The organism is Enterobacter sp. MEB024 (genome assembly GCF_030209635.1).
Classification (GTDB): Bacteria; Pseudomonadota; Gammaproteobacteria; order Enterobacterales; family Enterobacteriaceae; genus Enterobacter; species Enterobacter ludwigii.
Genome location: NZ_JARVRQ010000007.1, coordinates 1 through 57,671, shown reverse-complemented (window position 1 = coordinate 57,671; position 57,671 = coordinate 1). Strand labels below are relative to the sequence as shown.

Here is a 57,671-nt window from a genome sequence, read left to right as displayed (position 1 = left end):
TCCGCGACAATAGACTTAGGAAGCGCACGAGGCTTCATTATGGTTGGATCAACACAGACGATCAGGACTTCAGCTGAGTTCAGTACCGTATTTTCTGCATTGACTATCCGCTGCGTGAAAACCATTGAGGTTCCGCGCATTGATGTAATTTCAGTTTGGACTTCGAGCATATCGTCGAGTCTGGCAGGCGCAAAATACTCAAGCGTCATCTTGCGAACCACGAAGGCAACTCGCTCAGCCAACAGCTCCTGTTGACTAAAGTGATGATGGCGCAGCATCTCTGTGCGTGCCCGTTCATAAAAAGCAACGTAGCTGGCGTGGTAAACCACACCCCCGGCATCGGTATCTTCGTAATAGACACGAACCGGCCATCGAAACAGCGTTGTATTCACTTTACATCCCGGTAATGCAACAAAAGTTAGAGCTTTTAAACTTCGCTACTATACGCGCGGGAAAGATGGTTTGGAATGGGAGAAAGTAAACGGAGAGTAAATTTTTATGGGCCAGGGTAAGCCCATATCATTAACGGACATTTCTTATTCAGAAGAAGAAGAAAATCAAGCCAGCGAGAAGCACCAGATCGGCGATAAGTGGGCAGAAAATCCCCTGCCAGTGCAGCGCTTTCGGACGAAAGCCTACGCCGTGGATCACACCTGCGCACACCGCCCACATAATGAGGAAGCCGTGCCAGATCTCAAGCTCGCTGGTCTTCGCTGCAAAGCGCGAAGGGTCCCAGAAGATACAACCTGCCAGCAGTAATGCCATCACTAAAGAAAGCGCCCTTAACGGGCGCTTATCCATTACCGCGTAAAGCGTCGCGATAATGTTCATTAGTGTTTGTCTTCACCTGCTTTAGACGCTTCGACGTGCTCAAGCGCCAGGGCAGTAATGACACCAAATGCACAGGCAAGAAGCGTCCCTAAAATCCATGCGAAATACCACATATTCAGCTCCTTACTTAGTACAGAGAATGAGTGTTGCTTTCAATATCTTCTTTCGTGATACGACCGAACATTTTCCAGTAACACCAGGCGGTGTACAGCAGGATAATCGGTACGAACACGCAAGCAACATACGTCATCAGGTTAAGCGTCAGCTGGCTGGACGTTGCATCCCACATGGTCAGGCTTGCATTCATCATCGTGCTGGACGGCATGACGAATGGGAACATCGCGATACCTGCAGTCAGAATAATGCACGCCAGCGTCAGTGAGGAAAATACAAATGCCAGGGCACCTTTTTCCAGACGTGACGTCAGTATCGTCAGCAGCGGCAGCAACACACCCAGAGCCGGAATAGCCCACAGAACAGGCATATTATTGAAGTTCACCAGCCACGCGCCAGCCTGACGTGCCACTTCTTTCGTCAGCGGGTTAGACGGTGCCGTGTGGTTAATTGCAGACGTAATGACATAACCGTCGATACCGTACATCACCCATACGCCGGCCAGTGCGAAGCACACCAGGGTAATAAGCGCAGCAACCTGCGCCGTTGCACGAGAGCGAAGATGCAGTTCACCTACGGTACGCATCTGCAGATAGGTCGCACCCTGAGTAATGATCATTGCCACACTCACCACGCCTGCCAGGAGACCAAACGGATTCAGCAGCTGGAAGAAGTTACCGGTGTAGTAAAGACGCATGTATTCATCGATGTGGAACGGTACACCCTGCAGCAGGTTACCGAACGCCACGCCAATCACCAGCGGTGGAACGAAGCTACCAATGAAGATGCCCCAGTCCCACATGTTGCGCCAGCGGGTGTCTTCAATCTTGGAACGGTAGTCGAAACCAACCGGACGGAAGAATAAAGAAGCCAGCACCAGAATCATCGCCACATAGAAACCGGAGAACGCAGCCGCGTAGACCATCGGCCAGGCAGCGAACAGCGCGCCGCCTGCGGTGATCAGCCACACCTGGTTACCGTCCCAGTGCGGGGCGATGGAGTTAATCATGATTCGACGCTCGGTGTCATTACGACCGAGGAAACGGGTGAGCATCCCCACCCCCATGTCGAAACCGTCAGTGACTGCGAAACCGATCAGCAGAATACCGACCAGCAGCCACCAGATAAAACGCAATACTTCATAATCGATCATTTGATGACTCCTGTCTTAGCGTGCCGGCTGAGTAGTCGCACCGGACTGCTCGTAGTGATAGCGACCGGTTTTCAGGCTGCTTGGGCCAAGGCGCGCGAACTTGAACATCAGGAACAGTTCAGCCACCAGGAACAGGGTGTACAGACCACAAATCAGCAGCATGGAGAAGATCAGATCGCCTGCAGTCAGAGAGGAGTTCGCTACCGCCGTTGGCAGCACCTCACCGATCGCCCATGGCTGACGGCCATATTCCGCTACAAACCAGCCGGATTCGATAGCAATCCACGGAAGTGGAATACCATACAGCGCGGTACGCAGCAGCCATTTTTTCTCACCGATGCGGTTACGAATCACGGACCAGAAGGACGCCGCAATGATCAGCAGCATGATGATGCCGCAGCCCACCATGATACGGAATGCGAAGTACAGTGGCGCAACGCGTGGAATGGAGTCTTTGGTCGCCATCTGGATTTGCGCTTCCGTCGCGTCGGAGACGTTCGGGGTATAGCGTTTCAGCAGCAGACCGTAACCCAGATCTTTCTTCACATCGTTGAACTGGTCACGCACGGCCTGGTCGGTAGAACCCGCACGCAGCTGCTCCAGCAGCGCGTAGGCTTTCATACCGTTACGAATACGGCCTTCATGCTGCACCATCAGCTCTTTCAGACCCGTCACCTGCTTGTCGACGGAGCGGGTGGCAATGATGCCGAGCGCGTAAGGAATTTGAATGGCGAAGCGGTTTTCCTGTGCATCCTGGTCGGGAACACCGAACAGAGTAAAGGCAGCAGGCGCGGGTTGGGTTTCCCATTCGGCTTCGATTGCGGCCAGTTTGGTTTTCTGCACGTCACCCATTTCGTAACCGGATTCATCACCCAGCACGATAACAGAGAGGATTGCAGCCATACCGAAGCTTGCAGCGATAGCAAAGGAGCGCTTAGCAAACGCGAAGTCACGACCACGCAGCATGTAGTAAGAGCTGATGCCCAGTACAAACATCGCGCCGCACACATAGCCAGACGCCACGGTGTGAACGAATTTAACCTGTGCGACCGGGTTCAGCACCAGCTCGGCAAAGCTGACCATCTCCATACGCATGGTTTCGAAGTTGAAATCAGACGCGATAGGGTTCTGCATCCAGCCGTTCGCGACCAGGATCCACAGTGCGGACAGGTTCGAACCGAGTGCCACCAGCCAGGTCACCGCCATATGCTGGACTTTGCCCAGACGGTCCCAACCGAAGAAGAACAGACCTACAAAGGTGGATTCGAGGAAGAAGGCCATCAGACCTTCAATGGCCAGCGGCGCACCGAAGATATCCCCAACGTAGTGAGAATAGTAAGACCAGTTAGTCCCGAACTGGAACTCCATGGTCAAACCGGTAGCCACGCCCAGTGCAAAGTTGATACCAAACAACTTGCCCCAGAACTTGGTCATATCTTTATAAATCTGTTTGCCGGAGAGGACGTAGACCGTTTCCATGATGGCCAGCAGGAACGCCATACCGAGCGTTAGTGGCACAAACAGGAAGTGGTACATCGCGGTCAAGGCAAACTGTAAGCGCGACAGTTCGACTATATCTAACATCATGACTCCTTGCTCATCGCATGAAGACTCCGAGAGTGAACCCCGTTAGAAAAGGATTCACACACATGCCCCAATACAAATTATTCGCATCCATGTCGTCGCGCTTAGCCTGAGAAAGGATAAAAGCAATGACGATAGGTTACAAATACGTTAATAAAAAACTCAAATTGATCCCGCAAATATAATACGCTGCAAAACCCTTACAATAAACAGGTTTTTATTGAATCACATTTACGTTTTTCGACGGCGATCAATTTATAGCAAAATTACCACTTTTCAGCCATTTTGATCGGGGACAATTTACCGCCTTTCGACACCTTTTTCCAAGGATTAAACTTTGATTTAAATCAAAAAGCACCGTTTCTGTTAACCATGTTTAAATGTGGTGAGAATGGTAAAAACCTTGTTAATGCTATGTGTACGACGAGATATTTGGAGTTATCAAAAGCAAGAAAGAATATAAACAGACGTGATTTATTTTAACGCTGAAGAACAACGCATCTTTACATTCGCGTTAACGTATAAAGGTAGTCGTCAGCGCGTTTTTTTTCCATTGTGCGACGATAGCCGCAGATAATTACATTTATTTTACCTGCGACACGCTTAAAATTAACACCACAATGTGACTATTCAATAAAAAAGGCTGCCCTGCGCGCAGCCTTTTGTTCACTTCAGACGCTACCTTTCCGTTTTCAGGCTAAAAGTCCGCGATTGCCCAGGCCTGAACAGGCCCGTAATGCCCTTTTCTTCTCCCCTGCCTGCCAGTACCTGTTCATTTAAATTCGTCTCGCAACAGCCTTTAAGCGCCTGATTCCACGATAAAGAGGCATCACAGGACACAGATTCCGACGGATTGAACAGACGAAGGATAAGCGCGTCCCGATCCTCCGCCTTTTTTATCGCGCTCATAACACAGCCTGTCGGCGAAAGGGTCAGCAGGCTGTATCTGTCCGGCGTGCTGAACGGCGCACGGTTAAGCTTCATGGCATCCCAGGGGATTTTGTTATAACACTGGACGGGGGTAAGCCACGCTTTCGCCTGCTGAGCAACGCCGGCGTTCTCGGGAGAGCCGCTAAAACTCAGAAGGCTAAAACGGCAATCGAGCCGGCCCCGAAGCTGCGAGTCCGGAACGGCCATTTTTATGCCGGACGGTCGGCCCGGGCGCAACAGTAAATCTTCCTTTCCCAACACGCCCACACCGCGTAAAAGGGTCAGAGCAAACGCTTTTTCCGCCTCCCCCACCACTTCAAATTCGCGTAACCCTTCTGTGAACAGGGCGATCCCGTTTCGTTCCTGCTGCAGCACGGCGTAGTTAAGTAAATTCCAGACGGGAACCGGTGCCTCTTTCCAGCCCTCTTCTTGCCAGTTAGCCATCGCGTCATCGCGAACCGGGCGCGTTATGGAGCCAAACTGCGTATCTGACAGTACCTGCTCCGTCATAAACGGCGTCGGGATAAGCACGCGGACCCGGTGATCGTCAGCCTGATTATCCAGACGCGCCACAACATCTACACGCCTGCTGTTATGGCTGAGAGTGACCTCAAATTCCACCGCAAGAGCGCCATTGCGCAGGCGGGCCGACCGCTCGGCCAGGTTTGCCGGAACGGCGATGCGATGCTGGATCACCGCCCTGCTCTGCCAGGCTTCCTGTATCACCTCAACATGATGCTGCCCGTGCGCTGAAGTGAGCCGCCACTCTTCCCGGGAAGGCGAGTAGTCGTACTCATCGCCATCATCCGACCCCTCTTCAATTTCCAGTACGCGGTCATAAATAAGTCCGGATTCTTTATCACGCAGGCGCAGCGTGCCATCGTCATTTATATCAATTTGCCAGAAGGCGTTTTCCAGCAGAGCATCCGTTTTTGCCCTCGCGGGCAGCCTCTTTTCAGAAGCCTGGGGCTCGATGTAAAGCGTGCGGTATCCCATCGCGGGCAGGATCTGACAGATTTGGATATCAAATTCCATAAACGGATCGTAATTACCATAGTGCACGATTTGCCGGTCAATCAGCCCCGGGTCTATTTCCCGGGCGCGGCGAATAAAACAGGGGATCTCATTGCCTTTATCATCCCGCAACCGGAACTGGCTCGCGCGCAGACGAAGGGTGGTGTTAATCACCTCTTCACGGGGCCAGGGCATCAGATTGAACATCACCAGCTTGTCGGCCTCGCTTTGCGGCATATTGTCGACAATCTTGCGCATCGAGAAACGCGTGAGGTTATCGGCCATGTCTTCAGCGAGCGCAAACCGGGCCATAATCTCACGATGCACTTTGTCGCTGCAGCAGCAGCCAATACTGTCGTGAGCATGATTCTTGAGGATCTCTTTCCACATTTTCTCCAGCAAACCGTGGTGATACTCGAAGCCCAGCATCCAGGCGAGCGCCGCCAGCGGTTCGAGGATATTCACGATTTTGTTTTCAATGCGGGCGTGGGCAATTTTGATGTCCATCCGTGTGGAGCCGATTGTCCGGTGTACACGCATGTATTTGCCGTCGATAAACTCCCCTTTCAGCGTCGCCAGTTCGTCACGGTGCGCTTCAGTATGTTCAAAGACCTCCTCGAACCGGCTCATCACAAATTTCCGCTGCGGGTACATCTTTCGAAGGGTATCCATCACCGCGAAAATGTTCTGCTGGAGGGGCATCTGGTCGTGACCGTTAGGCAGCAGAATCTCTTTCGTCACGGAAGCGTTCTCCAGCAATGTAAGCCAGGTATCGAGCCGTTTACGCAGCCCCGCTTCATCCTCCGGTAAGTACTTACCAATCGCGTAGCCCAGCGGTAGTACCTGCGCCGTAACTTCGCTGCCGTCTGCGCTCTGCCATAAAAATTCTGTTTTATCGGTGCCGTGACGCTCAGAACATCCGCGCCAGAACAGCGTGCGGGTGATACCAAAGCCGTTATAGATATGCGGAAGTTGCCCGGACATGCCAAACGAATCCGGCAGATACCCTATTTTCATCGGCTCACCGAATTCCATGCAGTCGCGCATCCCGTACATCAGGTTGCGAACGATCGATTCGCCACTGACAATCGTGGTGTCGGTCTGGGTATACCACGGCCCGATAATCAGCTTTCCGCGCTCAACCAGCGCTTTTACCCGGGGCCGGTTGTCCGGTACGACGGCGAAGTAATCCTCCAGTACCGCGGTCTGTCCATCAAGAACGTAGTATTTATACTCTTCGTCCTGCTCCAGACGGGTCAGGATCTCCTCCATGTTATTGACCAAAAGGATCCGCGACGCTTCGGTGGTGAAATACCACTCACGGTCCCAGTGCATATGTGGCGTGATATGAACGCGAGATACAGCTTTCATCTTCGTTTCCTGTAAATGAATTTATGGCGTGACGTCTTCCGTCAGGTATTTGCCTTTTTTTACGCCCTGACGTCGCCAGAACAGTAAGATGAGCGTAGAGAGCATCGTTCCCCCCAGCGCAGCGCCAAACCAGCCTGCCGCCGCGATCGCGCCACCCATCCCCGCGTCATGCAGTAAAAAGAGAGAGAAGATGCCCGCCCCCGGCGTAGACAACCCGATGCCCATTGCACCGATAATCGCCCCTGTTGCCATCGAGCCAACAACAAACGAGCCAATCACCCGCAGCGGATCTTCAATGGCCATCGGAATTGCCCCTTCGGTGATGCCCGCAAGGCCCAGCAGCCACGTCGACTTGCCGGTTTCGATTTCAAACGGTTTAAAGAGATGCGGTGCCAGCATGGTTGAAGCCGTGACGGTAAAAGCCGAGACCATTTTGACGGAAGCAAAAATGGCATACGGCCCGTAAACGCCGTTGGCCATCGCCCCCAGACAGAACGCATAGGCCGCTTTGTTGACCGGTCCCCCCAAATCGAACGAGCACATAAAACCGAGCAGAGTGCCCAGTAGCAGCGCATTGGCACCGGAGAGCCCGTTAAGCCATGCCGTGAGGGAGGAGTTGATCCACGCGACCGGCTCGCCGATCACGAACAGCATCAGGCTGCCCGCGCCCAGCACGCCAATCACCGGGTAGAGGTAATAGGTTAAAAAGCCGTTATAACGCTGACTCAGACGGATATGGTTTTTCACCCAGCGCATCAGATAGCCGGCAATCAGGCCACCTGCAATCGCCCCTAAAAAACCTGAACCGATCATATTGGCGGCAAGACCGGCCGCAAAACCCGGCGCCAGAGCAGGTTTATCTGCCAGCGAGTAGGCAGTATACGCGGCCAGCACCGGCACCATTAACGTGCCTAACATCCCCCCGCCGAGTTTGCGATACATCCACAGCCATGAGTTCTCTTGCTCAAACAGATGCTGTAATCCCAACATCTGTGCCAGCAATACCGCGACGGCCAGCACCGTGCCTCCCGCCACAATCAGCGGCACGGCAAAGGAAATACCGTTGAGCAGGGCCTGCTTAAGCTCCGTTTTAAGGCTTTTGCTCACATCATTGCCGGTGTGCACCTGGCGATGCGTTCCCGCGGGGGGTAAGGCCAACGCACGCTTAATAAGCGCTTCGGCATGGCGAAGCGGTTCCGCAACCGGCACGGACAGCGTCGGGATGCCCTGAAAACGCTCGCTCTCTTTGAGAGCCACTTCTGCGGCAATGATACAGGCCTGCGCAGTGCGTAACTGCTGCGCGGTCAACCGCCCTTCGATACCGTTCGCCCCCTGCTTTTCCACCACCACGTTTACGCCAAGCTTACGCCCCGCTTTTTCCAGATACTCAGCGGCCATATAGGTATGCGCAATGCCGGCGGGGCATGCAGTTACACAAACGATGGTTGGCGCATCCACGAACGCGACAACGCCATCTTCCTGTGGCGCATCGTCCAGCGCGGCGAGTAGCGCTGCTGCCGTGGTAGCCGCCATGACGCGCGCCCGAAGAGTTTCATCCGCCAGACGAGAAGTAAGTTCCGTCAGCACCTGGATATGGGTTGAGCCAGCTTCAGCCGGCGGAATGGCAAGCAGGAAAATCAGTTCGACATTTTCCGGGCCATCCACGCCTTCCCAGTTCAGCGGTTCACGCAGGGTGGCTACGGCAAAAGCCGCCTCTTTCACCACCGCTGATTTACCATGCGGGACTGCCAGCCCTTCGCCGAGCGCGGTAGGGCCTAGCGATTCCCGATGAAAGACTTCGGTTAAAAACGCATTGCCATCGGTAATTTTGCCGAGCGTCACCAGCCGCATCGTGAGCTGGCGTATTGCTTCATCACGACTGGTGTACTGCGCCTGCACGCAGACAGCGTCGGGATGGGTCAGGGTCGTCAGGTTCATCAGGATCCTCACACTCAAGGGTAATTGTTCAGGATCGATTGTGACAGACTAACTGATACCTTTATGTGATCATTTTCACTAACACCGATAATTTGTATTTAATTTGTATTATTTACAAATTCTGTGCTGGAGGCATAATTCCGTGAAAAGGTATTAGAAGGCAGACGACATGGGCAATAAACCGATGTACCGGCAGATAGCGGATGCGCTTCGCGAGAAAATTACCGCCGGTGAGTTAAAACCCGGTGATGCGTTACCGACGGAATCCAGCCTGCAGGAGACATTTAGCGTCAGTCGCGTCACGGTGAGGCAGGCACTGAAGCTCCTCACTGAAGAGCAGATTATCGAGAGCATTCAGGGCAGCGGCTCCTATGTGAGAGAGGAGCGCGTCAATTACGACATTTATCAGCTTACCGGCTTTTATGAAAAACTGGCGGACCGAAACGTCGATACCCACAGCGACGTAAAAACATTCGAAGTGATCAAAGCGGATGTGAAACTGGCTGAGACGCTTAACATTCGCCCGGATGACAAAGTGTGGCATGTCAAACGGGTGCGCTTTATTAAGCAAAAACCGGTGAATCTGGAAGAGACGTGGATGCCGCTGGCGATGTTCGCCGACCTCACCTGGGAGGTGATGGAAAATTCCAAATATCACTACATCGAACAGATCAAGAAGATGGTTATCGATCGCAGTGAACAGGAACTGGTTCCGATCATGCCCTCACAGGAGGCGATCGACGCGCTGGCGCTGGATCCGGCAAAACCGATACTGGAAAAGGTGTCACGCGGCTTTCTGAAGGATGGGCGGGTGTTTGAATACAGCCGTAACGTGTTTAACAGCGACGATTACAAATTCACGCTGGTCGCGAAACGCAGGCATTAAAAAAGGCCGCTTTACAGCGGCCAACCATGTCGAAACGGACACTTATTACTTCAACGCTCCCTTTTACAGGGAGCAGAGAGGATTTACTTAATGATGGATTTCAGTGCTTCGCCGATATCCGCCAGGCTGCGAACGGTTTTCACGCCAGCGGCTTCCAGCGCGGCGAATTTCTCATCAGCCGTACCTTTACCACCTGCGATAATCGCGCCTGCGTGACCCATACGCTTACCTTTCGGCGCTGTCACACCTGCGATATAACCGACAACCGGCTTGGTCACATGTTCTTTGATATACGCAGCCGCTTCTTCTTCTGCGCTACCGCCGATCTCACCGATCATCACGATCGCTTCGGTCTGCGGATCTTCCTGGAACATTTTCAGGATATCAATGAAGTTAGAACCTGGGATGGGGTCACCTCCGATGCCCACACAGGTGGACTGGCCGAAACCGTAGTCGGTAGTCTGCTTAACCGCTTCATAGGTCAGCGTACCGGAACGGGAGACGATACCCACTTTACCCGGTTTGTGAATGTGACCCGGCATGATGCCGATTTTACATTCGCCTGGGGTGATAACGCCCGGGCAGTTCGGGCCGATCATGCGCACGCCAGCTTCATCCAGCTTCACTTTCACGGTCAGCATATCCAGCGTCGGGATACCTTCGGTGATGGTGATGATGAGCTTGATGCCCGCGTCAATCGCTTCCAGAATCGAGTCTTTGCAGAACGGAGCCGGAACGTAAATAACGGTCGCGGTCGCGCCCGTCGCTTCAACCGCTTCGCGCACGGTGTTGAATACCGGCAGGCCCAGGTGCGTGGTGCCGCCTTTACCTGGCGTTACGCCGCCAACCATCTGCGTGCCGTAGGCAATCGCCTGTTCGGAGTGGAAAGTCCCCTGGCTACCGGTGAAGCCCTGGCAGATAACCTTGGTATCTTTATTAATTAAAACTGACATTATTTCCCCTCCACTGCGGCAACAACCTGCTGAGCTGCATCCGTCAGACTTTTCGCTGCAATAATATTCAGGCCGCTGTCAGCCAGTTTTTTCGCGCCGAGTTCAGCGTTGTTACCTTCCAGACGCACCACAACCGGGACGTTAACACCCACTTCTTCTACCGCACCGATGATACCGTCTGCGATCAGGTCGCAACGCACGATACCGCCGAAGATGTTAACCAGCACGGCTTTGACGTTGTCATCAGAGAGGATGATTTTGAACGCTTCGGTTACACGCTCTTTGGTTGCGCCACCGCCCACGTCGAGGAAGTTTGCAGGCTCACCGCCGTGCAGCTTAACGATGTCCATGGTGCCCATCGCCAGGCCTGCGCCGTTAACCATGCAGCCGATGTTGCCATCCAGCGCCACGTAGTTCAGTTCCCACTGTGCAGCCTGCGCTTCACGCGGGTCTTCCTGAGACTGGTCGCGCATTTCACGCAGATCCGGCTGACGGAACAGTGCGTTGCCGTCAGCGCCCAGTTTGCCGTCGAGGCAGATCAGGTCGCCCTGAGTGGTGATGACCAGCGGGTTGATCTCGATCAGCGCCAGGTCGCGCTCCAGGAAGATGGTTGCCAGACCCATGAAGATCTTGGTGAACTGCTGAACCAGCTTGCCTTCCAGACCCAGTTTGAACGCCAGCTCACGGCCCTGGTAAGGCATTGGGCCTGCCAGCGGATCGATCGCCACTTTGTGGATGAGATGTGGCGTCTCTTCTGCCACTTTCTCGATTTCCACGCCGCCTTCGGTAGATGCCATGAACACCACACGACGGGAGCTACGGTCAACAACCGCGCCCAGGTACAGTTCTTTCGCGATGTCAGTTGCAGCTTCAACCAGGATCTGGTTGACAGGCTGACCGTTCGCATCTGTCTGGTACGTTACCAGACGCTTGCCGAGCCAATGTTCAGCAAACGCACGAATCTCTTCTTTACTCTTAACAACCTTCACACCGCCCGCTTTACCACGGCCACCAGCGTGAACCTGACACTTAACTACCCAAGGGCCGGAACCGATTTTAGATGCGGCTTCTTCTGCTTCACGCGGGGTAGTACAGGCATAACCCACCGGAGCCGGTAAGCCATACCGGGCAAACAGCTGTTTGGCCTGATATTCATGTAAGTTCATGTGTTCTATCCATCCTTCAGGTAATCGTTAGGTAGTGCTTTTGTAGGCCCGGCAGACAACGCGCCGCCGGGCAAGACTGCTAAAACTAGACGTCCAGCAGCAGACGCGTTGGATCTTCCAGCAGCTCTTTAATGGCAACCAGGAAGCCCACGGACTCGCGGCCGTCGATCAGACGGTGATCGTAAGAGAGTGCCAGATACATCATTGGCAGGATCTCCACTTTGCCGTCTACCGCCATTGGACGATCTTTAATGGCATGCATACCCAGGATCGCGCTCTGCGGCGGGTTGATGATCGGGGTAGACATCAGTGAACCGAAAACGCCGCCGTTGGTAATGGTGAAGTTACCGCCGGTCAGATCGTCTACGGTCAGCTTGCCGTCGCGACCTTTTACAGCCAGCTCTTTAATCTTTTTCTCGATGTCAGCCATACCCAGAGTATCGACATCACGCAGAACCGGGGTAACCAGACCACGTGGCGTAGAGACTGCCATGCTGACGTCGAAGTAGTTGTGGTAAACCACGTCATCGCCATCGATAGAGGCGTTAACTTCCGGGTAGCGTTTCAGCGCTTCAACAACCGCTTTCACGTAGAAGGACATAAAGCCCAGACGGATACCGTGACGTTTTTCAAACGCGTCACCGTACTGCTTACGCAGGTCCATGATTGGCTTCATATTCACTTCGTTGAAGGTGGTCAGCATCGCGGTGGAGTTTTTCGCTTCCAGCAGACGTTCAGCCACACGCTTACGCAGGCGAGTCATCGGCACGCGTTTTTCGCTACGGGCACCCAGCGCAGGCTGTGCTGCCGGCGCCGCTGCCGCTGCTGGCGCTTTAGCTTCTGCCTGAGCAGGGGCTTTCGCCAGGTGCTTCTCGATATCTTCACGGGTCAGACGACCACCGACACCGGTGCCTTTAATGGCAGCCGCATCCAGGTTGTGCTCGGCCAGCAGGCGACGGATCGCCGGGCTGAGCGCGTCGTTAGTCTGCTCTTCCAGAGAGGCCTGCTGACGCTGGGCTGGGGTAGACGCTTTTTCGTCAGACTTCGCGCTGGACTCTTTGCCCGCGCTGTTGCCTTCACGCAGGCGACCCAGGATCTGACGGGAGGTTACGGTTGTCCCTTCGTCTTCCAGGACTGCATCCAGAATGCCATCCGCTGAAGCCGGTACTTCCAGTACCACTTTGTCAGTTTCGATTTCTACCAGCACTTCATCGCGCTTAACGCTATCGCCCGGTTTTTTGTGCCAGGTGGCGACGGTCGCATCTGCTACGGACTCAGGCAGGTCGGGAACAAGAATATCTACGCTACTCATTATGTATCCTTTAATTAATCGACGTTCAGCGCGTCATTGACCAGATCTTGTTGCTGCTTCTGGTGAACGGACATATACCCTACCGCCGGAGAGGCGGAGGCCGGGCGACCTGCATAACGCAGGGCAGACCCAAATGGAATGACTTCACGGAAATGATGCTGACTGCAGTACCAGGCGCCCTGGTTGAGCGGCTCTTCCTGGCACCAGACAAAATCATGCACGTGAGCATACGGTTTCAACGCTTCCTGCACCGCCTGGTGCGGGAATGGATAAAGCTGTTCGATACGCACGATGGCGACATCTTTCTGGTCGTTCTTACGGCGCTGTTCCAGCAGGTCGTAATAAACCTTACCAGAACACATCACAACACGCTTAACGGCCTGCGGATCCAGTTCGTCAACCTCACCGATGGCAGGCAGGAAGGTGCCGTTCGCCAGTTCGTCCAGGCTGGACACCGCCAGCGGGTGGCGCAGCAGGGATTTTGGCGACATGACCACCAGCGGACGGCGCATACCGCGCAGCGCCTGACGACGCAGCATGTGGTAGACCTGAGCCGGAGTGGACGGCACGCACACCTGCATGTTCTGCTCAGCGCAGAGCTGCAGATAACGTTCCAGACGGGCGGAGGAGTGCTCCGGACCCTGACCTTCGTAACCGTGTGGCAGCAGCATCACCAGGCCACACATACGGCCCCATTTCTGCTCGCCGGACGAAATGAACTGGTCGATAACGACCTGGGCACCGTTGGCGAAGTCACCGAACTGCGCTTCCCAGATAGTCAGGGTGCGCGGTTCTGCAGTGGCGTAGCCGTATTCGAATGCCAGTACCGCTTCTTCAGACAGGACGGAGTCCCATACCTTGAACTGACCCTGACCGTTATGGACATGCTGCAGCGGAGTATAGGTTGAACCGTTAGTCTGGTTGTGAACTACCGCGTGACGGTGGAAGAAGGTGCCACGGCCCGCATCTTCACCGGACAGACGAACAGGAATGCCTTCATCTACCAGCGTTGCGTAAGCCAGTGTTTCCGCCCCGCCCCAGTCGAACAGCTTCTCGCCCGCCGCCATTGATTGACGGTCAGCATAAATTTTCGCTACGCGAGACTGCATCTCGATAGCGTCTGGTACGGTGCTGATGCGTTTAGCCAGCTCCTGCAGGCGCTTCATCTCTACCTTGTTCGGGTAGCTCTCATCCCACTCGTGGTTGAGGTACGGCGACCAGGTAAAGGAGTGCATGTTCATCGGGCGCAGCTCTTTCACTACGCATTCACCCGCATCCAGCGCGTCGCGGTAGAGGTTGACCATTTCGGTCGCATCTTCCAGCGTCGTCACGTTGTCGCCTTCCAGCTTGTCAGCATAGATTTTGCGTGGCGTCGGGTGTTTTTTGATTTTCTGATACATCAGCGGCTGCGTTGCACTTGGCTCGTCAGCTTCGTTGTGGCCATGACGGCGGTAGCAGAACAGGTCGATGAACACATCGCGTTTGAAGGTGTTACGGTAGTCCAGCGCCAGACGGGTAACGAACGCCACGGCTTCAGGGTCATCCGCGTTAACGTGGAAGATTGGCGCCTGAACCATCTTACCGATGTCGGTGCAGTACGGGGTAGAACGCGCATCCAGTGGGTTAGAGGTCGTGAAGCCCACCTGGTTGTTGATAACAATGCGAACGGTACCGCCCACTTCGTAACCACGCGCCTTGGACATGTTCAGCGTTTCCTGAACCACGCCCTGCCCTGTGACTGCCGCGTCACCGTGAATGGTGATTGGCAGAACTTTGTTGCTGCTCGGCTCGTCCAGACGATCCAGACGCGCACGCACAGAACCGATAACCACCGGGCTCACGATTTCCAGGTGTGACGGGTTAAACGCCAGCGCCAGGTGAACCAGACCGCCTTCGGTTTCGATATCAGACGAGAAGCCCATGTGGTACTTCACGTCACCGGTGCCGAGGTGTTCTTTATGTTTGCCCGCGAATTCGTCGAACAGGTCCTGCGGTTTTTTACCCAGCACGTTGACCAGTACGTTCAGACGACCGCGGTGCGCCATACCCAGCACCACTTCACGGGTACCGCTTTTGCCCGCGTGGCGAATCAGCTCTTTCAGCATAGGTACCAGCGCGTCGCCGCCTTCCAGCGAGAAGCGTTTCGCACCCGGGAATTTCGCGCCCAGATAGCGTTCAAGGCCTTCTGCTGCGGTCAGTTCGCTGAGGAAGCGTTTTTTCTCTTCAGCAGAGAAATTCGCGTGACCCGCCACAGATTCGATGCGCTGCTGGATCCAGCGTTTCTCTTCTGTAGAGGTGATGTGCATATATTCCGCGCCGATGGAGCCGCAGTAGGTTTGCTTGAGCGCGTCAATCAGCTCGCCCAACTTCATCGTGTCTTTGCCGATGGCAAAGGAACCTACGTTAAAGCTTTCCTGGAAATCGGCCTCGGTCAGATCGTGATACGCCGGATCGAGATCCGCCACACGATCTTGTTTCCACAGTCCCAGCGGATCGAGATTCGCATGCTGGTGACCACGGAAGCGATAAGCGTTGATAAGCTGCAGGACTTTAACCTGCTTCGCATTGGTGTCAGGGTCGGAAATCGCAGAAGAGTAACGTGAGGCATCCTTCGCCAGACGACGGAAATAATCACGTGTTTTGGAATGGAATTGATCCGGTTTGACTCCAGTGCCAGGTAACTGCTGGAACATGGAACGCCAGTTTGCGTCCACTGAGTCAGGATCGGTTAAGAAGTCTTCATAGAGCTGTTCTATCCAGCTCTGGTTTGAACCAGAGAGGTAAGAAGAGTCCAGCCAGGCTTTCATTGCGCCGTTCTGCATCGTGATCCCTTAAGCATTTTTATGCTTACTTTCGCCGTAGAAACTACCACGTACAACACGTACGTGCCGGGGTTCACCTGCGAGCTCTTATGTTGTCTTGGGCTCGCGAAGGAACCTTTAAAAACTGTCTGCACCTCGGGGCAGTTTTTAGAGGTTTCCTACATTTTATCCCCTCTCCTGTCAGGAGAGGGTCAGGGCGAGGGGAACAACGCTCCCCTCCTGTTACTTATGCACTGCGCTGCAGCAGCATCGACTTAATATGGCCGATGGCGCGCGTCGGGTTCAGCCCCTTAGGACATACACTGACGCAGTTCATGATGCTATGGCAGCGGAATACGCTGAAAGCATCACTCAGTCCTTCCAGACGACTGTCGGTTTCGGTGTCGCGGCTATCGATCAGGAAGCGATAGGCAGCCAGCAGACCGGCCGGGCCGATAAACTTGTCCGGGTTCCACCAGAACGACGGGCAAGAGGTCGAGCAACATGCACAGAGAATACACTCGTACAAACCATCGAGTTTTTCACGCTGCTCAGGAGACTGTAAGTGCTCACGAGCCGGTGGATTTTGCCCATTATTCAATAAGTAAGGCTTAATCTTCTCATATTGTGCATAGAATTGCCCCATGTCTACCACCAAATCGCGAACGACTGGCAGACCTGGCAAAGGACGGATAACAATTTTCTGACCCGCGCGCTGCAACGCTGAAATTGGCGTGATGCAGGCCAGACCATTTTTACCGTTCATGTTCACACCGTCAGAGCCACAAACGCCTTCACGGCATGAGCGACGGAACGACAGTGTCGGATCTTTTTCTTTCAGCTGGATTAAGGCATCCAGCAGCATCATGTCACGGCCTTCTTCCGCTTCCAGGGTGTAATCCTGCATACGCGGAGCATCATCTACATCCGGGTTATAACGATAAACTGAGAATTCGAGTTTCATTATCCTGTCTCCGCATTAGTAAGTACGAATCTTCGGCGGGAACGCCGGACGCAGTTTCGGTTCCATATTGACGCTACGACGCGTCATGGATTCCGACTCTGGCAGATACAGGGAATGGCACAGCCAGTTTTCATCGTCACGATCCGGGAAGTCGAAGCGGCTATGCGCGCCACGGCTCTCGGTACGGAAGTTTGCCGACATCGCGGTAGCGAACGCCGTTTCCATCAGGTTATCCAGCTCCAGACACTCAACGCGCTGGGTATTGAACTCGCTGGACGTGTCGTCCAGACGGGCATTTTTCAGACGCTCGCGGATCGCTTTCAGCTGCTCAAGACCTTTGGCCATCGCATCCCCTTCACGGAATACCGAGAAGTTGTGCTGCATACATTCCTGCAGCGCTTTGCGGATTTCCACCGGATCTTCACCATTACGGTTGCCGTTCCAGCGGTTCAGACGCTCAAGCGACGCATCAATTTCATCGTCGGTGGCATCACGCAGCGCACCCTGCTCGGCAATAGACTCTTGCAGATGCAGACCTACCGCACGACCAAATACCACCAGGTCAAGCAGGGAGTTCCCGCCCAGACGGTTTGCACCGTGTACGGATACGCAGGCAATTTCACCGACGGCAAACAGGCCCGGGATAACAACGTCTTCACCCTGCTCGTTCACGGTCAGCGCCTGGCCGGTCACTTTGGTCGGAATACCGCCCATCATGTAGTGACAGGTTGGGATTACCGGGATAGGCTCTTTCACTGGATCGACGTGCGCGAAGGTACGAGACAGCTCCAGAATGCCTGGCAGACGTGATTCCAGAACCTCTTTACCCAGATGGTCGAGTTTCAGCTTCGCGTGTGGACCCCATGGGCCGTCACAGCCGCGGCCTTCACGGATTTCGATCATGATGGAACGCGCCACCACGTCACGACCCGCCAGGTCTTTCGCATTCGGGGCATAACGCTCCATGAAGCGCTCGCCGTGTTTGTTCAGCAGGTAACCCCCTTCACCACGGCAGCCTTCTGTTACCAGCACGCCGGCACCGGCGATGCCGGTTGGGTGGAACTGCCACATTTCCATATCCTGCACCGGTACGCCGGCGCGGATAGCCATACCTACGCCGTCACCGGTGTTGATGTGGGCGTTGGTGGTAGATTGATAAATACGGCCTGCACCGCCGGTCGCCAGCACGGTAGCACGCGCTTTGAAGTAGACCACTTCACCGGTTTCAATACACAGCGCGGTACAACCTACAACGGCGCCATCGGCATTTTTCACCAGATCCAGCGCATACCACTCGGAGAAAATAGTCGTGTGGTTTTTCAGGTTCTGTTGATACAGCGTGTGCAGCAGTGCGTGACCGGTACGGTCAGCCGCAGCTGCGGTACGTGCCGCCTGCTCGCCGCCGAAGTTTTTCGACTGGCCGCCAAACGGACGCTGATAAATGGTGCCATTTTCCAGACGGGAGAACGGCAGACCCATGTGGTCCAGCTCCAGAATCGCTTCCGGGCCAGTCTTACACATATATTCGATAGCATCCTGGTCGCCGATGTAGTCGGAACCTTTGACCGTGTCATACATGTGCCATTCCCAGTTATCTTCATGGGAATTGCCCAGCGCAACGGTAATACCGCCCTGCGCGGAGACAGTGTGGGAACGGGTCGGGAAGACTTTAGAGAGCAGCGCACAGGTCTGGCCGCTCTGGGAAATTTGCAGTGCTGCACGCATACCTGCGCCACCAGCACCAATCACAACAGCATCAAATTCTCTGACTGGCAGTTTCATTACACACCCCACACCACAACGAATCCATAAATAACGTAAACCACCAGTGCAACGACAATGACCAGCTGCAGAGGAAGGCGAATCGCCAGCGGTTTAACGTAATCGGTCAACACCTGCCACATACCAATCCAGGCATGAATAAGGATGGAGAACAGAGCCAGCAGGGTGAACACTTTGGTGAAGGCAGATCCGAAGAACCCACTCCAGATTTCCCACGTCAGCGTGCCGCTGGTCGCGAAGAAACCAATCATATAGATGATATAAAGGGTGAGAACGATGGCGGTAGCACGGACCAGAATGAAGTCATGTACGCCGTTGCGTCCTAATGCGGAGGCGTTGCTTACCATACGAGAACTCCTGCGAGAAGTGAAAGCACGACAGTCAATACAAATGAAATATTAGCGGAGCGTTTACCGGCTTCGAAAGTCTCTTCCAGGTAGCCAAAGTCCATCAGCATATGACGAATGCCCACGACAACGTGGTACGCCAGCGCAGTCAGAATGCCCCACATGATAAATTTCACGAAGAAGCTGTTCATGATGGCAGAGGCCTGGAGGAATCCTTCAGGAGAAGAGAGGCTGGTACCCAGTAACCACAGCAGAATGCCGACCGCCACAAACGTAATCACACCAGAAACGCGGTGCAGAATGGACGCTATTGCTGTTACAGGGAACCGGATCGTTTTGAGATCCAGATTGACAGGTCTTTGTTTTTTCACATTTCTTATCATGAATAACGCCCACATGCTGTTCTTATTGTTTCCTTCCTCCGGACTGCGATGCGGGTCAGACAGCGTTCCTTTTCTATAACTGCGCGTCATGCAAAACATTGCTTCCAAATGCTAAAACGACACGTTACAACGCTGGGTGGCTCGGGATTGCAGGGTGTTCCGGAGACCTGGCGGCAGTATAGGCCGTTCACAAAATCATTACAATTAACCTACATACAGTTTGTCGGGTTTTCTCTGGAACAGTGATCAGGGTCACGATAACAACATCTTTTTAATTTTTAATCATCTGATTTGACAAATGTTAAACAATATTGTTACAAACGTCATCAGAAAAGGCATATAATGCGCAAAAGTTATGAGGTCTCACTTTCACCTGACAAATAGTTATGTAACAGTGTGATGGTATTGACCGAAGTTATCAGGACAGTTATTAGTGATATACAGGTTTGAATAATTCGGACTGCGAAGACACTGATTTGCTGTTGTTTCACTGATTTTTCATGTTTTTACCTGCAAGGCGCCATAGCTCTGTACCCTGGTTTCTCCTCGTGAGCTGAGCGGTAAGCCAAATAACAAACTGGTAACGGTGAGAAATCAGCAGAATGCAAATCCGGTAATTGGCAGTCTTAAGCAATAAGGCGCTAAGGAGACCGTAAATGGCTGATACAAAGGCAACGCTCACCCTAAATGGTGACACTGCTGTTGAACTGGATGTGCTAAAAGGCACGCTCGGTCAGGATGTTATTGATATCCGTACGCTGGGTTCTAAAGGTGTATTCACCTTCGACCCTGGATTTACCTCTACCGCATCTTGCGAATCCAAAATCACCTTCATTGATGGTGACGAAGGTATCCTGCTCCATCGCGGCTTCCCCATCGATCAGTTAGCCACCGAATCCAACTATCTGGAAGTGTGCTACATCCTGCTCAACGGCGAAAAACCGACGCAGGCACAATACGATGAATTCAAAACCACCGTCACCCGTCACACCATGATTCATGAGCAGATTACCCGTCTGTTCCATGCTTTCCGTCGTGATTCTCACCCAATGGCGGTGATGTGCGGTATTACCGGCGCGCTGGCAGCGTTCTACCACGACTCGCTGGACGTGAATAATCCACGTCACCGCGATATCGCGGCGTTCCGCCTGCTGTCCAAAATGCCGACCATGGCAGCGATGTGTTACAAATACTCCATCGGCCAGCCGTTTGTTTATCCACGTAACGACCTCTCCTACGCCGGTAACTTCCTGCGCATGATGTTCTCCACGCCGTGTGAAGAGTACGAAGTGAACCCGGTACTGGAACGTGCGATGGACCGTATTCTGATCCTGCACGCCGACCACGAACAGAACGCCTCCACCTCCACCGTCCGTACCGCAGGCTCTTCAGGCGCGAACCCGTTCGCCTGTATCGCTGCGGGTATCGCCTCCCTGTGGGGACCGGCGCACGGCGGCGCGAACGAAGCGGCACTGAAGATGCTGGAAGAGATCAGCTCCGTTGAGCACATTCCTGAATTCGTGCGTCGCGCGAAAGACAAGAATGACTCCTTCCGTCTGATGGGCTTCGGTCACCGTGTGTACAAAAACTACGACCCACGCGCTACCGTTATGCGTGAAACATGCCACGAAGTGCTGAAAGAGCTGGGTACAAAAGACGACCTGCTGGAAGTGGCGATGGAGCTTGAGCACATCGCGCTGAACGACCCGTACTTCATCGAGAAGAAACTCTACCCGAACGTCGATTTCTACTCTGGCATTATTCTGAAAGCGATGGGCATTCCGTCTTCCATGTTCACCGTGATCTTCGCCATGGCACGTACCGTTGGCTGGATTGCGCACTGGAACGAAATGCACAGCGAAGGCATGAAAATCGCCCGTCCTCGTCAGCTGTATACTGGCTACGAGCAGCGTGATTTTAAGTCTGACATCAAACGCTGATGTTAACGGGGTGTGGCCTGATGTCCTCACCCCATCCCTCTCTTACTTCGAGAGAGTGAAGACATTAAAAACGGTGACCCCTTGGGTTACCGTTTTCATTTTACTTCTGGCAGTGCGGACACCAGTAAAACGGTCTCGACGACAGCGTGGTTTTCGCAATTAACCCGCCGCACCGCTCACACGCCTTCCCTTCACGATGAAACACCTTAAAGCGGAACAATGCCCCATGGTGCTTGTTGTCATCCACCACGCCACGCGTATTGTAGGACAGGCGCGGGATATCCAGCAGTGCGTGGGATAACGCCTCCAGCTGTTCATCACTGAGTTGCGATGCCTTATGCTGCGCCGCCAGGCCCACTTCCCAGAGGATTTCCACCCGCAGGTAATTTCCTAATCCAGCCAGAAACGCCTGATCGAGCAACAATCCGGAAAACTGTCGGTTACGAAACCGAGGTGATACCAGACGGGATTTCACCTCGCCCGGGGTCAGGCTCATATCCAGCACATCCGGCCCGACGCGCTGCAGGAACGGGTGAGTGAGCAGCTGCTCTGGCGTTAACATTTCGATATCGGATGCACTGTAGAGCAGAATCGCGTTGTCTGCCGTCTGGAGCCTGACGCGCAGTACGCGGGTAGTTTGCGGCTGCTCGTTTGCCTTCACCACGCGCCAAACGCCGTACAGCTGATTATGGCTATATAACGTCAGGTTATGGGAGAAATGCGTGAGCAGCGCTTTGCCGCGCGTTTCAATGTGCGTCACCGTCTGCCCCACCAGCTGGGCTTCAAACGGTTTCAGTTGAGGAAAAGCAAACCAGACATCCGTCAGCGGTTTGCCCTTTATCGCCGCCTCGAGGCTATCCGCTGCACGGCGGATCTCCGGGCCTTCAGGCATTTTTCTGTCCTTATCGTTATGTCATGCACTCACGAAAATACCCTGCTCCGCAAAGGCCGTCCGTAAGCGGCGTGCAAACTGCAGCGCATGCTCACCATCGCCGTGTAAACACACCGTATCCGCCTGGACTCTGGCCGTTGAACCATCAATTGCCTTTACCGAGCCCTCACATACCATCGCCAGCGTTTGCGCCAGCGCCTGTGATTCATCGGTAATAAGCGCACCGGGCAGTGAACGGGGAACCAGGCTGCCGTCCGGCTGATACCCTCTGTCAGCAAAAACTTCCTGACGGGTGGTTAACCCCAGCCGCTGTCCGGCGCGAATAAGCTCGCTCCCCGCCAGCCCCACCAGAATGAGCTGCGGGTTGCAGTCCCGCACCGCGCGGGCAATGGCATCCGCGAGAGCCGGATCTTTGGCCGCCTGATTGTAGAGCATGCCGTGGGGTTTCACATGGCGCAGCACGCCCTGCTGGGAACGCACAATCGCCTCCAGCGCGCCCGTTTGATAGAGCGTCTGGGCATACACCGTCTCAGGAGGGAGATCCATTGCCGTGCGGCCAAAATTATCCCTGTCAGGAAAACTGGGATGTGCCCCTATCGCCACGCCGTGCTTAATCGCATTACGCACGCTGACCAGCATGGTTTGCGCGTCACCCGCGTGAAACCCGCAGGCAATATTGACCGAAGAGACCAGCGTCATCAGTTCAGCATCGGCACTTCCGCCCTCACCCAGATCGGCGTTTAAATCAATCTTTGCCATCGAGCCTCCATGCCAGTTGTTCCAGATAACGCTGCTGATCCTGGCGTGCCTTCAGCGCTTCCTCCAGCGAACATTGCACAAAATGAATCGGCTGTCCGAGAGGAATTTGCGCCAGATGGTAGCGATCCGCTTCAATGATGCAGGCAATACGCGGGTATCCCCCCGTGGTTTGCGCATCGTTCATCAGCACGATCGGCTGACCGTTACCCGGCACCTGAATGACGCCAGGCAATAAACCGTGTGAGAGCAATTCCCGATCTGTCGTACGGGTCAATGGCTGCCCCTGCAGGCGGTATCCCATACGGTTACTTTGCGGGCTGATCTTCCACGGCGAACGCCAGAACGTCTCCTGAGCGACTTCATCGAACTCCTGATATTCCGGCCCCGGTAAGGCACGGATCTGGTTGGTCCATAACAGCTGTTTTACCCCCTGGGCCGTCGAGAAGTGACGCGTTGAGGGGTTAACCGCCAGACGATCGCCGTCACGCAGCAGGCGCCCTTCATGACCGCCAATGCCGGCTTTCTGATCGGTGCTGGATGAACCCAGCACTTCTGGCACATCAATCCCTCCTGCGACCGCAAGATAGCTTCGCACGCCGTGCACAGGACGTTTAAGGGTCAGACGCTGCCCGGCTTTCGCCCGCAGCCGCCAGCCTGTCCAGACCGCTTTGCCATCCAGCTCGGCGTCACAAGCGGCCCCGGTTAAAGCAAACCAGGTCTCCTCGCCGAATTCAATCACACACTGGCCAAGCGTAATTTCGAGTGCCGCCGTGCTGCCAGGGTTGCCCACCAGCACGTTAGCAATCTCCAGCGCAGGCCTGTCCAGCGCACCACAGTAGCTCACGCCCGACTGACGCATGCCAAAGCGGCCGGCATCCTGTACGGACGTGTAAAGCCCGGCGCGAATCAGCGTTAACATACCCCCTCCTTCTGCGGGATAAAGCGCAGGGTATCGCCGGGACGAAGGAGTATGGGAACCTCCTGCCCTGGTTCAAATAACGGCCTGGACGTATGCCCGATAAGCTGCCAGCCACCCGGTGACGTCAGAGGATAAATGCCGGTCTGCTCACCCCCGATAGCCACCGTGCCCGCCGGCACGCTCAGGCGGGGTTCGGCGCGACGCGGCGTATGCAACTGCGGTGAGAGCCCCCCCAGATAGGGGAAGCCCGGCTGGAAACCTAAGAACCAGACCACGTAATCAACGCAGGCGTGCAATTCAACCACCTGCTTTTCCGTTAATCCGCAGTGTTCCGCCACCACGCCAAGATCGGGTCCATGCTCGCCGCCATACACCACCGGGATCTCAATTGTCCGGGAATCCGGCTCCAGCGCCTCGCTCTCTTCCCACCAGCGCTGCAAACGTTCAATAGCATCCAGCGCCAGCGTATGCGGATTACGCAGCACCACGGTGATGTTATTCATACCCGGAATCGCTTCAACCACTTCCGGCACATCGGCCAGGCGCTGCGTTAGCCGCCAGATACGCTTTTGCGTGGCAAGGGTCACTGGCGGTTCCAGCTCCAGAACCACTGCCGTTTCGCCCAGAAGATAACAACGCGCTCGCTGCACTCAGATACCTCTCATCAGGCCGGGTTAGGGATATCAATAAACGTGACATCCAGATCGGTATTTTCGGTCAGCCATTCACTGAGGGCGCGAATTCCGCCACGCTCCGTGGCATGGTGACCTGCCGCGTAAAAATGCAGACCTTGCTCACGCGCCGAATGGACGGTCTGCTCGGACACTTCTCCAGTGATGAAGGCGTCGACACCAAAGCGTGCCGCGCTATCAATAAAGCCCTGACCACCACCAGTACACCAGGCAACCCGCTTCACCGTATCCGGACCGGTGTCACCGCACCAGACCGGACGGCGTCCCAGACGCGCTTCAATCCAGGAAGCCAGCTCCAGGCCGGGCACCGGCATGGCCAGCTCTCCCCATGGCACCAGCGGCTCAATTTCACCCATGACGGTAATCCCCAACAGCTGCGCGAGCTGTACGTTATTGCCCAGCTCCGGGTGCGCATCCAGCGGCAGATGGTAACCGTACAGGTTGATATCATTTGCCAGCAGCGTTTTCAGGCGGTTTCGCTTCATACCGCGAATGATCGGTGCTTCGTTTTTCCAGAAATAACCGTGATGAACAATAACGGCATCCGCTTCCTGACGGACAGCTTCGTCCAGCAGCGCCTGGCTTGCCGTCACGCCAGTGATAATTTTCTGCACCGTTTCGCGTCCTTCAACCTGGAGGCCGTTCGGGCCGTAATCGCTGAAGGAGGCGCTGTTCAGTTTTTCGTTAATCAGGCTTTCCAGTTCGCTGTTTTTCATCATTACTCTCTTAAGCTTTGCGGGCGGCCTCGTACGCCGCCAGCGTGGCGACACGCGCCTGTTTATGGTCAACAATCGGACGGGGATAATCGAGCTTCACCCTCTGTTTATCCGCCCATGCCCACGGGTCGTGGATCGCTTTTGCAGGGACACTGCTCAGCGCGGGCAACCAGCGGCGGATAAACTCGCCGTCTGCATCAAATTTTTGTCCCTGCGTGGCAGGATTAAAAATACGGAAATAGGGCGCGGCGTCGGTTCCAGTGGACGCCGCCCACTGCCAGCCGCCGTTATTCGCCGCCAGATCGCCATCGATCAGCTGAGAAATAAAATACCGCTCCCCGACACGCCAGTCGATAAGCAGATCCTTCACCAGGAAGCTGGCGGTAATCATTCGCAGCCGATTGTGCATCCATCCGGTTTCATTGAGCTGGCGCATCGCGGCATCAACAATCGGGAAGCCCGTTTCGCCTTTCTGCCAGGCCTGTAAGTGGCTCTCGTTGTGTTGCCAGTTTACGTTATCAGTCCAGGGTATAAACGGACGATGCTTACATAAATCAGGGTGATACGTCATCAAATGGCGATAAAATTCGCGCCAGATAAGTTCGTTAAGCCAGACGGAGCCGGGCCCCCCGTCCAGTGCCTGCGGTTGTTCCGCCAGAAGACGATGCAGACACTGGCGCGGAGAGAGCACACCCAGTGCCAGACAGGCCGATAAACGGCTGGTGCCCTCTGTCGCGGGAAAATCCCTGCGCGCGTCGTAATCGCCTGCGCCCGCTTTACAAAACTGGCGCAGCTTCGCGATAGCGTTTTTTTCGGTAGCCGGGAACAGAGTCTCATCAAACGCCTGTTGCGGATAGTCAAACTCCCGCTCGGGTATCTCCGTTATGGCGTCTCCCCTCACGGTAGGTGCAGCCACGCATTCCGGCAGTGCCTCCTTCAGTCTTTTAATGAAGGCATTTTTAAACGGCGTAAAGACTTTATACATCTCGTGGTTGCCGGTCATGACACTGCCCGGCGGCAGCATGACGCTGTCATCAAAACCCTGACACTCTACATCCTGCAGGATTTTCTCCAGCTGACGATCCCGCTGACGTTCATTGAATTCGTACTGATAGTTGTAAAAAAGGTGGGTGACATCGTACTGCTCACAGATTGCCTTCACAGCCTGGCATTGCGCGGAGAAGTCACTGACCTCTTTATAAATGAGCGGGATCCCTTTTTCGGCAAGCGAACACTGCAAGCCATTCAGATGTGAGCTGAGGTAAGCCGCCTGGCGTGGTGCCATAGCATGCTGCTGCCACTGCCCGGGGGTGGCGATAAACACCGCCAGCACGCGGGCTTCCGGGGAGCGGCAGGCAGCCGCAAGGGCGAGATTGTCATGTACGCGCAGGTCCGCGCGAAACCAAACCAGATGGGTGGGCATAAAACTCCTGGCAATTATCCATTATGTCCGTAAGGCCATGCCACTAAAGAGAAAATGCGGCTGGCTTTTATCTACTTTGCCATGAAGTGTAGACGCGATGAAATAAAAAAGGCCGCCCGGGGCGGCCTTAACGCTACGTATCTTGCGCCATCATGGTAAAAGCAATAAACACTGTCGGTTCATCACGTCTTACCACGAGTACGCTGGTGACAATGAACGCAATGCAAAAAGAGCGTTTCATCATGCGGTCCCTGCTGCTAACCGCTCCACCGTTCACCACCGGTGATAAGTCGGTGGATACACGCTCTGACGGGTGCCCAAAAACGGCCCAACGGACCGCGGATCCTGAGGGATAAAAAAAACCGCCACATTGCTGTAGGCGGTTTTTTTATTGCTGTGTGTCGTCTTCGTATCAGTAAAAATCGCAGGTCGCTTTCTCGGCCTGATCCATCCACACCGGCTTCTCGCTGGTTTTGGCCCAGACGCGGTGCAAATAGCTATAAAAACGTGCGCGGTCTTTCCAGAAGAGCATCACCGGCAGGGCCAGCACGCCAGCCACTACGGCGAAAGTGCGACGCATGAAAACGATATGAGCCGGATACGCTTTATAAAGATCCATATTTTCTCCCCTATAGTTGGCCGGAAACATGCTCCGGAAAATTTGAAATCTGTGATCTGGCTAAAATAATACCGCTTTGTTTGTAATTTTACTACTCATCAGACCAGTTATTTTCATCAATTTAGTGAATATTTACATTTCCGCCGTAAGTAAGTTACAAAAAAGTTAACGATTTACTTACCAATAGTTAAATTGTGCCTTTTCCATTTTTATACTTTTTTTACACCCACCCTGCCGATTTTTGCGAAATCTTTGCGCCATAAATCCTACCGTTAACACAAATACAAATGTCACTCGGAGGTGGATTGTGAGTGCAGGTCTGATTACCGGCATCGTGCTGGTGTTCCTGTTATTGGGTTATCTGGTCTACGCCCTGATTAATGCGGAGGCCTTCTGATGGCTGCTCAGGCGTTTTTACTTATAGCCAGCTTTTTACTGGTCTTATTGGTGCTTGCCAGACCGCTGGGAACGGGTCTCGCGCGGCTGATCAACAACGTGTCCTTACCGGGTACGGGAAGTATCGAAAAAGGGATCTGCCGCGTACTGGGAATACGCGATCAGGAGATGAACTGGCGTCAGTATCTGGTCGCTATTCTGCTGCTGAATATCGTTGGGCTGGTCGCGCTCTTTGTCATGCTGATGTTGCAGGGTAGCCTGCCGCTGAACCCGCAACAGTTACCGGGCTTGTCCTGGCATCTTGCGCTGAATACGGCCGTCAGCTTTGTCACCAATACCAACTGGCAATCCTACGCCGGCGAAACCACACTGAGCTACTTCAGCCAGATGGTGGGATTAACCGTACAAAATTTCCTCTCAGCAGCCAGCGGTATCGCGGTTGTCTTCGCGCTGACGCGTGCGTTTGCACGTCAGAATATCGGTACGCTGGGCAATGCCTGGGTTGATCTCACGCGCATTACTCTGTGGGTCTTACTTCCGATTGCTCTGCTTATCGCGTTGTTCTTTATTCAACAAGGTACGCTGCAAAACCTGCTGCCTTACGCCCCTTATACCTCGCTTGAAGGGGCAAAACAGCTTCTGCCGATGGGGCCTGTGGCCTCACAGGAAGCCATTAAGATGCTCGGTACGAATGGTGGCGGTTTCTTCAATGCCAACTCATCGCATCCGTTTGAAAACCCAACGGCACTGACCAACGCAGTGCAAATGCTGGCGATCTTCCTGATCCCCGCAGCGCTGTGCTTTGCTTTTGGCGATGTGGTGAACGATCGTCGTCAGGGTCGCACCCTGCTCTGGACCATGTCGCTAATCTTTGTCGTCTGTGTTGCGCTGGTGATGTGGGCCGAATGGCAAGGTAACCCGCATTTCCTGACGCTGGGCGCTGACGGCACCATGAATATGGAAGGGAAAGAGAGCCGCTTTGGCATTCTCGCCAGTAGCCTTTATGCCGTGGTCACGACGGCGGCATCCTGCGGGGCGGTCAATGCTATGCACGACTCCTTCACGGCACTGGGCGGCATGATCCCGATGTGGCTGATGCAGATCGGTGAAGTGGTATTCGGCGGCGTAGGCTCGGGTCTTTACGGCATGCTGCTGTTTGTTCTGCTGGCGGTGTTCATTGCGGGTCTGATGATTGGTCGCACCCCGGAATATCTGGGCAAAAAAATCGATGTCCGTGAGATGAAGTTAACCGCGCTGGCGATTCTGGTCACCCCCGCCCTCGTGCTGGCGGGTACCGCACTGGCACTGATGACGGAGGCCGGACGCAGCGGCATCTTCAACCCTGGCATCCACGGCTTTAGCGAAGTGCTTTATGCCGTCTCTTCTGCTTCTAACAATAACGGTAGTGCCTTCGCAGGCTTAAGCGCTAACTCACCGTTCTGGAACTGTCTGCTGGCGTTCTGCATGTTCGTGGGTCGTTTCGGGGTCATTGTGCCGGTGCTGGCGATTGCCGGGTCGCTGGTGAGCAAAAAAATTCAACCGACCACCAGCGGGACGTTGCCGACCCACGGCGCGCTGTTTATCGGACTGCTGACCGGTACCGTGCTGCTGGTCGGCGCCCTGACCTTTATCCCCGCCCTCGCGTTAGGCCCGGTCGCGGAATACCTCTCTTTACGCTGATTTTGCGGAGAATTTGTCATGAGTCGTAAACAAATGGCCCTGTTCGAACCGTCGTTAGTTCGACAGGCCCTCATGGATGCGGTGAAAAAGTTGAGCCCGCGCGTGCAGTGGCACAACCCGGTGATGTTTATCGTCTGGATAGGGAGTTTACTCACCACCGCGCTGGCGATTGCCATGGGAACGGGTCATCTGCAGGGGAATGCGATGTTCACCGGCGCTATCAGCCTGTGGCTGTGGTTCACCGTACTGTTTGCCAACTTTGCGGAAGCGCTGGCGGAAGGCCGCAGCAAAGCGCAGGCCAATAGCCTCAAAGGGGTGAAAAAGACCGCTTTTGCGCGCAAATTACGCGAACCGAAATACGGTGCCCAGATGGACCATGTCCCGGCAGATGAACTGCGTAAAGGTGACGTGGTGCTGGTCGAAGCCGGGGACATTATCCCCTGCGACGGTGAAGTCATCGAAGGCGGCGCGTCGGTAGATGAAAGTGCCATCACCGGGGAATCCGCTCCCGTCATACGTGAATCCGGGGGTGATTTCGCCTCCGTGACGGGCGGGACACGCATTCTCTCCGACTGGCTGGTGATCCAGTGTAGCGTCAACCCGGGTGAAACCTTCCTTGACCGTATGATTGCCATGGTGGAAGGCGCGCAGCGTCGTAAAACACCAAACGAAATTGCCCTGACCATCCTGCTGGTGGCGCTGACGATTGTCTTTCTGCTGGCAACCGCCACGTTATGGCCATTCTCCGCTTACGGCGGTACCGCGGTCACCACCACCGTTCTGGTGGCGCTGCTGGTCTGCCTGATCCCGACCACCATCGGGGGGCTGCTGTCGGCCATCGGTGTGGCCGGTATGAGCCGTATGCTGGGCGCGAACGTCATCGCTACCAGCGGACGTGCGGTCGAGGCCGCAGGGGATGTGGACGTTCTGCTGCTGGATAAAACCGGGACAATTACCCTCGGTAACCGCCAGGCGTCAGAGTTCTTACCTGCCCCCGGCGTGGATGAAAAAACGCTGGCGGATGCGGCGCAACTCTCTTCCCTCGCCGATGAAACGCCGGAAGGCCGCAGTATCGTGATCCTCGCTAAGCAGCGCTTTAACCTGCGCCAGCGCGACGTTCAGAGTCTCCATGCGACTTTCGTTCCCTTCACGGCACAAACCCGAATGAGCGGCATCAACATTCAGGACCGCATGATCCGTAAAGGCTCCGTCGACGCAATTCGTCGCCACATTGAAGCCAACAATGGTCATTTCCCACCAGAAGTGGACAACCTGGTCGAGAGCGTGGCACGTCAGGGCGCGACGCCGCTGGTGGTGGCTGAAGGGGCACATGTGCTGGGGGTGATTTCGCTGAAGGATATCGTAAAAGGCGGGATCAAAGAGCGCTTTGCCCAGCTGCGGAAAATGGGGATCAAAACGGTGATGATCACCGGGGACAACCGTCTGACCGCCGCCGCGATTGCTGCCGAAGCGGGCGTGGATGATTTTCTCTCGGAGGCAACGCCTGAAGCCAAGCTGGCGTTAATTCGTCAGTATCAGGCGGAAGGTCGCCTGGTGGCGATGACGGGTGATGGCACCAACGATGCCCCAGCCCTTGCGCAGGCCGACGTGGCGGTGGCCATGAACTCCGGTACCCAGGCGGCGAAAGAGGCGGGCAACATGGTCGACCTCGACTCGAACCCGACCAAGCTGATTGAAGTTGTGCACATTGGTAAGCAGATGCTGATGACGCGCGGTTCACTGACAACGTTCAGTATCGCCAACGACGTCGCAAAATACTTTGCCATCATTCCCGCGGCGTTTGCGGCCACCTATCCGCAGCTTAATGCGCTGAACGTGATGCATCTGCACTCGCCAGCATCAGCCATTCTCAGTGCGGTTATTTTTAACGCCCTGATTATTGTCTTCCTGATCCCGCTGGCGCTCAAAGGGGTGAGCTACAAACCGCTGACCGCGGCCGCCATGCTGCGCCGCAACCTGTGGATTTACGGGCTGGGTGGGCTGATTGTCCCCTTCATCGGTATCAAGGTTATCGACCTGCTGTTGACGCTGTTTGGGCTGGTTTAAAAGGTGAATCAAATGACGATGTTACGTCCCGCTATACTTCTGTTTATTCTGTTGTCGCTTATTACCGGCGGGCTTTACCCGCTGGTGACCACCGCGCTGGGCCAGTGGTGGTTTAAGGATCAGGCCAACGGCTCGCTGATCATGCAAAACGGTGAAAACCGCGGTTCGCGTCTGATTGGACAGAATTTTACCGACGCCCGTTACTTCCAGGGACGCCCTTCCGCCACTGCCGAAAGCCCGTATAATCCGATGGCATCCGGTGGCAGTAACCTGGCCGGCAGCAACCCGGAGCTGGATAAAGCCATTGCCGAACGTGTAGCTGCCCTGCGCGCCGCAAATCCACAGGCCAGCCGGGAGGTGCCTGTGGAACTGGTGACGGCCTCTGCGAGCGGGCTGGACTACAGCCTGACGCCGAAAGCGGTGGCATGGCAGATCCCCCGCGTCGCAGCGGCCCGTCAGCTGACGGTGGAACAGGTGAGCAAGCTGGTCGCAGAGCATACGCAAAAACCGCTGGTCAGCTTCATCGGCATGCCCGTGGTGAATATTGTTGAGCTGAATCTGGCGCTGGACGCGCTAAGGAAAAACTAAATGACCGACGAGCCCATGCGCCCGGATCCGGACAGGCTGCTCGAACAGACGGCTGAAGCCCATCGCGGCAAACTGAAAATCTTCTTCGGCGCCTGTGCTGGCGTCGGGAAAACCTTCGCCATGCTGACAGAAGCCCAGCGGCTTCGGGCGCAGGGGCTCGATATTCTTATCGGCGTGGTGGAAACCCACGGCCGGAAAGAGACGGCAGCACTGTTGAAGGGGCTGGCGACACAGCCGCCTCGCCGTATCAGCCATCGTGGGCGTCTGGTCACGGAGTTCGATCTCGACGCCGCCCTCGCCCGCAGGCCCGCGCTTATCCTGATGGACGAACTGGCACACAGTAATGCTTCCGGCTCGCGCCACCCCAAACGCTGGCAGGACGTTGAAGAGCTGCTTGAAGCAGGCATTGATGTTTTCACCACGGTAAATGTTCAGCATCTCGAAAGCCTGAACGACGTGGTCAGCGGCGTGACCGGGATTCAGGTTCGCGAAACCGTACCCGATCCCTTTTTCGACTCTGCGGACGAAGTGGTGCTGGTCGATCTGCCTCCAGACGATCTGCGCCAGCGACTGCATGAAGGAAAAGTCTATATTGCAGGTCAGGCCGAACGCGCCATCGAACATTTCTTTCGCAAAGGCAACCTGATAGCCCTGCGCGAGCTGGCCCTGCGTCGCACGGCGGATCGCGTGGACGATCAGATGCGCGCCTGGCGTGACCTGCAAGGGCAGGAGCGCGTCTGGCATACGCGGGATGCCATTCTGCTGTGTGTGGGTCACGGCAGCGGCAATGAAAAGCTCGTCCGCACCGCCGCGCGCCTGGCGGCCAAGTTTGGCAGCGTCTGGCATGCGGTCTATGTCGAGACGCCGCAGCTTCACGCGCTGCCTGAAAACCAGCGCCGCGCGATCTTAAGTTCGCTGCGTCTGGCACAGGAGCTGGGCGCAGAAACCGCCACCCTCTCCGATCCCCAGGAAGATAAAGCCATTCTGCGCTACGCGCGTGAGCACAATCTCGGGAAAATTGTCATTGGCCGTCGTCAGCATCGTCGCTGGTTTAGCCGCGAATCCTTTGCTGACAAACTGGCCCGGCGTGCTCCCGACCTCGATCTGGTGATTGTCGCACTGGATGACAAACCCACCCCTTTACCCAACCGCGCACCGGACAGCCGCACTTTTAATGATAAATGGCGAATTCAGATCCGCGGCTGTCTTGTCGCCGTCGTGCTCTGCGCGCTGATCACCGTGATTGCCAGCCACTGGCTGATTGCCTTCGACGCGGCCAATCTGGTGATGATCTACCTGCTCGGCGTGGTCGTGGTGGCGCTCTTTTACGGGCGCTGGCCCTCGGTACTGGCAACGTTCATCAACGTCATCAGCTTCGATCTGTTCTTTATCGCGCCCCGCGGAACGCTCGCCGTTTCGGATGTGCAGTACATTCTCACCTTTGCCGTGATGCTCACCGTTGGGCTGGTGATCGGTAATCTGACGGCGGGCGTACGCTATCAGGCCCGTATCGCCCGCTACCGCGAACAGCGCACACGGCATCTCTATGAGATGTCTAAATCGCTGGCGGTTGGCCGTACACCGCTGGATATTGTGCAGACCAGCGAGCAGTTTATCCGCTCGACCTTTCACGCCAGCAACCTGATTTTACTCCCGGACGAACACGGAAAACTGCGCCCGCTGACCTCGGCCTCAGGCATGACGCCCTGGGATGAAGCCATTGCGCGCTGGAGCTTTGATAAAGGACTTCCTGCGGGTGCAGGGACGGACACCCTGCCCGGCGTACCGTATCAAATTCTGCCGCTGCGCAGTGCCGATAAAAATCAGGGACTGGTGATCGTTGAACCTTCGAATCTGCGCCAGTTGATGATCCCCGAACAGCAGCGATTGCTGGAGACATTTACCCTGCTGGTGGCAAGCGCGCTGGAACGGCTGGCGCTTACCGCCAGCGAAGAACAGGCCCGTCTGGCAAGCGAGCGCGAGAGCATTCGTAACTCATTGCTGGCCGCCCTCTCCCACGACCTTCGCACCCCACTCACCGTGCTGTTTGGCCAGTCAGAAATTTTGACGCTGGATTTGGCAGCGGAAGGCTCGAAACATGCGTTGCAGGCCAGCGAGATCCGCCAGCATGTGCTGAACACCACACGCCTGGTAAATAATCTGCTTGATATGGCGCGTATTCAGTCGGGCGGATTTAACCTCAAAAAAGAGTGGCTCACGCTCGAAGAGGTGGTGGGTAGCGCTTTGAAAATGCTGGAGCCGGGCCTCGGTGGGCGCCATATTGCGCTGAACATGCCCGAACCGCTGACGTTAATTCACGTTGATGGCCCGCTGTTTGAACGCGTGCTGATCAATCTGCTGGAAAATGCCGGCAAATACGCAGGAGCAAACGCCCGGATTGGGGTGGATGCCACGGTGGAAGATCACACGCTACGGCTTGACGTCTGGGATACCGGGCCGGGTATCCCTGCCGGACAGGAGTTCGCTATTTTCGAGAAATTTGCCCGCGGTAATAAAGAGTCGGCCATTCCCGGCGTGGGTCTGGGTCTGGCGATTTGCCAGGCGATTATTGACGTTCATGGCGGTACCATTTCGGCGGAGAATCGCCCGGAAGGCGGCGCACGTTTTTGTGTTAAACTTCCTCTGGAAGCCCCGCCAGAACTTAATGAATTACCAGAGGATTTGTGATCAACGTTCTGATTGTTGAAGATGAGATCGCCATTAGCCGGTTTCTGCGTGCTGCGCTGGAAGGCGATGGCCTGCGCGTTCATGACGCCGGCACGCTCCAGCGGGGTTTGATTGAAGCGGCCACGCGCAAACCTGATCTGGTGATCCTCGATCTCGGCCTGCCGGATGGCGACGGCATCGATTTTATTCGTGAGGTTCGACAGTGGAGTCAGATGCCCATTCTGGTGCTGTCAGCCCGTACCGAAGAGTCGGATAAAATCGCGGCGCTGGATGCCGGAGCGGATGACTATCTGATTAAGCCTTTTGGTATTGGCGAACTGCAGGCTCGCCTTCGTGTCGCGCTGCGTCGTCACAGCGCCACCACCCCTGCCGACCCAACATACACGTTTGGTGATATTCGGGTTGATCTGGCAGCACGGCGCATTGTTCGCGGTGAAGAGGAAATCCATCTCACCCCCATCGAGTTTCGGCTACTCGCCGTTTTGCTCAATAATCACGGTAAGGTACTCACCCAGCGCCAGCTGTTGAGTCAGGTGTGGGGGCCAAACGCCGTGGAACATAGTCACTATTTACGCATATATATGGGACACCTTCGACAAAAACTGGAAGTTGACCCCGCGCGTCCTCGTCATTTATTAACTGAAACCGGTATCGGTTATCGATTCATGCTTTGAATAACTATTCAGTTTATTTTTAAATAAACGCCTACCCTCCCATAAAATACGCGCGAAAATAATCTCAGGGTTATTTTTTGGTGTATTTATGTCCATTCAGCACATTCATAACACAATCCATTAACGCAACATCAACATATCAGCATTTTGATCTGCGATATTCATCAAAAGCGAATATTTATTTCTGATTTGATCGGTTAACGGTGATCTGTTTCACAGTTAATCGCTTTTTCCAGGATAAAATGTCCATGCTTTCAATTACTGAAAGGAAATGAAACATGGAAAACAATAATCGTTTAATGCCCCATATAAGGCGGACAACTCATATCATGATGTTTGCCCACCGAAACTGTTTTGACTTTCATATCTTTAATGCCCGGTAGTCCTTCGACTTCTGGCGCACCCGCTTACAGGTTATCCTGAAACACCCTATTTTACAGGCCTTTGCCTGTGAACCCGTGCGCTCATTCATCTTAATTCAGGCTCATCCGCGACCGGGCGGACTGAATTCTATTCAGCAAAAAACGCATTACTGATTTTTTTAATCAGCGGCCTCCTTTTGCTGTTTTCCGGCATATTATCGATTTCTTTTCTGCAAGAAATCGAGGGACTGTCATTACCTAAAATAAAGAGAGAAAGATGAAAAGTTTAAAAATTGCAGCCAGCCGCGCCTGCCCTGATTGCTTTACCACTCACCGTGAACTGGTGGATATCAACGCCACGGATTATATTGATGTTGCCGCCATTGTTCTGGCCGTCAGCGATATTTTCACTGGTCGTATAGAAGAAATAGAAGCAACCGGATTTGGCATTCCTGTTTTTGTCGCGACGCATAAAGAAGAAATTATCCCGGCAGAGTATTTATCGCGGATCCACGGCGTATTCGAAGCATCAGACACCAGCAACGACTTCCACGGACGCCAACTGGAAGCGGCCGCGCAGAAGTATGAAACCCAACTGCGTCCGCCGTTTTTCCGGGCTCTGGTCGACTATGTCAAACAGGGTAACAGCGCCTTCGACTGTCCGGGTCACCAGGGCGGGCAATTCTTCCGCCGTCACCCTGCCGGCAATCAGTTTGTCGATTTCTTTGGCGAAACCCTTTTCCGCTCAGACCTGTGCAACGCCGACGTGGCGATGGGCGATCTGTTGATCCACGAAGGGGCTCCCTGCATTGCGCAGCAGCATGCGGCGAAAGTCTTTAATGCCGATAAAACCTACTTCGTGCTGAACGGAACCTCATCGTCCAACAAAGTGGTGCTCAACGCCCTTCTCACTCCGGGCGACCTGGTCCTGTTCGATCGCAACAACCATAAATCCAACCATCACGGAGCACTTCTTCAGGCGGGCGCAACGCCGGTCTATCTGGAAACCGCACGTAACCCGTACGGCTTTATTGGCGGCATCGACGCCCACTGCTTCGAGGAGAATTATCTGCGTGAGCTGGTATCCGAAGTGGCGCCGGGCCGTGCCCGCGACGCGCGTCCGTTCCGCCTGGCGGTGATCCAGCTGGGTACCTACGATGGCACCATCTATAACGCTCGCCAGGTCGTGGATAACATCGGCCATCTGTGCGACTACATCCTGTTTGACTCTGCCTGGGTGGGTTACGAGCAGTTTATTCCGATGATGGCCGATTGCTCTCCGCTGCTGCTGGAGCTGAATGAAAACGATCCGGGGATCCTGGTCACCCAGTCAGTCCATAAACAGCAGGCCGGTTTCTCGCAGACCTCGCAAATCCACAAGAAGGACAGCCACATCAAAGGCCAGCAGCGCTATGTTCCGCATAAGCGGCTGAATAATGCCTTCATGATGCACGCGTCCACCAGCCCGTTCTATCCGCTGTTTGCTGCACTGGACATCAACGCCCGCATGCATGAGGGACAGAGCGGCCGCAACATGTGGATGGACTGCGTGGTGACCGGTATCGAAGCCCGTAAGCTGATCCTGCAGAACTGCCAGTATCTTCGCCCGTTCGTGCCGGAACTGGTTGATGGCCGTCCGTGGGAAAGCTGGGACACCGCTGAGATTGCCACGGACCTGCGCTTCTTCCACTTCGTGCCCGGTGAACACTGGCACGCCTTCGAAGGCTATGCCGAACATCAGTATTTTATCGACCCGTGCAAACTGCTGCTGACCACGCCGGGTATTAACGCCCGGACCGGTGAGTACGAGGATTTCGGCGTCCCCGCCACTATTCTCGCCAACTTCCTGCGTGAAAACGGCATCGTGCCGGAAAAATGCGATCTCAACTCCATCCTGTTCCTGCTCACACCTGCCGAGGATATGGGCAAACTGCAGCAACTGGTCGCGCAACTGGTGCGCTTCGAAAAACTGCTCGAGACGGATGCCCCCCTCAAAGAGGTGCTGCCTTCTGTCTGTAAACAGTATCCGGAGCGCTATGCAGATTACACCCTGCGCCAGATTTGCCAGGAAATGCATGAGCTGTACGCCCGCCACAACGTGAAACAGCTGCAAAAAGAGATGTTCCGCAAGTCTCACTTCCCGCGCGTCATGATGAACCCGCAAGAGGCGAACTATGCCTACCTGCGGGGTGAGGTCGAGCTGGTCTCACTGCGCGATGCGGAAGGGCGCATTGCCGCCGAAGGTGCCCTTCCTTATCCACCGGGGGTGTTGTGCGTTGTGCCGGGTGAAGTCTGGGGCGGTTCCGTGCTGCGCTACTTTGCTGCGCTGGAAGAGGGTATCAACCTTTTACCGGGCTTCGCGCCGGAACTGCAGGGCGTTTACGTTGAGGAGTGTGACGGTCGTAAGCAGGTTCGTTGTAACGTCATCAAACACGCTGCCGCTCAGCCATCGCTGCTGAAAGGAGAAAAATTATGAGCAAGTCCAATAAAATGGGCGTGGTGCAGCTGACCATTCTCACCATGGTAAACATGATGGGGTCCGGGATCATCATGCTGCCCACCAAGCTTGCGGAAGTAGGAACCATTTCGATTATCTCCTGGATGGTGACCGCCGTGGGGTCAATGGCACTGGCCTGGGCATTCGCCAAGTGCGGTATGTCCAGCCGCAAGCCCGGCGGGATGGGCGGCTACGCCGAATATGCCTTTGGCAAATCCGGTAACTTCATGGCCAACTACACCTACGGCGTCTCTTTGCTGATCGCTAACGTGGCGATTGCCATTTCCGCCGTGGGTTACGGTACGGAGCTGTTCGGTGTGGCGCTGACCCCGGTGCAAATCGGGCTGGCGACCATCGGCGTGCTGTGGATCTGCACCGTGGCTAACTTTGGCGGCGCGCGTATTACCGGACAGATCAGCAGTATTACCGTCTGGGGGGTCATTATCCCGGTGGTTGGGCTGTGCATCATCGGCTGGTTCTGGTTTAGCCCCACTCTGTACGTCAACTCCTGGAACCCACACCATGTTCCGTTCTTCACCGCAGTGGGCTCTTCCATCGCCATGACGCTGTGGGCCTTCCTGGGGCTGGAATCTGCGTGTGCTAACGCCGAAGTGGTGGAAAACCCGGAGAAGAACGTACCGATTGCCGTGCTTGGCGGTACGCTGGGCGCAGCAGCCATTTACATTGTCTCAACCAACGTGATTGCAGGGATTGTACCGAACATGGATCTTGCCAGTTCCACGGCTCCGTTCGGTCTGGCCTTTGCGCAGATGTTTACGCCGGGTGTCGGGAAAGTGATCATGGGGCTGATGGTGATGTCCTGCTGCGGCTCGCTCCTCGGCTGGCAGTTCACCATCGCTCAGGTCTTTAAATCATCCGCTGACGAAGGGTATTTTCCGAAAATCTTCTCCCGGGTCAGCAAAGCAGAGGCACCGGTTCAGGGCATGCTGGCGATTGTTATCTTCCAGAGTGGGTTATCTTTGATGACCATCAGCCCGTCGCTGAACAGCCAGTTCAACGTGCTGGTCAACCTGGCGGTAGTGACCAATATCATTCCGTATATTCTGTCGATGGCGGCGCTGGTCATCATTCAGAAGGTGGCGAAGGTGGACGCAGGCAAAGCGAGGGTGGCGAATATTGTGGCGCTGATTGGGGCAATTTACAGCTTCTATGCGCTCTACTCTTCCGGCCAGGAAGCCATGCTGTATGGTGCGATGGTGACCTTTATGGGCTGGACGCTGTACGGTCTGGTATCACCACGGTTTGAATTGAAAAATAAACACAGTTAATGCAAAAGCAAAACGGCAACCCTGGGGTTGCCGTTTTGACTGCATCATGAGGGCATCAGCCCACCGCGATTTACGCGTTTTTCAGCACTTCGCTGACAATCTCTACCGCTTCTTTCTCAATCAGCTTACGGTGTTCGTCACCGAGGAAGCTCTCACAATAGATTTTGTACGCATCTTCCGTACCGGATGGACGCGCGGCAAACCAGCCGTTTTCGGTCATCACTTTCAGACCACCGATAGAGGCACCGTTACCCGGGGCCGCCGTCAGACGGGCCGTGATAGGGTCACCGGCCAGCGTGCTGGCACTGACCATCTCCGGAGAGAGTTTAGACAGCGCCGCTTTCTGCGCGGAGGTCGCGCCAGCCTGAATACGGTTATAGCTTGGCGCGCCAAAGCGTGCCGCCAGCTCGTTATAGTGTTCCTGCGGATTTTTACCGGTGACAGCGGTGATTTCCGCCGCCAGCAGGCACATGATGATCCCGTCTTTATCGGTAGACCATGGCGTGCCGTCGAAACGCAGGAAGGATGCGCCCGCGCTCTCTTCACCGCCAAAACCGAAGCTGCCGTCGTGCAGACCGTCAACAAACCATTTGAAGCCTACCGGTACTTCCACCAGCTTACGGCCCAGCGCCTCAACCACGCGGTCAATCATCGCCGAGGAGACCAGCGTTTTACCTACAGCCACCTCTTTGCCCCACTGCGGACGATGCTGGAACAGGTAGTTGATGGCAACCGCAAGATAATGGTTCGGGTTCATCAGCCCTGCCGGGGTGACAATACCGTGGCGGTCATAATCCGGGTCGTTGGCAAACGCCAGGTCGAATTTATCACGCAGCGCCAGCAGGCCCGCCATCGCGCACTCGGAAGAGCAGTCCATACGGATTGCGCCGTCTTTATCCAGGTGCATAAAGCGGAAGGTCTGATCAACGTGATCGTTAACGATGGTCAGGTTCAGCTTGTAATGCTCTGCGATGCGTTTCCAGTATTCGATACCGGAGCCGCCGAGAGGGTCAACGCCCAGCTTCAGACCGGCTCTCTGGATTGCCGCCATATCGACGATATCCGCCAGACCTTCCACAAATGGCTGCACCAGATCCTGCTCTTTCACATGGCCGGACGCCATGGCTGCATCCAGAGAGAGGCGTTTCACCCCATTCAGGCCATCCGCCAGCAGTGCATTGGCACGATCTTCAACCACTTTCGTGACGTTCGTGTCTGCCGGTCCACCGTTAGGCGGGTTGTATTTGATCCCACCGTCTTCCGGCGGGTTGTGTGATGGAGTGATCACAATCCCGTCAGCCAGCGCGCCGCCTTTTTTGTTGTGGACAAGGATCGCGTTAGAGACCGCAGGGGTCGGCGTGAAGCCGTTATTTTCCTGAACAATGACGTCAACGCCATTCGCCGTCAGCACTTCCAGCACGGAAATGAACGCCGGTTCAGACAGAGCATGGGTATCTTTTCCCACATAGCACGGACCGGTAACGCCGTTTTTAGCGCGCTCTTCCGCGATGGCCTGAGCAATAGCCAGAATGTGCGGTTCGTTAAAGCTATGGCGCGCCGCGCTACCGCGGTGGCCAGATGTACCAAACTTCACTGCGTGTTCTGCGTTGCCCACGACCGGTTTCAGCACGTAATACTGCGCGGTCAGCTGAGCGACGTTAATCAAATCGCTTTGTTGTGCAGGTTGGCCTGCACGGCTGTGATTTGCCATTACCGGGTCCTTCTGATGCAAGGGTTAAATTGTACCGCAAACCTTTTCAATCAATTCCGCCGGGAACTGCATGGACTGCATGATGTGTTCAACCATGCTGCACTTGCGGCCCGTATTGGTATTGGTGATGACCCAGTACGGTGTGCCCGGGACATGTTTAGGTTTGGTTTGGTTGCCATTTTGCAGCAGCGTTTGCTCGTCGCCTGCGAAATAGACGCGGGTACGACCGTGCAGCGACTCGGTCGCTTCAGCAAACGCTTTGTTATCCAGTGAATAGAGTGTAGACAGCACCAGCATGAAGCGGTTAACCGCTTTTTTCTGCTCGGCGTACTCATCAGAGAGCAGCAACTCGCGCATCGCACGTACTTTGTCTTTCACTTGCGCGACGGCAGGTTTTGCTTGTGCAACAACGTTTTGTTGAGACACGACATCTTTAGTGACTGGGGTAGCAGGCTGTGAGGCGGCGGAAATTTTAAGCATGCGCCGTAAAATGTCGGACGCGCTCTCCCCGATATGCCGCGTCTGGCTGGCAATATACTGATAGAGTTCGTCATCAACTTCGATTGTTTTCATCTTAATCCAGTGCGATATCTTATCTGAATACAAGTCGTTGGGATTATAAAGTTAAATTCCAACAGCGGATAGCGTCAAACCAGGTTGGCGGCAAAAGTCAGATTAAACTGGAACCTTGCAGCCGGGCGGCAGAATGGTCAACATGATACCCTAACCTGACATACGTAAAAAAAGAACTTTGCCATGAAATTGAATACCCGAGCGCAAACTGCACAATCGCCGAACAATAATTCTCCCATCGTACTGGTTCACGGGCTTTTTGGCAGCCTGGATAACCTGGGGGTGCTGGCGCGCGATCTGGTTACCGATCACGATATTCTGCAGGTCGATATGCGAAATCACGGTCTTTCCGGGCGTTCAGAGGAGATGACCTACGCGGCAATGGCCCAGGATCTGCTCGATACGCTTGATGCCAACCATCTTCAGAAGGTGACGCTCATCGGGCATTCTATGGGCGGCAAGGCGGTAATGGCCCTGACGGCGCTGGCACCGGACAGAATCAACGGTCTGGTCGTGATCGACGTTGCCCCGGTGGATTACGACGTGCGCCGTCATGACGACATTTTTGCTGCCATCAATGCGGTGACAGAGGCTGGGGTTTCAACCCGCCAACAGGCCACAGCCGTCATGCGCGAACATCTTAATGAAGAAGGCGTTATTCAGTTTCTGCTGAAGTCGTTTGTCGACGGCCAGTGGCGTTTCAACGTGCCGGTACTCTGGGCGCAGTACAACAACATCGTCGGCTGGGATACGGTGCCCGCCTGGCAACACCCTACCCTCTTTATTCGCGGCGGTAACTCCCCTTATGTCACCGACGCCTACCGCGACACCTTGCTGGCGCAATTCCCGCAGGCGCGCGCCCATGTCATCGCCGGTGCCGGACACTGGGTTCACGCGGAAAAACCTGACGCCGTGTTACGCGCCATCCGCCGCTATCTCTCTGATACTGCGAATTGATTAAAAAGAGAGCGACTGGAAGGTTGCGGGCTTCCAGTCGTTGGCGTGCCGTTTTTGGTGATGTATGATGGCGCGCTCATCGCCCGGGCAATAGCAGGGCGGCTTGTTTCCCCCGAAGTCTCAGAATCATGGCCAAAGAACAAACGGACCGTACGACACTAGATCTGTTCGCGAATGAGCGTCGACCGGGACGACCGAAAACGAATCCGCTTTCGCGCGATGAACAGCTGCGTATTAATAAACGCAACCAGCTTAAACGCGATAAAAATCGTGGGCTTAAGCGTGTCGAACTGAAGCTCAATGCCGACGCCGTCGATGCGCTTAACGAACTGGCTGAAGCGCGTAATATCAGCCGTAGCGAGCTCATTGAAGAGATGTTGATCGCCCAGCTTGAGACGTTGCGCCGCCAGGCATAAGTCTGAAAATCCCCTTTCTTACCCTTTTCATGTAGCACAGAGTGCAGTCCTGCGCGATAGCTGTTTCCGCGGGGTTGCCAGTTCTGCTATTATTGCCCTTATCCGTGGACAAATTGCGCCACCATACCATTAAGTTTCAAGAGGTTATTTTACTCATGGCAATCATCGGCATTTTCTTCGGCAGTGATACCGGCAATACCGAAAATATCGCAAAAAACATTCAAAAACAGCTCGGTAAAGACGTTGCCGATGTGCATGACATCGCCAAGAGCAGCAAAGAAGATCTCGAAGGCTATGACATCCTGTTGCTGGGTATCCCAACCTGGTACTACGGTGAAGCCCAGTGTGACTGGGATGATTTCTTCCCGACGCTGGAAGAAGTGGACTTCAACGGCAAGCTGGTCGCCCTGTTTGGCTGCGGCGATCAGGAAGACTACGCTGAGTACTTCTGTGACGCGCTGGGCACTATCCGCGATATCATTGAACCGAATGGTGCAGTTATCGTAGGCCACTGGCCGACTGCCGGTTACCACTTCGAAGCGTCTAAAGGCCTGGCCGATGACGACCACTTCGTGGGTCTGGCGATCGACGAAGATCGTCAGCCAGAACTGACCGCAGAGCGCGTTGAGAAGTGGGTGAAGCAGATCCGCGAAGAACTGCACCTGGACGATATTCTTAACGCCTGATTGTTATTGTGGCGCAACCCCGGTTGCGCCCAGGAACCAGGTCAAACGATTAAATTAATCGCTACAATCTTTTAACTTTTTCGCCCAGACCTGTACAATGTCTCCCAGGTAAAATGGGGTGCCATTGAGTAAGTTTGTCGGTGATACCACGTTTTTATAAGCATACTTTGCCTGAGACTTGCAGTTTTCATTTAGCCATGGCAGTTCTATAATGAGACGCATTATTCCAGGTGCATTTTCTGTCACTTCCTCCAGAAGTGAATCGTTTAGCAACAGGACAGATTCCGCATGACTGACAACAATACCGCATTAAAGAAGGCTGGCCTGAAAGTTACGCTTCCTCGGTTAAAAATCCTTGAAGTGCTTCAGGGTCCAGACAATCACCATGTCAGTGCGGAAGACCTTTACAAGCGTCTTATCGACATGGGTGAAGAGATTGGGCTGGCAACCGTCTATCGCGTGCTGAACCAGTTTGATGACGCGGGCATTGTTACCCGTCATAATTTCGAAGGCGGTAAATCTGTATTCGAACTGACCCAGCAGCAGCACCACGATCACCTGATCTGCCTGGATTGTGGCAAGGTCATTGAATTTAGCGATGATTCCATCGAAGCACGTCAGCGTGAAATCGCTGCTCGTCATGGTATCCGCCTGACCAACCATAGCCTGTATCTGTATGGTCACTGTGCTGAAGGTGATTGCCGCGAAGACGATCACGCACACGACGCCAAATAAGTCGAACTTTCATACTCTGAGCCAGCCGCAAGGTTGGCTTTTTTTTGCCTGTCACCCGGCGAAAAAAAGCCCGGTAAGCACAGCGCCACCGGGCCTTAACACGCTTAATTAATTTCCGTTGTTACTGCGTATTTCCTTCCAGATCTGGTCGCAACGCTTCGCCACTTCCTGATCGTTACCGGTTTTACGCGCCTGAATGCAGGCCTGATAGTCCATCACGCGAACATTTTCCTGCGTCGCAAACTGCTCATGCGCCTTCTCTTTCTTCAGCACATTCAGCACGCTCTGGCAGGCTTCAATTTTCTCCGGTGAGCCTTCAGCGGTGTTAATGCAGGCGCTGTAAGCCTCCTTCAGGCGAGAATCTTCTTTCGGTGCCGGGTCCTGGGCGCAAGCCACCAGCCCCGAGGCCAGCAACGCGACGATTACCATTTTTTTCATCATGTGCAGTCTCCATTCCGGCGGGACGGAACCCGCCGGAGCGTTCATCAGAAGATAGTGAATGGTGCGATAACCATGAATTTCACGTCACGTTCATCCTGGAAGATGTTGCCGTAACCGCCCGCGTAGCTTGGAATATCAGAGTGGTTGTCATACTGCGTGAAGTGCAGCTTGAACATCGTGCCTTTCGCACGTCCATCCTGCACGGTATAGATGGCATCCAGGCTGTAAGAGGACTCTTTCAGACGGTAGTTCGGATCGTAGTACGCATCCGGTGTGGCCATGTCGCCCGGTTTGGCGTCCCAGGCATACGCGTAGGAGGCGCCCACCGCCCAGCCCGGCAGGTTCCAGTTTTTCAGGTCATACATTGCGCCGAAGAAGACCGCTTTTTCGCCGTCGGCGTTGAAGTCAGAGCGGTTATCCCACCAGATATCCAGACGACCGTTGGAAGATGCGTAAGTCGGGGTCATACGCTGCAGGAAGTAGCCCTGCTGCCCTTCCGCCTTCACCCATGTCCCTTCCAGACGCAAATCCACCTGCCCCACTTTGTAGCCAAAGGTCAGCGCCTGCAGCCAGGCCGTGCCGTCATAAATATCGTTGACGCCACCATCGCTGACTTTGTCTCGCGTGCCGTAGAACTGGTAACTGGTACTCAACGGACTCCCTGCGATATCAAACTTGTAGCTGGCTTTGGCAAAATACTGATCGATATAGCCTTCAGCCTGACCAAAGGCGGCTTCTAACACGAGGTCGTTTTTAAAATCGTACTTCGCACCCAGCGAGTGGAGGTAATCCACTTTGGTCTTTTTATCGTTCTGGTAAAACTTATCCATTTCGATATGCCACGGGGCTTTGTATTCGTTGGTCCACATATAGGAGAAACTCAACGCACCCGCATCACCGTAGTCAAAGTTAGCGCCGGCTTCAGCGCCCTGGTAAGTACCAGGCATAAAACTCCAGTGTGGCGCTAACAGGGTTTGGCCAGTTGGCTGAATATATCCGCCGCGCGCCCAGACTGGACCATATTTGAATTTCGCAGCGGCTTTATACAGGCTGATACCGCTTTTATCGCCGGACCAGTCTTCTTTATAGGCCTTATTGCTGGACGAGAAGGCAATTTCGTTCGGGTGTCCGCTGTCGCCATTTTCCGCCATTTCAATTGCCGTGAACGCGGCAATATCCAGGCCGAACATATCGGCGGCATAGCCTGACTGGAAGTCGAGGTTGGCGTTCCAGGTAGAGTGAGAAAGGTTGGTTTTGTATTTGTCTTCGGTAACGTCTTTACGGTCACGTTCACGCTGCCAGTAATAAATACCGCCCGTGAGGGTAGAATCTTCGATGAAACCTGCTGCCTTAGCCTCTGGCGCAATCACCAGGCCTGACATTGCTGTCACACCGGCGATAGCCAGCGCCAGCGCACTACGTTTGCCACTGAACGTACGCATAGATTATTCCTCTTTGACGAATTAAAACGCCTGAACGGCGAAAAAGATAAAAGACCAAAAGGTCAGGGGTAGTCAGAAATACCCTCGAATTAACTACCGCCTTTAGGTTATTTTTCGCGACGCGAATTATCAATGCTTTTCAGTGGGCAAAAGTCAGGATTATGACGAAGTGCACATAATTCGTAGTGCTTTGTAACATTTAGCGGGAGACGAGATTTGGCGGGGCAAGTCATTAAATTCAAGCCAGTAATTGTGTAAATTACTGGTTATTTTCAGGCCTTCAATATTTTCAGAAATATACAAACTTTTTTTAGAAAAATAAGTAGCACCACATTGACCTGAATATTGCGCAGACATTATTTTTGCTCGCGCTTAACGATATGATCATTCAATAAAAAAACGCCGCATTACGCGGCGTTTGTCTCTCATTGACCAGAGCAGCGTTATTATTCGCCGACTTTAGTCCAGGTATCACGCAGACCAACGGTACGGTTAAACACCGGTTTTTCCGAGGTACTGTGACGGCTGTCGAGGCAGAAGTAGCCTTCACGTTCGAACTGGAACGCTTTGCCCGCTTCAGCGGCTTTCAGAGACGGCTCAGCATACCCCTGCTTGATGACCAGAGATTCCGGGTTGATTGTCGCCAGGAAGTCTTCTGCTGCACCTGGGTTAGGCACGCTGAACAGACGATCGTACAGCCGAATTTCAACCGGCAGCGCATGTGTTGCACTTACCCAGTGGATCACGCCTTTCACTTTGCGGCCATCTGCCGGATCTTTGCTCAGGGTTTCAGCGTCGTAAGAGCAGAAGATGGTGGTGATATTCCCTTCCGCATCTTTCTCAACACGCTCAGCTTTGATCACGTATGCGTTACGCAGACGCACCTCTTTACCCAGCACCAGACGCTTGTACTGCTTGTTCGCTTCTTCGCGGAAGTCAGCACGATCGATCCAGATTTCACCGCTGAACGGCACGTCACGGGTGCCCATCTCCGGCTTGTTCGGATGGTTAGGCATGGAGACCATTTCGCTCGCGCCCTGCGGGTAGTTTTCGATAACCAGTTTTACCGGATCGATGACGGCCATTGCGCGCGGCGCGTTGTCGTTCAGATCTTCACGGATGCAGGATTCCAGAGAGGCGATCTCAATGGTGTTATCCTGCTTGGTCACGCCGATGCGCTTACAGAACTCGCGAATAGACGCGGCAGTATAACCACGGCGACGCAGACCCGAGATGGTTGGCATACGCGGATCGTCCCAGCCCTCAACGTGCTTGTCGGTCACCAGCAGGTTCAGCTTACGCTTGGACATCACCGTGTATTCCAGATTCAGACGAGAGAATTCGTACTGACGCGGATGCACCGGGATCGTGATGTTATCCAGAACCCAGTCGTACAGACGGCGGTTGTCCTGGAACTCCAGCGTACACAGGGAGTGCGTAATGCCTTCCAGCGCATCGCTGATGCAGTGGGTAAAGTCGTACATCGGGTAGATGCACCACTTGTTACCGGTCTGATGGTGTTCAGCGAACTTGATACGGTACAGAACCGGATCGCGCATCACGATGAACGGTGATGCCATGTCGATTTTGGCACGCAGGCAGGCTTTACCTTCCTCGAAGCCACCCGCACGCATTTTTTCAAACAGCGCCAGATTCTCTTCAACGCTGCGATCGCGGAATGGGCTGTTTTTACCCGGCGCGGTCAGCGTGCCGCGGTATTCGCGGATCTCTTCAGCAGACAGCTCGTCGACATACGCCAGACCTTTATTGATAAGCTCGACCGCATAGGCATACAGCTGATCAAAATAGTCAGAGGAGTAGCAGATATCGCCAGACCAGTTGAAGCCCAGCCATTGCACGTCATTCTTAATAGACTCAACGTATTCGATGTCTTCTTTTACTGGGTTGGTGTCATCGAAACGCAGGTTGCACTGTCCCTGGTAGTCTTGCGCGATGCCAAAGTTCAGGCAGATCGATTTTGCATGACCAATATGCAGGTAGCCGTTTGGCTCCGGCGGGAAACGGGTATGAACTGTGGTGTGCTTACCACTGGCCAGATCTTCATCGATGATCTGACGAATAAAGTTACTCGGGCGGGCTTCAGCCTCACTCATCGTGGATTCCTCAAAGCGTAAACAACGTATAACGGCATATGATCTTATAAGCCGGACGTAGTGACAACCCTTAAAACGTCTCTGAAGAAAATAATGGGGGCAATTGCTGCAAAAAAAAGCGGCGGAGGAAAACCCCCGCCGCTTAAGGCATGACTCTACTCAGGAGCGATTACTTGCCTTTAATCTCATACAGTGGCGTCTGGCCCGCAACGACCTGACCTTTCGCCTGAATCACCAGGCCGCTGAAGTCGTCGATATTGCTGCAAACGACCGGGCTAATCATGGAGCGCGCGTTAGCGTTCAGGTAATCCAGATCCATTTCCAGAATCGGCTGACCTGCCACCACGTCGGCCCCCTCTTCCACCAGGCGAGTAAAGCCCTGACCGTTCAGCGCGACGGTATCGATACCCATATGGACAACGATCTCCGCACCCTTTTCTGTTTCGAGGCAGAACGCATGGTTGGTGTTGAAGATTTTAACGATGGTCCCGGCAGCCGGTGACACCACGGTTTTGTCCGTTGGTTTCACCGCCACACCGTCACCGACAGCTTTGCTGGCAAACGCTTCGTCAGGCACCTGCTCAATCGCAACCACTTCACCGGTAATCGGTGAAACCAGCGCGGCAATGGTCGTTGCGTTAGGGACGGCCTGCGGTTTTGCCGCCGGGGCTTCCGTCACTGGCGCGCTGTTCGCTGCAGAAGCCGCGATCGGTCCACGGGCAACCACTTTCTTCATTTCATCGCCAATCGATTCCGCTTTCGCACCCACGATAACCTGGATGGTCTGCTTGTTCAGTTTCACCACACCGGATGCGCCAAGGCGTTTACACATGGCATCGTTAACGCGCGCAGAATCACCTACCGTCAGACGCAGACGGGTAATACATGCATCGATAGCTTTCAGGTTATCCGTACCGCCTACTGCGGCAATATAATTGGTTGCCAGCTGGGTCAGCCCTTCTTCGGTATTGCTGTTAGCTTCGCCAGTAACGATGTCGTCTTTCGTATCTTCGCGGCCTGGTGTTTTCAGGTTAAACATACGAATGACTGCGCTAAACAGAACGAAGTAGATAACGAAGAACACCAGACCCATTGCGACCAGCATCCAGACGTTCTTGCTCGCCGCGGGCAGGTTGTACATCAACACGTAGTCGATCGCGCCGGCGGAGAAGGAGAAGCCCGCATGGATACCCAGCAGCGTTGCAACAAACAGGCTAATACCCGTCAGCACAGCGTGCATGAGGTACAGCAGCGGAGCCAGGAACATGAACAGGAATTCCAGCGGCTCAGTAACACCTGTCAGGAACGCGGTGATGGCAACTGACAGCAGCATCCCGCCAACCATTGGACGACGCGCTTTCGGTGCGGCCAGGTACATAGCCAGCGCCGCGCCCGGCAGACCAAACATCATGATAGGGAAGAAGCCCGACATGAACATGCCCGCGGTGCCGTCACCTGCGTAGAAGCGGTTGATATCCCCGTGGAATACCGCGCCCGCGGCGTTGGTAAACTCACCAATCTGGAACCAGGCAATGGTGTTCAGCACCTGATGCAGGCCGGTTGGGATCAACAGACGGTTGATGAAACCGAAGATACCCGCACCCACTGCGCCAGCGGAAACAATCCACTCACCGCCCGCATGGATAGCGTGCTGCACCGGTGGCCAGATGTAGCCAAAGATCGCGGCCAGAATCAGACAGAAGAAGCCTGTCGCAATCGGCACAAAACGTTTTCCACCGAAGAAGCTCAGGAAGTCTGGCAGTTTGATCCCCGCCCAACGGTTATAAACAGCCCCGCCGACCAGACCGGTAATGATACCTGCCAGAACGCCCATGTTAATTTCTGGGTTTATCGTCACCATCGCTTTCGTCAGGATGAAGTAACCGACAGCCCCGGCCAGCGCCGCTGCACCCGCGCTGTCTTTTGACCAGCTGGATGCCACACCGATGGCGAAAATCAGCGCCAGATTGTCAAAAATCGCGCCACCCGCTTGCGCGATAAATGGCACATTAAGCAGATCGGGTTGCCCGAATCGCAGCAGCAGTGCTGCAACCGGTAGCACGGCGATAGGGAGCTGCAAAGCCCTACCGAGGCGCTGGAAAAAACCTAAAATATTCATCCTATTCCCCCTACGAGACCCTTATTAAGGCTCGTGCATAAACTATGTTTTTATTGTGTCGACAACGATAAATACAGTTGATGATTCACTGGCATTGTGAGTGTGTGAAAAATTAATTCGTATCGCAAATTAAACACGTATTTTTTGTGATTTTTGTCACCAAATATCGTTAATAACCCTCCCTTTCTCTGGCTAACAGTGAAAACTTATTTTATCATTCAAAAAATCAAGACGGATTGATCCGGCCTGAAAGGTTCCAGGTTACGCTTAGTTCAGGTTCAGATAGCCATCCGCCCACTCTTCTACTTTAACTCTTGAGGTGAACAATGAGACTGATTCCCCTGGCAACTGCTGAACAAGTCGGTAAATGGGCCGCCCGTCATATCGTTAACCGTATTAACGCGTTCAAACCCACCGCCGATCGTCCTTTCGTTCTCGGCCTTCCTACCGGCGGCACGCCGCTGACCGCGTATAAAGCCCTGGTTGAGATGCATAAAGCAGGCCAAGTTAGCTTTAAACATGTTGTGACCTTCAACATGGATGAGTATGTCGGCTTACCCAAGGATCATCCGGAAAGCTACCATAGCTTTATGCACCGTAATTTCTTTGATCACGTTGATATTCCGGCTGAAAACATTAACCTGCTGAATGGAAACGCGCCTGATATTGACGCAGAATGCCGTCAGTATGAAGAAAAAATCCGTTCCTACGGTAAAATCCACCTGTTCATGGGTGGCGTGGGCAACGATGGTCATATCGCGTTCAACGAACCGGCCTCTTCTCTGGCTTCCCGTACGCGTATTAAAACCCTGACCCATGACACGCGCGTGGCAAACTCCCGCTTCTTTGACGGTGATGTTAACCAGGTTCCAAAATACGCCCTGACCGTAGGCGTAGGCACCCTGCTGGATGCCGAAGAAGTGATGATTCTGGTTCTGGGCGGCGTGAAAGCGCAGGCGCTCCAGGCTGCCGTTGAAGGCAACGTTAACCACATGTGGACCATCAGCTGCCTGCAGCTGCATCCAAAATCAGTCATCGTGTGCGACGAACCGTCCACGATGGAGCTGAAAGTGAAAACGCTGAAATACTTCAACGAGTTAGAAGCTGAGAACATCAAAGGTCTGTAATTGAATAACCGCCTCTTCATCAAGAGGCGGCCGCTTTTTTTAACCGGGGGTCGTTATGTACGCTTTAACCCACGGTCGGATTTATACCGGCCATGATATTCTGGATGACCATGCGATTGTTATCGCCGATGGCCTGATTGAACGTGTTTGCCCACTGGCAGAGCTGCCGCCGGGGATTGAACAGCGCTCACTCAATGGAGCAGTAATCTCCCCCGGTTTCATCGACGTACAGCTGAACGGCTGCGGCGGTGTGCAATTTAATGATACCGCGGAGGCGGTGACGGTCGACACGCTGGAAATCATGCAGAAAGCCAACGAGAAATCGGGCTGCACCAGCTATCTGCCAACCCTCATCACCAGCAGTGATGATCTCATGAAACAGGGTATCCGCGTGATGCGCGACTACCTGGCAAAACACCCTAATCAGGCGCTGGGTCTGCATCTTGAAGGACCGTGGCTGAACATCGTGAAAAAAGGGACGCATAACCCGGATTACGTGCGTAAACCTGACGCTGAGCTGGTCGACTACCTGTGTGCCAACGCCGATGTGATCACCAAAGTGACGCTGGCTCCTGAAATCGCGGGACCTGACGTTATCAGCAAACTGGCCGCCGCCGGGATTGTCGTTTCAGCGGGCCATTCAAACGCAACGCAAAAAGAAGCGAAAGCAGGTTTCCGCGCCGGCATTACCTTTGCGACGCACCTGTACAACGCGATGCCGTATATCACCGGTCGTGAACCTGGGCTGGTCGGGGCAATTCTCGATGAGCAGGACGTTTACTGCGGCATTATTGCTGACGGCTTGCACGTCGATTACACCAACATTCGCAACGCCAAGCGCCTGAAAGGTGACAAACTCTGTCTGGTAACCGATGCCACCGCACCGGCAGGAGCAAATATTGAGCAGTTCATTTTTGCCGGTAAAACAATATACTACCGCAATGGACTGTGTGTTGATGAAAACGGTACGCTGAGTGGTTCCTCCCTGACGATGATTGAAGGGGTGCGTAACCTGGTTGAACATTGCGGGATTGCGCTTGATGAAGTCCTGCGTATGGCGACCCTTTATCCTGCGCGCGCGATGGGCGTAGATAAACAGCTTGGCGGAATTGCACCAGGTATGGTTGCAAACCTGACGGCATTCACACACGATTATAAAATTATCAAGACCATCGTTAATGGTAACGAGGTCGTCACTGAGTAAGTAAAAGTATGACACCAGGCGGACAAGCTCAAATCGGTAATGTCGATCTCGTTAAACAACTTAACAGCGCGGCGGTTTATCGTCTGATTGACCAACACGGGCCAATCTCGCGCATTCAGATAGCCGAACAAAGCCAGCTTGCTCCCGCCAGCGTGACAAAAATTACCCGTCAGCTCATTGAGCGCGGACTGATCAAAGAAGTCGATCAGCAGGCCTCCACCGGAGGCCGCCGCGCCATCTCCATTATTACCGAAACCCGCAATTTTCAGGCGATCGGCGTCCGTCTTGGTCGTCATGACACCACCCTTACGCTCTATGATCTGAGCAGCAAAGCCATCGCGGAAGAACACTACCCGCTTCCGGAGCGCACTCAGGAGACGCTGGAACACGCGCTGCTGAATACCATTGAACACTTTATCGAGAGCTGTCAGCGCAAAATCCGTGAACTGATTGCGATCTCGGTGATCCTGCCAGGCCTGGTAGACCCCGAAAGCGGCGTGATCCGTTATATGCCCCATATAAAGGTTGAGAACTGGGGGCTGGTAGATGCGCTGGAAAAACGCTTTAAAGTGACCTGTTTCGTGGGGCACGACATCCGCTCTCTGGCCCTGGCAGAGCACTACTTTGGTGCGAGCCAGGATTGTGAAGATTCGATTCTGGTGCGCGTACACCGCGGGACAGGGGCAGGCATCATCTCTAACGGGCGCATTTTTATTGGCCGCAACGGTAACGTCGGTGAGATTGGTCATATTCAGGTAGAGCCGCTTGGCGAACGCTGCCACTGCGGAAACTTTGGCTGTCTGGAGACGATTGCCGCCAACACGGCGATTGAACAGCGGGTGCGCCATCTGCTTGAACAGGGTTACCAGAGCCGCGTCACGCTGGACGATTGCAAGATAGGGACTATCTGCAAAGCCGCCAACAAAGGCGACGCGCTGGCCTGTGAAGTTATTGAGCAGGTGGGTCGCCATCTGGGTAAAACCATCGCCATCGCCATCAACCTGTTTAACCCGCAAAAAGTGGTGATCGCCGGTGAGATTGTGGAGGCCGAGAAGGTCCTGCTGCCCGCCATTGAAGGCTGCATTAACACTCAGGCGCTGAAAGCCTTCCGCCAGAACCTTCCCGTCGTTCGTTCTAAGCTTGACCATCGCTCAGCGATAGGCGCATTTGCGCTGGTTAAACGCGCCATGCTCAACGGTATTCTGTTGCAACATTTGCTGGAAAGTTGATCGGGTCTTATAGTAACGCCTTCTTTTTTTGATGTCGGAATGTCCATGACCATTAAGAATGTAATTTGTGATATCGACGGCGTGCTGATGCACGACAACGTTGCTGTACCAGGTGCTGCGGAGTTTCTTCACCGCATCATCGACAAAGGAATGCCTCTGGTTCTTCTCACGAACTACCCTTCTCAGACCGGTCAGGACCTGGCAAACCGCTTTGCCACAGCAGGCGTCAACGTGCCGGACAGCGTGTTTTATACCTCTGCCATGGCCACCGCTGATTTCCTCAAGCGCCAGGAAGGAAAAAAGGCCTACGTGGTGGGTGAAGGGGCGCTGATCCACGAGTTATATAAGGCAGGGTTTACCATCACAGATGTGAACCCGGACTTTGTGATCGTTGGCGAAACGCGCTCCTATAACTGGGAGATGATGCACAAAGCCTCCTACTTTGTTGCCAACGGTGCGCGTTTTATTGCCACCAACCCGGATACCCACGGCCGTGGTTTTTACCCTGCATGCGGCGCGCTGTGTGCCGGTATCGAAAAGATCTCTGGCCGGAAACCGTTCTACGTGGGCAAGCCCAGCCCGTGGATCATCCGTGCCGCGCTGAACAAGATGCAGGCCCACTCTGAAGAAACGGTGATTGTCGGCGACAACCTGCGCACCGATATCCTGGCCGGATTCCAGGCGGGCCTGGAAACCATTCTGGTGCTTTCCGGTGTCTCCACGCTCGACGATATTGACGCCATGCCCTTCCGGCCGAGCTGGATTTATCCCTCCGTCGAAGAAATTGATATTATCTGATCCCAAACCACGCCTCAGCGCGTGGTTTTTTATTTTCACGCCCGATAAACAACCCCGCATCTAACAAAACAGCCGATTTATTGCATAATCATCAATAAAAGCGTTCATGACGTACTCGTTTTTCACTATTCGGCAATCAGCATTGCACTATTTCCGTTTTATCCCGTAAAACCCTTGCGCGGCCTCCCCCTTTGCGGCATTTTCATAAGCAAGCAACATTACAAAGCAACAGGGTTAACGGAGAAGGTTATGTGTTCAATTTTTGGCGTACTGGATATTAAAACTGACGCAGGCGAACTGCGTAAAAAGGCACTCGAATTGTCCCGCCTGATGCGCCATCGCGGCCCGGACTGGTCCGGCGTTTACGCCAGCGATAAAGCCATCCTGGCACACGAACGTCTGTCCATTGTTGACGTCAACGCCGGTGCGCAGCCGCTGTATAACGAGAAAAAAACACACGCGCTGGCTGTCAACGGTGAAATCTATAACCATCAGGCGCTGCGCGCCGAGTACGGCGACCGTTACGCCTTCCAGACCGGCTCTGACTGTGAAGTGATCCTGGCGCTGTATCAGGAGAAAGGCCCGGAATTCCTCGATGATCTGCAGGGTATGTTTGCCTTCGCCCTGTACGACAGCGAAAAAGATGCCTATCTGATTGGCCGCGACCATATTGGTATTATCCCGCTGTATATGGGTCACGATGAACACGGCAACTTTTATGTCGCCTCAGAAATGAAAGCCCTGGTACCGGTTTGCCGCACCATTAAAGAGTTCCCGGCAGGAAGTTACCTGTGGAGTAAAGACGGCGAGATCCGTCAGTACTATCAGCGCGACTGGTTCGACTATGATGCGGTTAAAGACAACGTGACTGATAAAGCCGAACTGCGTCAGGCGCTGGAAGATTCTGTTAAAAGCCACCTGATGTCAGATGTGCCTTACGGCGTACTGCTCTCCGGCGGGCTGGACTCGTCCGTGATCTCCGCGATCACCAAGAAATTCGCCGCGCGTCGTGTTGAAGATCAGGAACGTTCAGAAGCCTGGTGGCCGCAGCTGCACTCCTTTGCTGTGGGCCTGGAAGGCGCACCGGATCTGAAAGCCGCGCAGGAAGTGGCAAACCATCTCGGTACCGTGCACCATGAGATCCACTTCACCGTGCAGGAAGGGCTGGATGCGATCCGCGATGTTATCTACCACATCGAAACCTACGATGTGACCACCATTCGCGCTTCCACGCCGATGTACCTGATGTCGCGTAAGATCAAAGCGATGGGCATTAAGATGGTGCTCTCCGGTGAAGGGTCTGACGAAGTGTTTGGCGGCTACCTCTATTTCCACAAAGCGCCGAACGCAAAAGAGCTGCATGAAGAGACAGTACGTAAACTGCAGGCGCTGCATATGTTTGACTGCGCACGCGCCAACAAAGCGATGTCTGCCTGGGGGGTGGAAGCCCGTGTTCCCTTCCTGGATAAGAAATTCCTCGACGTTGCAATGCGCATCAACCCGCAGGACAAAATGTGCGGCAACGGCAAAATGGAGAAACATATCCTGCGTGAATGTTTCGAATCCTACCTGCCGGCGAGCGTGGCATGGCGTCAGAAAGAGCAGTTCTCTGACGGTGTCGGGTATAGCTGGATCGATACCCTGAAAGAGGTGGCGGCAAAACAGGTTTCCGATCAGCAACTGGAAACCGCGAGCTTCCGCTTCCCGTACAACACGCCAGGCTCCAAAGAAGCGTATCTGTACCGTGAAATCTTTGAAGAGTTGTTCCCGGTGCCGAGTGCGGCGGAGTGTGTTCCGGGCGGCCCGTCCGTTGCCTGTTCTTCGGCTAAAGCCATTGAATGGGATGAATCTTTCAAGTCAATGAACGATCCATCAGGACGTGCGGTAGGCGTACACCAGTCTGCCTATAAGTAATCGAAAAGCATCCAATCAGGCCCTGCGGGGCCTGATTTTTTTTGCCCCCTTTTTCACTCCCCAAAAACGATAAATAACCAATAATTGCCGAATATTCGGTCACGCTGTTCGCAACCTAACCAAACAGTCACATTCCGGCTATTTTCGTTGAAAAAGGTGTTGACGCTGCAAGGGTCTATACGCATAATGCGCCCCGCAACGCCGATAAGGTAACGCGAAAAAAAGATGGCTACGTAGCTCAGTTGGTTAGAGCACATCACTCATAATGATGGGGTCACAGGTTCGAATCCCGTCGTAGCCACCATCTTTTTTGCGGGAGTGGCGAAATTGGTAGACGCACCAGATTTAGGTTCTGGCGCCGCAAGGTGTGCGAGTTCAAGTCTCGCCTCCCGCACCATTCCCAGGTAAGCGTTGCACGGATGGGGTATCGCCAAGCGGTAAGGCACCGGTTTTTGATACCGGCATTCCCTGGTTC

General features: G+C 54.3%; 48 protein-coding genes and 2 tRNA genes (1 of these 50 running past the window's edge). 22 read left to right on the top strand and 28 right to left on the bottom strand.

The features are described from left to right. From ybgC to mngA, 7 genes are all read right to left on the bottom strand, one after another. Window positions 1–392: the 5' portion of a tol-pal system-associated acyl-CoA thioesterase gene (gene ybgC, locus QRN24_RS14450; protein WP_014169183.1), read on the bottom strand. The gene continues 13 nt to the left of window position 1, outside the view; 392 of the gene's 405 nt are visible here — the first part of the coding sequence; it begins with the start codon at window positions 390–392; the stop codon falls past the left edge of the window. Window positions 393–540: 148 nt separating this feature from the next. Continuing rightward, entirely contained in the window at window positions 541–831 is a 291-nt protein-coding gene (gene ybgE, locus QRN24_RS14445; RefSeq protein ID WP_020884961.1) for a cyd operon protein YbgE, read from the bottom strand. Continuing rightward, entirely contained in the window at window positions 831–944 is a 114-nt protein-coding gene (gene cydX / locus QRN24_RS14440) for a cytochrome bd-I oxidase subunit CydX (protein ID WP_014169181.1), read from the bottom strand. Before cydX ends, ybgE begins: the two co-directional genes overlap by 1 nt. A 14-nt stretch (window positions 945–958) precedes the next feature. Continuing rightward, entirely contained in the window at window positions 959–2,098 is a 1,140-nt protein-coding gene (gene cydB / locus QRN24_RS14435) for a cytochrome d ubiquinol oxidase subunit II (protein WP_014169180.1), read from the bottom strand. Between the two features lie 15 nt (window positions 2,099–2,113). After that, a complete protein-coding gene (gene cydA / locus QRN24_RS14430) occupies window positions 2,114–3,682 on the bottom strand; it encodes a cytochrome ubiquinol oxidase subunit I (RefSeq protein WP_020884962.1) in 1,569 nt (522 codons plus the stop codon). A gap of 678 nt (window positions 3,683–4,360) precedes the next feature. Next, window positions 4,361–6,997, bottom strand: coding sequence for a mannosylglycerate hydrolase (mngB, locus tag QRN24_RS14425; RefSeq protein WP_284942833.1), 2,637 nt, complete (start codon window positions 6,995–6,997; stop codon window positions 4,361–4,363). Window positions 6,998–7,018: 21 nt separating this feature from the next. Beyond that, window positions 7,019–8,935 carry a PTS 2-O-a-mannosyl-D-glycerate transporter subunit IIABC gene (mngA, locus tag QRN24_RS14420; protein WP_284942832.1) on the bottom strand — a complete coding sequence of 639 codons (1,917 nt, stop codon included), beginning with the start codon at window positions 8,933–8,935 and terminating at the stop codon, window positions 7,019–7,021. Between the two features lie 169 nt (window positions 8,936–9,104). Between mngA and QRN24_RS14415 the strand changes: the two genes are divergently transcribed. Next, entirely contained in the window at window positions 9,105–9,821 is a 717-nt protein-coding gene (locus tag QRN24_RS14415; RefSeq protein WP_032681408.1) for a GntR family transcriptional regulator, read from the top strand. A gap of 83 nt (window positions 9,822–9,904) precedes the next feature. Here QRN24_RS14415 and sucD read toward each other — a convergent pair whose 3' ends face one another. From sucD to sdhC, 8 genes are all read right to left on the bottom strand, one after another. Continuing rightward, entirely contained in the window at window positions 9,905–10,774 is an 870-nt protein-coding gene (gene sucD / locus QRN24_RS14410) for a succinate--CoA ligase subunit alpha (protein ID WP_014169173.1), read from the bottom strand. Then, window positions 10,774–11,940, bottom strand: a complete 1,167-nt coding sequence (sucC, locus tag QRN24_RS14405; protein ID WP_006809579.1) for an ADP-forming succinate--CoA ligase subunit beta — start codon at window positions 11,938–11,940, stop codon at window positions 10,774–10,776. Before sucC ends, sucD begins: the two co-directional genes overlap by 1 nt. An 85-nt stretch (window positions 11,941–12,025) precedes the next feature. Continuing rightward, window positions 12,026–13,252 (bottom strand): 2-oxoglutarate dehydrogenase complex dihydrolipoyllysine-residue succinyltransferase, encoded by a 1,227-nt coding sequence (odhB, locus tag QRN24_RS14400; protein WP_025204653.1) that lies wholly within the window; start codon window positions 13,250–13,252, stop codon window positions 12,026–12,028. Window positions 13,253–13,266: 14 nt separating this feature from the next. After that, window positions 13,267–16,074: a 2-oxoglutarate dehydrogenase E1 component gene (gene sucA / locus QRN24_RS14395; RefSeq protein WP_014169171.1), complete on the bottom strand. Its 2,808-nt coding sequence runs from the start codon at window positions 16,072–16,074 to the stop codon at window positions 13,267–13,269. 226 nt (window positions 16,075–16,300) lie between these two features. Continuing rightward, window positions 16,301–17,017 carry a succinate dehydrogenase iron-sulfur subunit SdhB gene (sdhB, locus tag QRN24_RS14390; protein WP_014169170.1) on the bottom strand — a complete coding sequence of 239 codons (717 nt, stop codon included), beginning with the start codon at window positions 17,015–17,017 and terminating at the stop codon, window positions 16,301–16,303. 15 nt (window positions 17,018–17,032) lie between these two features. Beyond that, window positions 17,033–18,799: a succinate dehydrogenase flavoprotein subunit gene (gene sdhA / locus QRN24_RS14385; protein WP_014883036.1), complete on the bottom strand. Its 1,767-nt coding sequence runs from the start codon at window positions 18,797–18,799 to the stop codon at window positions 17,033–17,035. After that, the gene (gene sdhD, locus QRN24_RS14380) at window positions 18,799–19,146 is read right to left on the bottom strand and encodes a succinate dehydrogenase membrane anchor subunit (RefSeq protein ID WP_010428702.1); all 348 of its coding nucleotides are present in this window, start codon (window positions 19,144–19,146) and stop codon (window positions 18,799–18,801) included. The genes sdhA and sdhD overlap by 1 nt, the downstream gene beginning before the upstream one ends. Beyond that, window positions 19,140–19,544 carry a succinate dehydrogenase cytochrome b556 subunit gene (gene sdhC / locus QRN24_RS14375; RefSeq protein ID WP_025204654.1) on the bottom strand — a complete coding sequence of 135 codons (405 nt, stop codon included), beginning with the start codon at window positions 19,542–19,544 and terminating at the stop codon, window positions 19,140–19,142. Before sdhC ends, sdhD begins: the two co-directional genes overlap by 7 nt. 641 nt (window positions 19,545–20,185) lie before the next feature. Here sdhC and QRN24_RS14370 point away from each other — a divergent pair. After that, window positions 20,186–21,469, top strand: coding sequence for a citrate synthase (locus QRN24_RS14370; RefSeq protein ID WP_014169167.1), 1,284 nt, complete (start codon window positions 20,186–20,188; stop codon window positions 21,467–21,469). Between the two features lie 100 nt (window positions 21,470–21,569). On the opposite strand, the gene nei is transcribed toward QRN24_RS14370, so the two are convergent. The 7 genes from nei to QRN24_RS14335 form a co-directional block, all read right to left on the bottom strand. Continuing rightward, entirely contained in the window at window positions 21,570–22,361 is a 792-nt protein-coding gene (nei, locus tag QRN24_RS14365) for an endonuclease VIII (protein ID WP_044857124.1), read from the bottom strand. Between the two features lie 21 nt (window positions 22,362–22,382). Further along, a complete protein-coding gene (pxpA, locus tag QRN24_RS14360) occupies window positions 22,383–23,120 on the bottom strand; it encodes a 5-oxoprolinase subunit PxpA (protein ID WP_284942831.1) in 738 nt (245 codons plus the stop codon). Further along, the gene (gene pxpC / locus QRN24_RS14355) at window positions 23,107–24,039 is read right to left on the bottom strand and encodes a 5-oxoprolinase subunit PxpC (RefSeq protein WP_014169164.1); all 933 of its coding nucleotides are present in this window, start codon (window positions 24,037–24,039) and stop codon (window positions 23,107–23,109) included. Before pxpC ends, pxpA begins: the two co-directional genes overlap by 14 nt. Continuing rightward, a complete protein-coding gene (gene pxpB / locus QRN24_RS14350) occupies window positions 24,033–24,689 on the bottom strand; it encodes a 5-oxoprolinase subunit PxpB (RefSeq protein ID WP_014169163.1) in 657 nt (218 codons plus the stop codon). Before pxpB ends, pxpC begins: the two co-directional genes overlap by 7 nt. Before the next feature lie 14 nt (window positions 24,690–24,703). Further along, window positions 24,704–25,447 carry a type 2 GTP cyclohydrolase I gene (locus QRN24_RS14345; protein ID WP_284942830.1) on the bottom strand — a complete coding sequence of 248 codons (744 nt, stop codon included), beginning with the start codon at window positions 25,445–25,447 and terminating at the stop codon, window positions 24,704–24,706. A gap of 10 nt (window positions 25,448–25,457) precedes the next feature. Beyond that, a complete protein-coding gene (phrB, locus tag QRN24_RS14340) occupies window positions 25,458–26,870 on the bottom strand; it encodes a deoxyribodipyrimidine photo-lyase (RefSeq protein ID WP_262104891.1) in 1,413 nt (470 codons plus the stop codon). A gap of 412 nt (window positions 26,871–27,282) precedes the next feature. Then, the gene (locus QRN24_RS14335) at window positions 27,283–27,489 is read right to left on the bottom strand and encodes a YbfA family protein (protein ID WP_014883027.1); all 207 of its coding nucleotides are present in this window, start codon (window positions 27,487–27,489) and stop codon (window positions 27,283–27,285) included. A 307-nt stretch (window positions 27,490–27,796) separates the two neighbouring features. Between QRN24_RS14335 and kdpF the strand changes: the two genes are divergently transcribed. The 9 genes from kdpF (at window position 27,797) to potE (ending at window position 39,730) form a co-directional block, all read left to right on the top strand. Then, a complete protein-coding gene (gene kdpF, locus QRN24_RS14330) occupies window positions 27,797–27,886 on the top strand; it encodes a K(+)-transporting ATPase subunit F (RefSeq protein ID WP_015386886.1) in 90 nt (29 codons plus the stop codon). Beyond that, on the top strand, window positions 27,886–29,565 hold the full coding sequence (gene kdpA, locus QRN24_RS14325) for a potassium-transporting ATPase subunit KdpA (RefSeq protein ID WP_284942829.1): 1,680 nt from the start codon (window positions 27,886–27,888) through the stop codon (window positions 29,563–29,565). The genes kdpF and kdpA overlap by 1 nt, the downstream gene beginning before the upstream one ends. 18 nt (window positions 29,566–29,583) lie before the next feature. Beyond that, a complete protein-coding gene (gene kdpB, locus QRN24_RS14320; protein WP_014169157.1) occupies window positions 29,584–31,632 on the top strand; it encodes a potassium-transporting ATPase subunit KdpB in 2,049 nt (682 codons plus the stop codon). A gap of 12 nt (window positions 31,633–31,644) precedes the next feature. After that, entirely contained in the window at window positions 31,645–32,220 is a 576-nt protein-coding gene (gene kdpC, locus QRN24_RS14315; RefSeq protein WP_020884974.1) for a potassium-transporting ATPase subunit KdpC, read from the top strand. Further along, the gene (kdpD, locus tag QRN24_RS14310) at window positions 32,221–34,908 is read left to right on the top strand and encodes a two-component system sensor histidine kinase KdpD (protein ID WP_014169155.1); all 2,688 of its coding nucleotides are present in this window, start codon (window positions 32,221–32,223) and stop codon (window positions 34,906–34,908) included. Further along, window positions 34,905–35,582: a two-component system response regulator KdpE gene (gene kdpE, locus QRN24_RS14305; protein WP_014169154.1), complete on the top strand. Its 678-nt coding sequence runs from the start codon at window positions 34,905–34,907 to the stop codon at window positions 35,580–35,582. Before kdpD ends, kdpE begins: the two co-directional genes overlap by 4 nt. 278 nt (window positions 35,583–35,860) lie before the next feature. Beyond that, the gene (gene speFL / locus QRN24_RS14300; protein WP_106503839.1) at window positions 35,861–35,965 is read left to right on the top strand and encodes a leader peptide SpeFL; all 105 of its coding nucleotides are present in this window, start codon (window positions 35,861–35,863) and stop codon (window positions 35,963–35,965) included. A gap of 256 nt (window positions 35,966–36,221) precedes the next feature. Then, on the top strand, window positions 36,222–38,420 hold the full coding sequence (gene speF, locus QRN24_RS14295) for an ornithine decarboxylase SpeF (RefSeq protein WP_020884975.1): 2,199 nt from the start codon (window positions 36,222–36,224) through the stop codon (window positions 38,418–38,420). Then, window positions 38,417–39,730 (top strand): putrescine-ornithine antiporter, encoded by a 1,314-nt coding sequence (gene potE / locus QRN24_RS14290; protein ID WP_284942828.1) that lies wholly within the window; start codon window positions 38,417–38,419, stop codon window positions 39,728–39,730. Before speF ends, potE begins: the two co-directional genes overlap by 4 nt. 70 nt (window positions 39,731–39,800) lie before the next feature. On the opposite strand, the gene pgm is transcribed toward potE, so the two are convergent. Both pgm and seqA read right to left on the bottom strand, forming a co-directional pair. Continuing rightward, entirely contained in the window at window positions 39,801–41,441 is a 1,641-nt protein-coding gene (gene pgm / locus QRN24_RS14285; RefSeq protein ID WP_284942827.1) for a phosphoglucomutase (alpha-D-glucose-1,6-bisphosphate-dependent), read from the bottom strand. Between the two features lie 24 nt (window positions 41,442–41,465). Then, window positions 41,466–42,014, bottom strand: a complete 549-nt coding sequence (gene seqA / locus QRN24_RS14280) for a replication initiation negative regulator SeqA (RefSeq protein WP_020884977.1) — start codon at window positions 42,012–42,014, stop codon at window positions 41,466–41,468. 183 nt (window positions 42,015–42,197) lie between these two features. Between seqA and ybfF the strand changes: the two genes are divergently transcribed. The 4 genes from ybfF (at window position 42,198) to fur (ending at window position 44,808) form a co-directional block, all read left to right on the top strand. Next, on the top strand, window positions 42,198–42,971 hold the full coding sequence (ybfF, locus tag QRN24_RS14275) for an esterase (RefSeq protein ID WP_014169149.1): 774 nt from the start codon (window positions 42,198–42,200) through the stop codon (window positions 42,969–42,971). Window positions 42,972–43,099: 128 nt separating this feature from the next. After that, window positions 43,100–43,387, top strand: a complete 288-nt coding sequence (ybfE, locus tag QRN24_RS14270; protein WP_014169148.1) for a LexA regulated protein — start codon at window positions 43,100–43,102, stop codon at window positions 43,385–43,387. Between the two features lie 155 nt (window positions 43,388–43,542). Then, window positions 43,543–44,073, top strand: coding sequence for a flavodoxin FldA (gene fldA, locus QRN24_RS14265; RefSeq protein WP_008501067.1), 531 nt, complete (start codon window positions 43,543–43,545; stop codon window positions 44,071–44,073). Window positions 44,074–44,361: 288 nt separating this feature from the next. Next, window positions 44,362–44,808, top strand: a complete 447-nt coding sequence (fur, locus tag QRN24_RS14260; protein WP_014169146.1) for a ferric iron uptake transcriptional regulator — start codon at window positions 44,362–44,364, stop codon at window positions 44,806–44,808. A 108-nt stretch (window positions 44,809–44,916) separates the two neighbouring features. Here fur and QRN24_RS14255 read toward each other — a convergent pair whose 3' ends face one another. The 4 genes from QRN24_RS14255 to nagE all read right to left on the bottom strand — a co-directional run bounded on the left by QRN24_RS14255 (window position 44,917) and on the right by nagE (window position 50,924). Next, the gene (locus QRN24_RS14255) at window positions 44,917–45,246 is read right to left on the bottom strand and encodes a ChiQ/YbfN family lipoprotein (RefSeq protein WP_025204664.1); all 330 of its coding nucleotides are present in this window, start codon (window positions 45,244–45,246) and stop codon (window positions 44,917–44,919) included. A 47-nt stretch (window positions 45,247–45,293) separates the two neighbouring features. Continuing rightward, window positions 45,294–46,691, bottom strand: coding sequence for a chitoporin ChiP (gene chiP / locus QRN24_RS14250; protein ID WP_020884980.1), 1,398 nt, complete (start codon window positions 46,689–46,691; stop codon window positions 45,294–45,296). A 446-nt stretch (window positions 46,692–47,137) separates the two neighbouring features. After that, on the bottom strand, window positions 47,138–48,805 hold the full coding sequence (glnS, locus tag QRN24_RS14240; protein WP_025204665.1) for a glutamine--tRNA ligase: 1,668 nt from the start codon (window positions 48,803–48,805) through the stop codon (window positions 47,138–47,140). 169 nt (window positions 48,806–48,974) lie between these two features. Continuing rightward, window positions 48,975–50,924, bottom strand: a complete 1,950-nt coding sequence (nagE, locus tag QRN24_RS14235; RefSeq protein ID WP_149376176.1) for a PTS N-acetyl glucosamine transporter subunit IIABC — start codon at window positions 50,922–50,924, stop codon at window positions 48,975–48,977. A gap of 326 nt (window positions 50,925–51,250) precedes the next feature. On the opposite strand from nagE, the gene nagB reads away from it, so the two are divergent. The 7 genes from nagB to QRN24_RS14200 all read left to right on the top strand — a co-directional run bounded on the left by nagB (window position 51,251) and on the right by QRN24_RS14200 (window position 57,593). Further along, entirely contained in the window at window positions 51,251–52,051 is an 801-nt protein-coding gene (nagB, locus tag QRN24_RS14230; RefSeq protein WP_008501061.1) for a glucosamine-6-phosphate deaminase, read from the top strand. A gap of 55 nt (window positions 52,052–52,106) precedes the next feature. After that, window positions 52,107–53,255, top strand: coding sequence for an N-acetylglucosamine-6-phosphate deacetylase (gene nagA / locus QRN24_RS14225; protein WP_044857290.1), 1,149 nt, complete (start codon window positions 52,107–52,109; stop codon window positions 53,253–53,255). 8 nt (window positions 53,256–53,263) lie between these two features. Further along, window positions 53,264–54,484 carry a DNA-binding transcriptional regulator NagC gene (nagC, locus tag QRN24_RS14220; protein ID WP_014169139.1) on the top strand — a complete coding sequence of 407 codons (1,221 nt, stop codon included), beginning with the start codon at window positions 53,264–53,266 and terminating at the stop codon, window positions 54,482–54,484. Between the two features lie 45 nt (window positions 54,485–54,529). Next, window positions 54,530–55,282, top strand: a complete 753-nt coding sequence (gene nagD / locus QRN24_RS14215) for a ribonucleotide monophosphatase NagD (protein ID WP_020884984.1) — start codon at window positions 54,530–54,532, stop codon at window positions 55,280–55,282. A gap of 249 nt (window positions 55,283–55,531) precedes the next feature. Continuing rightward, on the top strand, window positions 55,532–57,196 hold the full coding sequence (gene asnB, locus QRN24_RS14210) for an asparagine synthase B (RefSeq protein ID WP_010428626.1): 1,665 nt from the start codon (window positions 55,532–55,534) through the stop codon (window positions 57,194–57,196). Between the two features lie 227 nt (window positions 57,197–57,423). Beyond that, window positions 57,424–57,500, top strand: a tRNA-Met gene (locus QRN24_RS14205). A gap of 8 nt (window positions 57,501–57,508) precedes the next feature. Continuing rightward, window positions 57,509–57,593: transfer RNA gene (locus QRN24_RS14200), tRNA-Leu, on the top strand. Window positions 57,594–57,671: the final 78 nt, after the last annotated feature.

Coding starts and splice junctions, on each gene's coding strand:
- ybgE (WP_020884961.1), bottom strand. CDS start 831: ATGAACATTATCGCGACGCTTTACGCGGTAATGGATAAGCGCCCGTTA.
- cydX (WP_014169181.1), bottom strand. CDS start 944: ATGTGGTATTTCGCATGGATTTTAGGGACGCTTCTTGCCTGTGCATTT.
- cydB (WP_014169180.1), bottom strand. CDS start 2,098: ATGATCGATTATGAAGTATTGCGTTTTATCTGGTGGCTGCTGGTCGGT.
- cydA (WP_020884962.1), bottom strand. CDS start 3,682: ATGTTAGATATAGTCGAACTGTCGCGCTTACAGTTTGCCTTGACCGCG.
- mngB (WP_284942833.1), bottom strand. CDS start 6,997: ATGAAAGCTGTATCTCGCGTTCATATCACGCCACATATGCACTGGGAC.
- mngA (WP_284942832.1), bottom strand. CDS start 8,935: ATGAACCTGACGACCCTGACCCATCCCGACGCTGTCTGCGTGCAGGCG.
- QRN24_RS14415 (WP_032681408.1), top strand. CDS start 9,105: ATGGGCAATAAACCGATGTACCGGCAGATAGCGGATGCGCTTCGCGAG.
- sucD (WP_014169173.1), bottom strand. CDS start 10,774: ATGTCAGTTTTAATTAATAAAGATACCAAGGTTATCTGCCAGGGCTTC.
- sucC (WP_006809579.1), bottom strand. CDS start 11,940: ATGAACTTACATGAATATCAGGCCAAACAGCTGTTTGCCCGGTATGGC.
- odhB (WP_025204653.1), bottom strand. CDS start 13,252: ATGAGTAGCGTAGATATTCTTGTTCCCGACCTGCCTGAGTCCGTAGCA.
- sucA (WP_014169171.1), bottom strand. CDS start 16,074: ATGCAGAACGGCGCAATGAAAGCCTGGCTGGACTCTTCTTACCTCTCT.
- sdhB (WP_014169170.1), bottom strand. CDS start 17,017: ATGAAACTCGAATTCTCAGTTTATCGTTATAACCCGGATGTAGATGAT.
- sdhA (WP_014883036.1), bottom strand. CDS start 18,799: ATGAAACTGCCAGTCAGAGAATTTGATGCTGTTGTGATTGGTGCTGGT.
- sdhD (WP_010428702.1), bottom strand. CDS start 19,146: ATGGTAAGCAACGCCTCCGCATTAGGACGCAACGGCGTACATGACTTC.
- sdhC (WP_025204654.1), bottom strand. CDS start 19,544: ATGTGGGCGTTATTCATGATAAGAAATGTGAAAAAACAAAGACCTGTC.
- QRN24_RS14370 (WP_014169167.1), top strand. CDS start 20,186: ATGGCTGATACAAAGGCAACGCTCACCCTAAATGGTGACACTGCTGTT.
- nei (WP_044857124.1), bottom strand. CDS start 22,361: ATGCCTGAAGGCCCGGAGATCCGCCGTGCAGCGGATAGCCTCGAGGCG.
- pxpA (WP_284942831.1), bottom strand. CDS start 23,120: ATGGCAAAGATTGATTTAAACGCCGATCTGGGTGAGGGCGGAAGTGCC.
- pxpC (WP_014169164.1), bottom strand. CDS start 24,039: ATGTTAACGCTGATTCGCGCCGGGCTTTACACGTCCGTACAGGATGCC.
- QRN24_RS14345 (WP_284942830.1), bottom strand. CDS start 25,447: ATGAAAAACAGCGAACTGGAAAGCCTGATTAACGAAAAACTGAACAGC.
- phrB (WP_262104891.1), bottom strand. CDS start 26,870: ATGCCCACCCATCTGGTTTGGTTTCGCGCGGACCTGCGCGTACATGAC.
- QRN24_RS14335 (WP_014883027.1), bottom strand. CDS start 27,489: ATGGATCTTTATAAAGCGTATCCGGCTCATATCGTTTTCATGCGTCGC.
- kdpA (WP_284942829.1), top strand. CDS start 27,886: ATGGCTGCTCAGGCGTTTTTACTTATAGCCAGCTTTTTACTGGTCTTA.
- kdpB (WP_014169157.1), top strand. CDS start 29,584: ATGAGTCGTAAACAAATGGCCCTGTTCGAACCGTCGTTAGTTCGACAG.
- kdpC (WP_020884974.1), top strand. CDS start 31,645: ATGACGATGTTACGTCCCGCTATACTTCTGTTTATTCTGTTGTCGCTT.
- kdpD (WP_014169155.1), top strand. CDS start 32,221: ATGACCGACGAGCCCATGCGCCCGGATCCGGACAGGCTGCTCGAACAG.
- speFL (WP_106503839.1), top strand. CDS start 35,861: ATGGAAAACAATAATCGTTTAATGCCCCATATAAGGCGGACAACTCAT.
- speF (WP_020884975.1), top strand. CDS start 36,222: ATGAAAAGTTTAAAAATTGCAGCCAGCCGCGCCTGCCCTGATTGCTTT.
- potE (WP_284942828.1), top strand. CDS start 38,417: ATGAGCAAGTCCAATAAAATGGGCGTGGTGCAGCTGACCATTCTCACC.
- pgm (WP_284942827.1), bottom strand. CDS start 41,441: ATGGCAAATCACAGCCGTGCAGGCCAACCTGCACAACAAAGCGATTTG.
- seqA (WP_020884977.1), bottom strand. CDS start 42,014: ATGAAAACAATCGAAGTTGATGACGAACTCTATCAGTATATTGCCAGC.
- ybfF (WP_014169149.1), top strand. CDS start 42,198: ATGAAATTGAATACCCGAGCGCAAACTGCACAATCGCCGAACAATAAT.
- ybfE (WP_014169148.1), top strand. CDS start 43,100: ATGGCCAAAGAACAAACGGACCGTACGACACTAGATCTGTTCGCGAAT.
- fldA (WP_008501067.1), top strand. CDS start 43,543: ATGGCAATCATCGGCATTTTCTTCGGCAGTGATACCGGCAATACCGAA.
- fur (WP_014169146.1), top strand. CDS start 44,362: ATGACTGACAACAATACCGCATTAAAGAAGGCTGGCCTGAAAGTTACG.
- QRN24_RS14255 (WP_025204664.1), bottom strand. CDS start 45,246: ATGAAAAAAATGGTAATCGTCGCGTTGCTGGCCTCGGGGCTGGTGGCT.
- chiP (WP_020884980.1), bottom strand. CDS start 46,691: ATGCGTACGTTCAGTGGCAAACGTAGTGCGCTGGCGCTGGCTATCGCC.
- glnS (WP_025204665.1), bottom strand. CDS start 48,805: ATGAGTGAGGCTGAAGCCCGCCCGAGTAACTTTATTCGTCAGATCATC.
- nagE (WP_149376176.1), bottom strand. CDS start 50,924: ATGAATATTTTAGGTTTTTTCCAGCGCCTCGGTAGGGCTTTGCAGCTC.
- nagB (WP_008501061.1), top strand. CDS start 51,251: ATGAGACTGATTCCCCTGGCAACTGCTGAACAAGTCGGTAAATGGGCC.
- nagA (WP_044857290.1), top strand. CDS start 52,107: ATGTACGCTTTAACCCACGGTCGGATTTATACCGGCCATGATATTCTG.
- nagC (WP_014169139.1), top strand. CDS start 53,264: ATGACACCAGGCGGACAAGCTCAAATCGGTAATGTCGATCTCGTTAAA.
- nagD (WP_020884984.1), top strand. CDS start 54,530: ATGACCATTAAGAATGTAATTTGTGATATCGACGGCGTGCTGATGCAC.
- asnB (WP_010428626.1), top strand. CDS start 55,532: ATGTGTTCAATTTTTGGCGTACTGGATATTAAAACTGACGCAGGCGAA.